56 protein-coding genes and 2 pseudogenes (1 of these 58 only partly in view) are annotated in these 56643 nt (G+C 59.0%); 24 read left to right on the top strand and 34 right to left on the bottom strand.

What is annotated here, in order from left to right:
* A pseudogene (locus ET418_RS12875) lies at positions 1 to 454 on the bottom strand (hypothetical protein); the annotation flags it as partial.
* Positions 455 to 1253: 799 nt separating this feature from the next.
* On the opposite strand from ET418_RS12875, the gene ET418_RS12880 reads away from it, so the two are divergent.
* Both ET418_RS12880 and galU read left to right on the top strand, forming a co-directional pair.
* Complete coding sequence (locus tag ET418_RS12880) at positions 1254 to 1490, top strand: FmdB family zinc ribbon protein (RefSeq protein WP_149308140.1); 237 nt, start codon at positions 1254 to 1256, stop codon at positions 1488 to 1490.
* 216 nt (positions 1491 to 1706) lie between these two features.
* Complete coding sequence (gene galU / locus ET418_RS12885; RefSeq protein ID WP_149308142.1) at positions 1707 to 2573, top strand: UTP--glucose-1-phosphate uridylyltransferase GalU; 867 nt, start codon at positions 1707 to 1709, stop codon at positions 2571 to 2573.
* Between the two features lie 52 nt (positions 2574 to 2625).
* Here the strand turns inward: galU and ET418_RS12890 are convergent, their stop codons facing one another.
* The 4 genes from ET418_RS12890 to ET418_RS12905 all read right to left on the bottom strand — a co-directional run bounded on the left by ET418_RS12890 (position 2626) and on the right by ET418_RS12905 (position 6636).
* Positions 2626 to 3009 carry an exosortase system-associated protein, TIGR04073 family gene (locus ET418_RS12890; protein ID WP_149308144.1) on the bottom strand — a complete coding sequence of 128 codons (384 nt, stop codon included), beginning with the start codon at positions 3007 to 3009 and terminating at the stop codon, positions 2626 to 2628.
* Position 3010: 1 nt separating this feature from the next.
* Positions 3011 to 3427 carry an exosortase system-associated protein, TIGR04073 family gene (locus ET418_RS12895; protein ID WP_149308146.1) on the bottom strand — a complete coding sequence of 139 codons (417 nt, stop codon included), beginning with the start codon at positions 3425 to 3427 and terminating at the stop codon, positions 3011 to 3013.
* Between the two features lie 73 nt (positions 3428 to 3500).
* Positions 3501 to 5780: a DNA polymerase domain-containing protein gene (locus tag ET418_RS12900; RefSeq protein ID WP_246153064.1), complete on the bottom strand. Its 2280-nt coding sequence runs from the start codon at positions 5778 to 5780 to the stop codon at positions 3501 to 3503.
* A gap of 256 nt (positions 5781 to 6036) precedes the next feature.
* Positions 6037 to 6636 carry a peroxiredoxin gene (locus ET418_RS12905; protein ID WP_149308148.1) on the bottom strand — a complete coding sequence of 200 codons (600 nt, stop codon included), beginning with the start codon at positions 6634 to 6636 and terminating at the stop codon, positions 6037 to 6039.
* Positions 6637 to 6822: 186 nt separating this feature from the next.
* Between ET418_RS12905 and ET418_RS18655 the strand changes: the two genes are divergently transcribed.
* The gene (locus ET418_RS18655) at positions 6823 to 6948 is read left to right on the top strand and encodes a helix-turn-helix domain-containing protein (RefSeq protein ID WP_420819526.1); all 126 of its coding nucleotides are present in this window, start codon (positions 6823 to 6825) and stop codon (positions 6946 to 6948) included.
* Between the two features lie 309 nt (positions 6949 to 7257).
* Here ET418_RS18655 and ET418_RS12915 read toward each other — a convergent pair whose 3' ends face one another.
* From ET418_RS12915 to ET418_RS12950, 8 genes and pseudogenes are all read right to left on the bottom strand, one after another.
* Complete coding sequence (locus ET418_RS12915) at positions 7258 to 9114, bottom strand: heavy metal translocating P-type ATPase (RefSeq protein ID WP_338045092.1); 1857 nt, start codon at positions 9112 to 9114, stop codon at positions 7258 to 7260.
* 78 nt (positions 9115 to 9192) lie between these two features.
* A pseudogene (locus tag ET418_RS18555) lies at positions 9193 to 9321 on the bottom strand (heavy-metal-associated domain-containing protein); the annotation flags it as partial.
* A gap of 239 nt (positions 9322 to 9560) precedes the next feature.
* On the bottom strand, positions 9561 to 9932 hold the full coding sequence (locus tag ET418_RS12920; protein ID WP_246153065.1) for a YkvA family protein: 372 nt from the start codon (positions 9930 to 9932) through the stop codon (positions 9561 to 9563).
* A gap of 142 nt (positions 9933 to 10074) precedes the next feature.
* Positions 10075 to 10473, bottom strand: a complete 399-nt coding sequence (locus ET418_RS12925) for a DUF302 domain-containing protein (protein ID WP_149308150.1) — start codon at positions 10471 to 10473, stop codon at positions 10075 to 10077.
* A 473-nt stretch (positions 10474 to 10946) separates the two neighbouring features.
* Positions 10947 to 11330, bottom strand: a complete 384-nt coding sequence (locus tag ET418_RS12935; protein WP_149308154.1) for a hypothetical protein — start codon at positions 11328 to 11330, stop codon at positions 10947 to 10949.
* A 69-nt stretch (positions 11331 to 11399) separates the two neighbouring features.
* Positions 11400 to 12770: a sensor histidine kinase gene (locus ET418_RS12940; protein ID WP_149308156.1), complete on the bottom strand. Its 1371-nt coding sequence runs from the start codon at positions 12768 to 12770 to the stop codon at positions 11400 to 11402.
* Complete coding sequence (locus ET418_RS12945) at positions 12763 to 13455, bottom strand: response regulator transcription factor (protein ID WP_149308158.1); 693 nt, start codon at positions 13453 to 13455, stop codon at positions 12763 to 12765. Before ET418_RS12945 ends, ET418_RS12940 begins: the two co-directional genes overlap by 8 nt.
* Complete coding sequence (locus ET418_RS12950) at positions 13452 to 13862, bottom strand: ArsR/SmtB family transcription factor (RefSeq protein WP_149308160.1); 411 nt, start codon at positions 13860 to 13862, stop codon at positions 13452 to 13454. The genes ET418_RS12945 and ET418_RS12950 overlap by 4 nt, the downstream gene beginning before the upstream one ends.
* 244 nt (positions 13863 to 14106) lie before the next feature.
* On the opposite strand from ET418_RS12950, the gene ET418_RS12955 reads away from it, so the two are divergent.
* The 6 genes from ET418_RS12955 (at position 14107) to ET418_RS12980 (ending at position 18904) form a co-directional block, all read left to right on the top strand.
* Positions 14107 to 14565, top strand: coding sequence for a hypothetical protein (locus ET418_RS12955; protein ID WP_149308162.1), 459 nt, complete (start codon positions 14107 to 14109; stop codon positions 14563 to 14565).
* Between the two features lie 542 nt (positions 14566 to 15107).
* Positions 15108 to 15710 carry a nitroreductase family protein gene (locus ET418_RS12960; protein ID WP_149308163.1) on the top strand — a complete coding sequence of 201 codons (603 nt, stop codon included), beginning with the start codon at positions 15108 to 15110 and terminating at the stop codon, positions 15708 to 15710.
* A gap of 35 nt (positions 15711 to 15745) precedes the next feature.
* Positions 15746 to 15934 carry a hypothetical protein gene (locus ET418_RS12965; protein ID WP_149308165.1) on the top strand — a complete coding sequence of 63 codons (189 nt, stop codon included), beginning with the start codon at positions 15746 to 15748 and terminating at the stop codon, positions 15932 to 15934.
* Positions 15935 to 16031: 97 nt separating this feature from the next.
* On the top strand, positions 16032 to 16574 hold the full coding sequence (locus ET418_RS12970) for an NADH peroxidase (RefSeq protein ID WP_149308167.1): 543 nt from the start codon (positions 16032 to 16034) through the stop codon (positions 16572 to 16574).
* 334 nt (positions 16575 to 16908) lie between these two features.
* Positions 16909 to 17547, top strand: coding sequence for a CerR family C-terminal domain-containing protein (locus tag ET418_RS12975; RefSeq protein WP_149308169.1), 639 nt, complete (start codon positions 16909 to 16911; stop codon positions 17545 to 17547).
* A gap of 133 nt (positions 17548 to 17680) precedes the next feature.
* Positions 17681 to 18904: a multidrug effflux MFS transporter gene (locus tag ET418_RS12980; RefSeq protein ID WP_188055539.1), complete on the top strand. Its 1224-nt coding sequence runs from the start codon at positions 17681 to 17683 to the stop codon at positions 18902 to 18904.
* 85 nt (positions 18905 to 18989) lie between these two features.
* Here ET418_RS12980 and ET418_RS12985 read toward each other — a convergent pair whose 3' ends face one another.
* From ET418_RS12985 to ET418_RS13025, 9 genes are all read right to left on the bottom strand, one after another.
* The gene (locus ET418_RS12985; RefSeq protein WP_188055541.1) at positions 18990 to 19616 is read right to left on the bottom strand and encodes an SH3 domain-containing protein; all 627 of its coding nucleotides are present in this window, start codon (positions 19614 to 19616) and stop codon (positions 18990 to 18992) included.
* An 80-nt stretch (positions 19617 to 19696) separates the two neighbouring features.
* On the bottom strand, positions 19697 to 20479 hold the full coding sequence (locus ET418_RS12990; RefSeq protein ID WP_188055543.1) for a glycine zipper family protein: 783 nt from the start codon (positions 20477 to 20479) through the stop codon (positions 19697 to 19699).
* Between the two features lie 106 nt (positions 20480 to 20585).
* Positions 20586 to 21047: a Spy/CpxP family protein refolding chaperone gene (locus tag ET418_RS12995; RefSeq protein WP_188055545.1), complete on the bottom strand. Its 462-nt coding sequence runs from the start codon at positions 21045 to 21047 to the stop codon at positions 20586 to 20588.
* 234 nt (positions 21048 to 21281) lie between these two features.
* Positions 21282 to 22796 carry a uroporphyrinogen-III C-methyltransferase gene (gene cobA, locus ET418_RS13000; protein ID WP_246153066.1) on the bottom strand — a complete coding sequence of 505 codons (1515 nt, stop codon included), beginning with the start codon at positions 22794 to 22796 and terminating at the stop codon, positions 21282 to 21284.
* A 23-nt stretch (positions 22797 to 22819) separates the two neighbouring features.
* The gene (hemC, locus tag ET418_RS13005) at positions 22820 to 23770 is read right to left on the bottom strand and encodes a hydroxymethylbilane synthase (protein WP_149308178.1); all 951 of its coding nucleotides are present in this window, start codon (positions 23768 to 23770) and stop codon (positions 22820 to 22822) included.
* 202 nt (positions 23771 to 23972) lie between these two features.
* Positions 23973 to 24665, bottom strand: a complete 693-nt coding sequence (gene sfsA / locus ET418_RS13010) for a DNA/RNA nuclease SfsA (RefSeq protein ID WP_149308180.1) — start codon at positions 24663 to 24665, stop codon at positions 23973 to 23975.
* Between the two features lie 18 nt (positions 24666 to 24683).
* Positions 24684 to 25985 carry a glutamyl-tRNA reductase gene (hemA, locus tag ET418_RS13015; protein ID WP_149308182.1) on the bottom strand — a complete coding sequence of 434 codons (1302 nt, stop codon included), beginning with the start codon at positions 25983 to 25985 and terminating at the stop codon, positions 24684 to 24686.
* Between the two features lie 61 nt (positions 25986 to 26046).
* Complete coding sequence (ccsB, locus tag ET418_RS13020) at positions 26047 to 26862, bottom strand: c-type cytochrome biogenesis protein CcsB (RefSeq protein ID WP_149308184.1); 816 nt, start codon at positions 26860 to 26862, stop codon at positions 26047 to 26049.
* On the bottom strand, positions 26859 to 27452 hold the full coding sequence (locus ET418_RS13025; RefSeq protein WP_149308186.1) for a precorrin-2 dehydrogenase/sirohydrochlorin ferrochelatase family protein: 594 nt from the start codon (positions 27450 to 27452) through the stop codon (positions 26859 to 26861). Before ET418_RS13025 ends, ccsB begins: the two co-directional genes overlap by 4 nt.
* Positions 27453 to 27672: 220 nt before the next feature.
* Here ET418_RS13025 and trxA point away from each other — a divergent pair, with 220 nt between their 5' ends.
* Together trxA and ET418_RS13035 are read left to right on the top strand one after the other, a co-directional pair.
* On the top strand, positions 27673 to 28002 hold the full coding sequence (gene trxA / locus ET418_RS13030; RefSeq protein ID WP_149308187.1) for a thioredoxin: 330 nt from the start codon (positions 27673 to 27675) through the stop codon (positions 28000 to 28002).
* A gap of 4 nt (positions 28003 to 28006) precedes the next feature.
* A complete protein-coding gene (locus ET418_RS13035) occupies positions 28007 to 28531 on the top strand; it encodes a TlpA family protein disulfide reductase (protein WP_149308189.1) in 525 nt (174 codons plus the stop codon).
* On the opposite strand, the gene truA is transcribed toward ET418_RS13035, so the two are convergent.
* The 4 genes from truA to ET418_RS13055 all read right to left on the bottom strand — a co-directional run bounded on the left by truA (position 28506) and on the right by ET418_RS13055 (position 31618).
* Positions 28506 to 29291, bottom strand: coding sequence for a tRNA pseudouridine(38-40) synthase TruA (gene truA, locus ET418_RS13040; RefSeq protein WP_149308191.1), 786 nt, complete (start codon positions 29289 to 29291; stop codon positions 28506 to 28508). The two genes, ET418_RS13035 and truA, sit on opposite strands and share 26 nt — an antisense overlap.
* 3 nt (positions 29292 to 29294) lie before the next feature.
* Positions 29295 to 30206, bottom strand: coding sequence for an Hsp33 family molecular chaperone HslO (gene hslO, locus ET418_RS13045; protein WP_149308193.1), 912 nt, complete (start codon positions 30204 to 30206; stop codon positions 29295 to 29297).
* Between the two features lie 137 nt (positions 30207 to 30343).
* A complete protein-coding gene (locus ET418_RS13050; protein ID WP_149308195.1) occupies positions 30344 to 30547 on the bottom strand; it encodes a 2-hydroxymuconate tautomerase family protein in 204 nt (67 codons plus the stop codon).
* A gap of 81 nt (positions 30548 to 30628) precedes the next feature.
* On the bottom strand, positions 30629 to 31618 hold the full coding sequence (locus ET418_RS13055) for an AI-2E family transporter (protein WP_149308197.1): 990 nt from the start codon (positions 31616 to 31618) through the stop codon (positions 30629 to 30631).
* On the opposite strand from ET418_RS13055, the gene ET418_RS18180 reads away from it, so the two are divergent.
* Positions 31617 to 31757: a hypothetical protein gene (locus ET418_RS18180; RefSeq protein WP_188055547.1), complete on the top strand. Its 141-nt coding sequence runs from the start codon at positions 31617 to 31619 to the stop codon at positions 31755 to 31757. The two genes, ET418_RS13055 and ET418_RS18180, sit on opposite strands and share 2 nt — an antisense overlap.
* Before the next feature lie 129 nt (positions 31758 to 31886).
* Here ET418_RS18180 and fdhE read toward each other — a convergent pair whose 3' ends face one another.
* From fdhE to dnaA, 8 genes are all read right to left on the bottom strand, one after another.
* The gene (gene fdhE, locus ET418_RS13060) at positions 31887 to 32822 is read right to left on the bottom strand and encodes a formate dehydrogenase accessory protein FdhE (protein WP_149308199.1); all 936 of its coding nucleotides are present in this window, start codon (positions 32820 to 32822) and stop codon (positions 31887 to 31889) included.
* Positions 32819 to 33451, bottom strand: coding sequence for a formate dehydrogenase subunit gamma (locus ET418_RS13065; RefSeq protein ID WP_149308201.1), 633 nt, complete (start codon positions 33449 to 33451; stop codon positions 32819 to 32821). Before ET418_RS13065 ends, fdhE begins: the two co-directional genes overlap by 4 nt.
* A complete protein-coding gene (gene fdxH, locus ET418_RS13070) occupies positions 33448 to 34326 on the bottom strand; it encodes a formate dehydrogenase subunit beta (RefSeq protein ID WP_149308203.1) in 879 nt (292 codons plus the stop codon). The genes ET418_RS13065 and fdxH overlap by 4 nt, the downstream gene beginning before the upstream one ends.
* 157 nt (positions 34327 to 34483) lie before the next feature.
* The gene (gene fdnG / locus ET418_RS13075; protein ID WP_476703888.1) at positions 34484 to 37636 is read right to left on the bottom strand and encodes a formate dehydrogenase-N subunit alpha; all 3153 of its coding nucleotides are present in this window, start codon (positions 37634 to 37636) and stop codon (positions 34484 to 34486) included.
* A 160-nt stretch (positions 37637 to 37796) separates the two neighbouring features.
* The gene (gyrB, locus tag ET418_RS13080) at positions 37797 to 40205 is read right to left on the bottom strand and encodes a DNA topoisomerase (ATP-hydrolyzing) subunit B (RefSeq protein ID WP_188055549.1); all 2409 of its coding nucleotides are present in this window, start codon (positions 40203 to 40205) and stop codon (positions 37797 to 37799) included.
* Entirely contained in the window at positions 40198 to 41310 is a 1113-nt protein-coding gene (gene recF, locus ET418_RS13085) for a DNA replication/repair protein RecF (protein WP_149308207.1), read from the bottom strand. Before recF ends, gyrB begins: the two co-directional genes overlap by 8 nt.
* Positions 41311 to 41322: 12 nt before the next feature.
* Positions 41323 to 42444 (bottom strand): DNA polymerase III subunit beta, encoded by a 1122-nt coding sequence (gene dnaN / locus ET418_RS13090; protein WP_149308209.1) that lies wholly within the window; start codon positions 42442 to 42444, stop codon positions 41323 to 41325.
* Between the two features lie 212 nt (positions 42445 to 42656).
* On the bottom strand, positions 42657 to 44012 hold the full coding sequence (gene dnaA / locus ET418_RS13095; protein WP_149308529.1) for a chromosomal replication initiator protein DnaA: 1356 nt from the start codon (positions 44010 to 44012) through the stop codon (positions 42657 to 42659).
* Between the two features lie 367 nt (positions 44013 to 44379).
* Between dnaA and rpmH the strand changes: the two genes are divergently transcribed.
* From rpmH to ET418_RS13155, 12 genes are all read left to right on the top strand, one after another.
* Complete coding sequence (gene rpmH / locus ET418_RS13100; RefSeq protein ID WP_149308211.1) at positions 44380 to 44529, top strand: 50S ribosomal protein L34; 150 nt, start codon at positions 44380 to 44382, stop codon at positions 44527 to 44529.
* 13 nt (positions 44530 to 44542) lie between these two features.
* Positions 44543 to 44914 (top strand): ribonuclease P protein component, encoded by a 372-nt coding sequence (rnpA, locus tag ET418_RS13105; RefSeq protein ID WP_274596133.1) that lies wholly within the window; start codon positions 44543 to 44545, stop codon positions 44912 to 44914.
* Positions 44887 to 45099 carry a membrane protein insertion efficiency factor YidD gene (gene yidD / locus ET418_RS13110; RefSeq protein ID WP_149308215.1) on the top strand — a complete coding sequence of 71 codons (213 nt, stop codon included), beginning with the start codon at positions 44887 to 44889 and terminating at the stop codon, positions 45097 to 45099. Before rnpA ends, yidD begins: the two co-directional genes overlap by 28 nt.
* A 25-nt stretch (positions 45100 to 45124) precedes the next feature.
* Entirely contained in the window at positions 45125 to 46726 is a 1602-nt protein-coding gene (gene yidC / locus ET418_RS13115) for a membrane protein insertase YidC (protein ID WP_149308217.1), read from the top strand.
* Positions 46727 to 46967: 241 nt separating this feature from the next.
* Entirely contained in the window at positions 46968 to 50225 is a 3258-nt protein-coding gene (locus tag ET418_RS13120) for a UvrD-helicase domain-containing protein (protein WP_149308219.1), read from the top strand.
* Between the two features lie 27 nt (positions 50226 to 50252).
* Positions 50253 to 51623, top strand: a complete 1371-nt coding sequence (mnmE, locus tag ET418_RS13125; RefSeq protein ID WP_149308221.1) for a tRNA uridine-5-carboxymethylaminomethyl(34) synthesis GTPase MnmE — start codon at positions 50253 to 50255, stop codon at positions 51621 to 51623.
* A 36-nt stretch (positions 51624 to 51659) separates the two neighbouring features.
* Positions 51660 to 53567, top strand: coding sequence for a tRNA uridine-5-carboxymethylaminomethyl(34) synthesis enzyme MnmG (gene mnmG / locus ET418_RS13130; protein WP_149308223.1), 1908 nt, complete (start codon positions 51660 to 51662; stop codon positions 53565 to 53567).
* Positions 53564 to 54217, top strand: coding sequence for a 16S rRNA (guanine(527)-N(7))-methyltransferase RsmG (rsmG, locus tag ET418_RS13135; protein WP_246153067.1), 654 nt, complete (start codon positions 53564 to 53566; stop codon positions 54215 to 54217). The genes mnmG and rsmG overlap by 4 nt, the downstream gene beginning before the upstream one ends.
* Positions 54218 to 54447: 230 nt before the next feature.
* Positions 54448 to 55170, top strand: a complete 723-nt coding sequence (locus tag ET418_RS13140; protein WP_149308225.1) for a putative periplasmic lipoprotein — start codon at positions 54448 to 54450, stop codon at positions 55168 to 55170.
* 2 nt (positions 55171 to 55172) lie between these two features.
* Positions 55173 to 55574: a YbgC/FadM family acyl-CoA thioesterase gene (locus ET418_RS13145; protein WP_149308227.1), complete on the top strand. Its 402-nt coding sequence runs from the start codon at positions 55173 to 55175 to the stop codon at positions 55572 to 55574.
* Positions 55571 to 56641, top strand: coding sequence for a cyclic dehypoxanthinyl futalosine synthase (gene mqnC, locus ET418_RS13150; RefSeq protein ID WP_420819524.1), 1071 nt, complete (start codon positions 55571 to 55573; stop codon positions 56639 to 56641). The genes ET418_RS13145 and mqnC overlap by 4 nt, the downstream gene beginning before the upstream one ends.
* Positions 56638 to 56643: the 5' portion of a ribonuclease D gene (locus tag ET418_RS13155; protein ID WP_149308231.1), read on the top strand. The gene runs 1149 nt beyond the window's last position; 6 of the gene's 1155 nt are visible here — the first part of the coding sequence; its start codon is at positions 56638 to 56640; its stop codon lies off the right edge, out of view. The genes mqnC and ET418_RS13155 overlap by 4 nt, the downstream gene beginning before the upstream one ends.

Below are 56643 nucleotides of genomic sequence, written 5' to 3' on the forward strand. Positions count from 1 at the left end.
CCTCGCCATTCAGGTCAAAGTAGACGTTGCGGCCACCCATCACCGAGAAGGCGATCGGACCGACATTCTTCAGGTCGATCTTGCCACCGTCGATCAGGGCCGAACCCGCCGCGTAGTTGACGAATTGCCGACCGAGACGAATGTCCACCTTGTCGAACAGGTTGCTGTAGTCGCCGTACAGGTAATAGAGCCGACCGTTGATACCCTCACCGTTGCGGACGTCGTCGGTGACACGGCCGTATCCCTGAAATGACAGCTTGCCTTCTTTGTCGATCTGCGTGACCGACAGGTTGAGATACTCTCCGAATTCGGCCTGTTTGTTGCCGGTAAAGATGTCGTTGAACCAGCCAAACTGGGTCGAGCTTCTGCCGTGAATCTCCGCCGACCACGCAGCGGTCGAGCCAAACATAACCGCTGAACAGGCCAACAGGCAGAAAAATCTTTTACATGTCATCAGAAACCTCCTTTCATGTAATCTCAAAACTTTAAAACCAAACAAACTTCGTGCGCTTCTTCACCACCTTTCTATCCTTAATATCTGGTCAACGAGAACATTGCCAAAACACGAACACATTTTATCGCTCTGACGCGAAACGGCGGCCAACATAAGCTGCTTTTTACCGTTAAACGCAAAGCATCAATCGCATAATACATTGAAATAAAATTACGACGAAATCGAATAAGAATGAAGCGTTTGCAAAGTTTACCGGCAAAATCGCCATATCACGCGTCTAGCCGCGATATGGCGATTTCACGGGGCGGGCAATCTCTGCCGCCCCAATCGGCACGACGGCACAAGACAACCAAAAAATGTATTAATTAAAGCAAGTTATGTCTTAAAATCCCCTCACAGTGGCGCAAATACGAGTGTTACCCCGTATTCGCGACCGATAATTATTGCACAAAACAGGCCAACAATATTTGTAACTTGCTGATAAGAGTATTGTTTTAGAAAAGTGGCGAAAAAATAACAGGATAGAAGGTTGCCACACGATGACTGCCGGCAAAGATCACAATCACGGGGGGCGGTTCTCCGCGATTTAGCGCAGCGACAACGCCAACTCACCGATACCCCCGCGCCCTATGGCGGAATTGCCCACGCAGCAAGTGAGGGTCGTAGGCCGTATACAAACCGATACTAAACGTGAGTGTAAAAGTCAAGCATCGACATTGACAAATAGGTCGCATAGTTATTACTATACTTTGAGCACCAAAGAAAAACCGATCAACCAAGGAGGTTGGAATAAGGAGTTATGCCTGTCTACGAATATTGTTGTTCAGCCTGCAACCACCAGTTCGAGCTTCGTCAAAAATTTTCCGATCCGCCGGCCAGTGAATGCCCCAAGTGCGGCGGGGCCGTGCAAAAAATGATATCCTCCACCTCGTTCAGCCTGAAGGGTGATGGCTGGTTCAAAGAGGGATACTGCCACAAAGCGGATGGCCCCAAGCCCGCGGCCTGCGCAGGCGGAAACTGTTGCGGGGGGCACTGATCCCCCGGCGTTTACCTTGAAAATCCCCCGTTTGGGGGATTTTTTTTGTCGAAAACCATGTGCCGGCTCCCGGCAGCCCTCAAAATGTCTTTACAAATCACCGGGTTGAAACGTAGTATATACTGCCGTTCCGGCCCGTTCATCACAGGGTTATGCCCCGGGGGGGGCGGCAGAGAGAGCGACCAGCCGAAAACCGAACTAGCGAGAGGGGCTCACATGAAAGTCAAGAAAGCGGTATTCCCGGTCGCCGGACTCGGCACCAGATTTCTGCCCGCCACCAAGTCCTCACCCAAGGAAATGCTGCCGTTGATCGATAAGCCACTGGTGCAGTACGTGGTCGAGGAAGCGGTCGCTTCGGGAATCGAGCAGATTCTGTTCGTCACCGGCAGGGGTAAGCGGGCCATTGAAGACCATTTCGACATCTCCATCGAATTGGAGTCGCATCTGGAGGAACAGGGGAAACTGGCGACCCTGAAGGCCATCCGTGAAATAGCGGAGATGCTCGATATCTTTTATGTCCGCCAGAAAAAGGCGCTCGGGCTGGGGCACGCCATCCTCTGCGCCAAGGACTTTGTGGGCAACGAGCCTTTTGCCGTCCTGCTGGGTGACGACATTATCGACAGCAAGCGCCCCTGTTTGCGGCAACTGCTGGATGTCTTCGAAGAGCGTGCAGGTTCGGTGCTGGCGCTTGAGAAGGTCCCCCTGGAGAATATCTCCTCCTACGGCTGCGTAAAGGCGGACCGGTTATCCGAACGCGTCTTCCAGGTGGAGGACATGGTGGAGAAGCCCAAACGGGAGGAGGCGCCTTCGGACATGGCCATTATCGGCCGTTACGTCTTGACGCCGCGGATTTTCGGGATTTTGGAGCAACAGGAACCGGGCAAGGGGGGCGAGATTCAGCTTACCGATGCCATCCTCAAACTTTCAAAGGAAGAATCGGTGTACGGCTGTCTTTTCGAGGGATTACGCCACGACTGCGGCGACAAGTTGGGCTTTCTCAAGGCCACGGTGGACATGGCCCTGAAACGGAGCGAGTTCAAGGTTGAGTTCGAGCGCTACCTGCATCAGAGACTGGCGCAGTAACTGCCCCGGCGCAGCCCCAAGGGAAACGTCCCGGGGCTGCACGCCTGGCCAGCTATTTCCGTTCCTTCTGCCAGACGTATTCCGGTTCGAAATAGGGGGCATAGAAACCGGGGAAGGGAAAAGGGAAGGTGAGGACCTCGCCCACGCCGCTCAATGTTCTGACAAGCGTCATGCCGATCCCCTTGAGAGGCCCGACGGTGAGTCCCATCCCGACCCCATCCTCGTGAAAAGTCTGATAGACCTGCTTCGGCAACTCCCACCATCCCAGAGTAACATTGGATACCCCGCGAACCATCTTGACAGACATCCCCCCGACCACCTCCTGGGGCGTCGAGGTTTCCACCGTCTTGAACTGGTCCGTGGCGCGGGACGGTTGCGCGCAGAGGCTTACCGCCAGAAAGAGGCCCGCTGCCACCAGGGAACGAATCCGCCGCATGCTAGTGCGCCTCCTGCTGGGAAGGCTCCGTACCGCTTTGTGAGGAAACTGCCGACGTATCCCGCTTGGGCTCCCAACCTTCCCACACGTAGGCCGGGTCGATCATGGGGTCGTAGTAACCGGGTTGGGGGACAAGGAAAAAAACCGCCTCCGTCACGCCGATGAATCCCCGGTACAGCGTCATGCCGATCCCCTTGAGCGGACCAACGACATACCCGACCTTTCCCATATCGCGGACGGTCAGTACCGACTGCTTGGGGATTTCAACAATGCTGGTGGCAAAATTGGTTACGCCGCGGGTAAATTTGACGGCCATCTTTTCGGCGATCATCTCAGGCTGCTGATCGGCTCGGGCCATAACCGGAACCGTCAGTACGACGGCCAGTAGCATAACGGAAAGCAGCAGGTTCGTCTTCATGGCATCTCCTTTTGTCCGCGATTACTGTCTTTATTAGCCTCTTACCACAAACGACCTCTGCATGCAAGAAGGTTCACAGGTCGAAAAGCGTTGGCTCCTTGGGGAGATAAGGCTCGAAGCGCCGTTTGAGGTGACGCAGCTTGTCGACGTAGTAGGGTATGTTAATGTCGGGGCGCTCGGGGACGAAGGCGCCCACGGGGCGGCAATGCTCGTACGCCGTCGCGTCCCGGCCCGACCCGCCGACATAGTAGCTGACCTGATCGCCGGCCCGGTAGACGCGCTGCGACGCCAGGGCGATCTCGAAGGCGGCGGCAGGGTTGCGCCGCCCCTTTTCGACCTTCTCCCGGTATGTTGCCGGCGACTCGTTGAGCGTCTCGGTGCGGGCAACCCATGCAACATCCAGATCCCTGGACCGGAGGCGGGTCAGATACCCCTGGTACAGCCGCTCGATATCCGCCGATGATCCGGTCAATAGCAGCGTAATGGCCTCACGCATGAACTCCCGCAGATAACGTTCCAGCCCCCGGGAACGGAGTCCGCTCCCCCTGATGACGACCCGGCCGTCATAGCCCAGGAGGGCGTAGTTCTTGGCCTTGTAGGCGAACATGGACCGATACCTGCCGTCCATCTCCACCTCGATCCCTTCGGGAACCCCCTGGGATACCCGTTCCACAAGGGCCGCCTCGTCGGCCTCCGTAACGCACGAGTCCGGCGGCCTGAAGTAGATCCCGTCCGTATCCACCTCCACCGGCACCGCCCCCTCCGCCTTCAGCAACGCGATCATGCTCCTGATGGTCAGGCGCCCCAGGCGGGTCACCTCGGCGGCGGCCTCGGGGTCGGAAAAATTGTGCAGCGGAGCCCCCAGGTAGCCGAAAAACGAATTGATCAGCACCTTGAAGACCTGTTGCAGGGCATCGTAGTAGTGGCGCTCGCTCTCGGCGGCGCTCTCCCGGGCGGCCCGCTTTGCCTCCAGCCGGAAGCGGCGCAGCTCCGCCAGCATCGGGAGGAAAAGCCCCAGGGTATCCTTGACCGGGCCGAGCCGGTAGGCCAGCATCAGGGAGGGGTAGAGCGACGCCACGTCGCAATGGACGATCGGCCCCGAGACTCCCTGCACCGCACTCTCCGTGTATCCCCCCTCGAAGGCGGGCGCTTCGCCGGTGCGTTGGGGAATAGCATGGCCACGGTGCAGGTACTCCCGCAGAAAGAGCGCATTGATCCGGGTTGCGTTGCCCCGCAGGGGGCAGTTTTGAAAGGAGTAGGGGAAGATGCGGGTCTGCAGGAACCAGGGGTAGCCCAGCAGGCGGAACAGGGCCAGGGTCTCGCGCACATCGTCCAGGTTATAGCGGTAGAGCAACTCAGGGTCGTGGTCGAAGGTTGCGGCAATCCCGTTCCCCTCCAGGTAGACCCGCTCGTCCGCGGCGATGCCGAAATGCCGGGCCACCTGTTTCAGGCCGTGGCTTTCCAGGCTGCGCAGCGAGATGTCGTAGAGCTGCACCAGAAAATAGGTATCGATGATATGGCGGCCGTACACATCCCACCGCGGATAGTCGATGACCTTCTCCGCCAGGGCCCAGCGGGAATTGGCCGTGATGTGGGGGGCGGCGCCGTTACGGCCCCAGGTGAGGCGGATGCCGTGCAGCGCGGCGCGCGTGGCGATGTACTCCAGATCGAACCGGAAGATGTTGTGGCCGATGATGACATCCGGGTCGCAGGTCCGGATCGCCTCGTTGAGCGCCCGGAGCATGGCCGGCTCGTCGAGCAGGTCGCCGCGCAGTACGGTTTCCTGGCCGTGGGAATCCTTGAGGGCGATGGAGACGATCCGGTCTTCCCGGCGTTTTGGGTTCGAAAACTCGAACCCCTCGGCGCAGTAGGTTTCTATATCCAGCGCCAGGCAGCGCAGGTCGCCGAACTCCAGCCCCTTGAACAGCGTAGCGCCGGTGGTCAGCAGGTACTGGTGGGAAAGGTCGGAGATGAACAGGTAGGGGGCATCGGCGCTGCCGGCAGGTACCCCGGTTTTGGCGGCCAGGAAGTCCCGCGCCGTCAGGCAATCGCCCCACGAATCGAACAGGAGTTGGAACCGGTAGAAATCGTCGCCCGCCAGTTGACGCACCGAGCAGGGCGCCCGGCAACCGCTCACCAGGGCCGGGTCACTGAGCAGGATGAACGGGCGGAACGGCTCGTCATGGAACTGGACGCCGTGGCCGGCCCTGAAGAAGAGGCGCATAAACGGACCCGCCGGCTCCACGGCAAGGATGCCGGTCCGGTTGTCATGGCCGAACAGTAACGGGTTATGTCCCATATCGCTCATCTGCATGGCGGCGACTCTCTCTAAGAGGTTGTTAAAAACAGCCATCTCGCCGCCGTCCTCGAAGTCCCTTTGTGCGGCGTAGCGCTGCTACGCCTCCGCGGGGCCTTCTGCGGGTGCGACGATCTGACTATTTTTGAACAACCTGGGCTTTTCAACAGCCTACAAGTGTGCCGTGGTTACTGGCGGCTGAACAAAAAAGGCGCAGCAAGAATGCCGCGCCTTTTCACAAATGGTGCCCGTATGGCCACAGGGGGATCGTGGCGTCCTTTAGCGGGCATCGGGTACACAGCATGCCCCCATGCTATTTGGCATGTTTGGCGAGGTAGCTGGCGACCCCTTCCTCTGTCGCTTTCATGGCTTCGTCGCCTTCCTGCCAGTTGGCCGGGCAGACCTGGTCGCCGTGGGTTTCGACGAACTGGAGGGCATCCACCATGCGCAGTGCCTCAGCCACATTGCGGCCCAACGGCAGGTCGTTGATGACCGCGTGGCGGATGACGCCCTTGGTATCGATCAGGAAGAGGCCGCGCAGGGCAACGGATTCGTTGAAAAGGATGCCGTATTCCCTGGCGATGTTCTTGTTCAGGTCGGATACCAGCGGATACTGGATATTGCCGATGCCGCCGTCCTCGACCGGGGTGTTCTTCCAGGCCAGGTGGGTGAATTTGGAATCGATGGAGACGCCGATCACCTCGGTGTTGCGCTTTTTGAACTCATCCAGCTTCTTGTTGAAGGCCAGGATCTCGGACGGGCAGACAAAGGTGAAGTCCAGCGGGTAGAAGAACAGCACGACATTTTTGCCCTTAAGGCTGGATATGGTGATCTGACCGAAGGTATTGTCGGGCATGACCGCATCGGCGGTGAAATCGGGGGCTTGTTGGGTGACGAGAGTAGCGATAGGCATGGGATTCTCTCCTTTTTTGGAATAGTTACATCGAATGTGTAACTAATACCAGCCAATCCGGCACCTGTCAAGAAGATAAAAATAGTCTTTTAGTCTTTTTTATTCCGAAGACGCTGTGCGACATGACAAAATATTTTGTCACAGAAAAAGTTTACCGATTCCAGGTCGATCACAACCCTTTCAGAAGTGGAACGAGAGCATATTCTCCGAGTCTACCGCCAATCCGGTTGTAACAAGACCCAGACCGCAGACTTATTAGGGATCAACCGCCTGATCCTGCGACGCAAATTAAAGGAATTCGGTATTGAGTGATGTGGCGGTTCTCCACTCAATTGTATTCTGCTCCAAGGGTTGTACTGGCCGATTGCCTTGGCCATAAGTACCCTTGGCTGGCCGGTGGGCTCTGTTTTTTCTGGGGTCGTCGCCTCCGTCTCGCAACATTATGATGATGGGGCTATACAGTGTTGGTGAACTGTTATTTTTTGTTCGTGCACCTGGATGCAGCAACATACCGGTAATTTTTATCTGTCATCATTGTTCTACTCAGGTCTTTTTTTGAATTTCCATGAACGACTGTTTGCTCCATGCATAAACTGCAAGATGTTTAATTCAAAAACCAGCTTAATTGTTATCATGTCTTTTTTCAGTAACAATGCTGCTCTCGCGCAGGCGGAGCAATCTTGCCGAATTGGACAGTATCCCCAAGTCGGGAAGCGACTGGAGTGCGGCGGCCAAAGTGAGTGGCAATAGTCCGAGGGCTGCAAGCGACAACCCCACCAAATTGTAACAGCCCGTGAAGATGAGATTTAGCCGCACAACCCTCATGGTTCTACGGGCGATCCGAAAAAGTTCCGGAACGAGGGTCCAATCCTCCCGCATCAGCGCAACATGGGCCGCTTCAATTGAAACATCACTTCCGGCCGCTCCCATGGCGATGCCCACGTCGGCCTGAGCAAGGGCCGGGGCGTCGTTCACCCCGTCACCCACCATGACGACCATATGTCCTTTGGCCTGATATTCCTTCACGACGGCAATCTTGTCTTCCGGGAGGAGGTTGGCGCGATATTGTAGCCCCAAACTTTCCGCCAGGGAAGCTGCGGTACGCTCGTTGTCGCCGGTGAGGAGCTCGATCCGACGTACCCCAAGTCTTTCCATTTCGGCAAGAGCCTCGGGAACTTCCGGGCGAAGTGTGTCGCTGGCGGCAAGCATACCGGCGGGCTTTCCGTCGCAGACCACGTATAAGGTGGTTTTCCCTTGTGCTTCAAAGTTTCCCAATTCAGGTATATATTCAGACTTAGAAATTACCCTGCTGCTGCCGACCTCGATAAGCCGGTCGTTCACCCAAGCCCGGACACCTATGCCGGGAACGGCCTCGAACCCTGCCGGCTCGCCAAGATGGAGGTTATGAGCCTTTGCCGCCTCCCGCACCGCTTCGGCCAGCGGATGTTCGGAATAGCGCTCCGCGGAAGCGGCGAATGCCAGCACCTCGTCAACTGTAAAACCCTCCAACGGGAGTACATCTGTGATCTGCGGACTGCCGAGGGTAAGGGTGCCTGTTTTGTCGAGCAGAAGAACATCGGCACGGCTGAGCGCTTCCAGGTATTTTCCTCCCTTAATAAGAAGCCCACGTCGCGCCGCTGCCCCGATGGAGGCGATCATGGCAAGAGGTGTAGCAAGGGCGAAGGAACATGAGCAGACCACAACCAGCACTGCTGCGGTTGCCAAAGGATTACGACTGAGTAGGTAGGTGAATAAAGCAACCCCCATGACCACAGGGAGGTAGTAGCCAGAAAATCTATCGGCGAAACGCTGCACATCTCCTCGGTTAGCCTCCGCCTCTTCTACAAGCTTCACCACCCGGCCAAATGTAGTATCTTCGCCAACTTTCATGGCGCGGATTCGCAGGCTCCCCAAGCGAGCGATAGTCGCAGCGAAGACCCGTGCTCCCGGTCCCGCTTCAACCGGCATCGACTCGCCGGTTATGGTAGCCTGATCCACGGTAGCCTGCCCGGCCGTAACTTCGCCGTCCACCGGGATCTTCTCGCCTGGCCGAACAACCACTGTCTCGCCAGCCTTCACTTCGGCGACAGGGATCTCCACTTCCGCTCCATCTCTCTCAACCCGTGCCGTCTGCGGGGCCATGGCGGTCAGATCTTTCACGGCACGGCGGGCCTGTTCGGCAGTGAAGCCTTCCACATACTCACCCACCCGCATGAAGAATACGACAATCACCGCAGCAGGCCATTCCCCCACTGCAATCGCAGCCAGCATGCCGATCGTCATCAGGGTATGGGATGTGACCCTTCTCCGAACCGTAGCCTTCACCACCTCGGCGAGAACCGGCCACCCGCCTGCAACTATGACGGCGAGCCAGAATAGCCACGGCACCCTCTTGGTGAGCGATCCGAAAAGCCCGAGCCATTCTCCGACGACAACCATGAAGAGGACAGCACCGAAGACGACACCGAACAAGGTCATGATGCGGCGGCTGAATCCAACGAGAGGGGAAGCCGAAGGAACCTCCACTTCTGTCGAATCAATAGCATAGCCAGCACCTTCCACAGCCTTACGGATCTCGGAAGGAGAAGTCTTTTCAGGGTCGTAGGCAATGCTCGCCCTGCGGGCAGAGAAGAGAAGTGAAACCTCCTCTACTCCAGCAACTGATCGTACGGCACGATCCACGTGCCGGGCGCATTCAGTTCAATCCATGCCCTTGATGGGAAGTTCAATGGTTTCCAATTGCTTATTCATAAGGGATTCTCTGACTTTCTATATTTGTGGAAATTTCACTAATTAAGGGCTTGTAACGTATTTTGCGTAAATGGTTTTTTCAGGTTCAGAAGTTCGGCTATTTGTTCCTTAATATTAGAGTTTATGCCTTGGTCCGTCAGGGCTTTGTCTAGCCTGTACTAATTGCTAGGCGCCTACCCCAAAAAATAACCAATACCCACTGCACAGAGCAGCCAGATAGCAACAATAACGACTGCGGCCGATTTGCTTGTTGGTTTCGTAGATACTTCATTAGCCTTCGTGCGACCTGCATCAATGACCTCAGGAGGCGTGAGTTTGATGACCATTAGTATACCAAGAGGCAAAAGTATCAGGTCATCAACATAGCCAATAATCGGAATGAAGTCTGGAATAAGGTCGATCGGACTCAAGGCGTACGCTGCTATAGTCAGAGCTAGAAGTTTTACCAGTAACGGCGTTCTCGAATCTCTGGCGATAAAATAGACCGTCATCGCATCGTGCTTGATTCGTTTCACAGCTTCTTGAAGCGTGTGGAGTACTTTCACATAGGCACCTTATAGAATTATGTCACTAATTCCAGTGGTTGAGACGTTCGGCATTCTGTCTCCAAACATAATACTGAACTGGTTCAATATGGTGTTAGTCATGTAGATGACCCTGCGTATTTGAGGCGGATAATTAAACCTGTTACAGCGCTGCGAGCACCCTCTCCATTTTTTCAGCAACTTTTTTCGCAAACGCTACCATCTCCGAATTACCGATCATGGAAAGTGCCGCCACCGGGTCCATGACCATGACAGCAGTCTTCCCGTCATCCTGTGTATAGACTACAACATTGCAGGGGAGGAGAGTCCCGAGATTTATTTCCCTGTTCAGGGCTTCATAGGCGAGTGGCGGATTGCAGGCACCGAGAATGATATAGTCACGGAATTCTTTCTGAAGCTTCTCGGTAAATTTTTTCCTGACATCAATCTCGGTGAGCACTCCGAAACCTTCTTTCGCCAATTCTTCGCGTACTTTTCTTTCAACTTCGGCATACGGCATGTCCACGGTTTTTCCGAACGCATACGGCGTTTTCAGGTCCATTTTCCCTCCCGTTCCTATTTCTAGGGTCTACTGTAGTAATGTACGCGGCTGCATTTCCCGCGCCGACTGCTAGCTTTCACCTGATTGAACGAATGCGGCCACTTCGTTTGTGAATGATCACTCTGTCCATTAATTTGTTGCCTCTGCTGAGAATGTCCGCCTGAAAATATCCAGTTTTCTCGGTTATTCTGCCGACCATTACCTCGCTGCCGGCATAGTACTCCTCAAGTGTTCGCCGAGCCTCTTCAATCGAGGTCACACTCTTGCGAGCCCCGTACCAGCCCCAATTCTGGTTATTACAATACCCGTTATAAGTGCTGTTCCAGCCTTGGTTCATGCATGAACGGCACGCTGAGGCTTCAGTGTTCAGAATGGCGGCAAGGAGTAGTGACACCCCGGCCATGAAGAGGGATTTACCTGTCATGCAATAACCATTTCTTGGGGAGCTCGAATTCCCCCAACATAATTGGATGCTACCAACCACTCATGCCGCACCCGCAGCCGGCACCCATCATTTGACGATGCCCGTAGCCACCGCCCATCCCACAGTTGACGATGCCATACTTGTCGCCCACAGCCTGCAACTGCCTTTGCAGGTTAATGATTTCCCGGCGGAGCATCGCCACCCGTTTGCCATCCGGAACGTCCATACCAAGTTCGTCTTCAAGGTCCAACTGCCTGTCCATCAGATTTTCCCTGAGCTTCAAAGTATCCTTCTGAAAGCCCCGCATCTTCTGGGTGCTCACATTTTGGCCGTTGCCGTTCATGCACCAGCCGCTTCCCCAGCCCGCATAGACGGCCGAACTTGCCAATAACGCCCCAACAACTGCGACTATCGCAACTGTTCCCCTTTTCATGACTATTCCTCCTTTGCTAGTGTAGTATCGGTATTGATGATACTAGCGTAGCAAGGGGGTATGGGAGAGTTATGAAGTAGTTGTGGAGAATTGTGGAGTTTCCGGCGCATCGGGAAACGCGAGCGAAAAGGTTGTCCCTGCTCCCTGGGTGCTGGTAACTTCGATGGTCCCACCGTGGGCATCTACCAACTCCCTGACAATTGCCAGTCCGAGCCCGAGACCACCGTCTTTACCCCGGTAGAATCGCTCAAATATCAATGGCAGCTCTTCAGCAGCAATGCCGCAGCCGGTGTCAATGACGCTGATGGTACAACCAGAGGGAGTTCGCTTTCCTCTGAGTGTAATGGTACCTCCTGGTGCCGTTGCCTTCAGGGCATTACTGATCAGGTTGATGAGAATTTGGGAGAGCCGTTCCGGATCGGCATGTACCATGATTCCATCATCGGCATCCACCTTGAACACAAACTCCTTTTCGCGAGCAGCGACCTCGAAACTCCTGGCAAGGTTATCGAATAACTGGCGAACCGGCACATCGAGAGGAGCAAGGGTGAGAACACTGGCCTGGGCCTGGAAGAATTCTTCCATGGATGCAACCACATTGGTCAGCCGATGGTTTTCTTCAAGGAGCAGCTTCAGCCGCGATTCATCGTTGGTTATCACGCCGTCCAGAATCCCTTCAAGTTGCCCACGCATGATGGTTAATGGGGTGCGCAGCTCGTGGGCAAGGTTGGCGCAGATCTGTTTGCGCAACCTGTTCTGCAACTGGAGCGTGTGTGCCATCTGATTGAACGATTGCCCAAGGATTGTCAGTTCATCGCCGCCGGATATCTCAACCCTTTCAGTAAGATTACCCTGGCTGATGTTCTTTGCCGCTTGGGACAACCGCACTATGGGCAGACTTAATCGGCGGGCAAGCAAAATGCTCAGCACGCAGGCTATGCCGCCGAGAATTACGGCCGAGTAGGCAAGGAGGCTGTTGGTCCGGCTGATGAAAAAGTTGTTACGCTTGTCGGGAAGAAATCTGACTTCCAGTTGTCCGATCTCTTCTCCATGCAGAAAGAGGGGATAGACATGGTAATCACCTTTATCATGTTCATTGCCGACACCTGACCCGGCTTGAAGACGGGCTTGTTTCTCCGGAGCAAGATAAGTCAAAGCCCTGGCCGTTTCCATGACTGTTTTGCCGTTTTGATCCCGCACCTTGGTAACCAAACCGAGTTGCAGCGCCCAGACAGCATCTTCGACCGCCATTTCACGGCCCCAGGCTTTGTTTTTCGCAAAGGCGGATTCCAGGTCGGCAACCACCCAGGAAACCCGGTCTTCCTGCTCGGCTTCAGTCAGACGGCTGAAATCGCGCACGACCAGTTCCCGGAGAAGGAGTGCTGAAGAGGTGCCGAGAACCGCCATGAAGAGCATAATGAACAGAAGTTTTTTAAACATCCCGTACACCACCGAACCGATAGCCTAGTCCATATACCGTAATGAGATACGTCGGGGCCTTGGGATTGTCTCCCAGCTTATGCCGGATATTCTTAATGTGTGAATCGATATTCCGATCATACCCGTCGAAGTGGCACCCCATCGCCTTGACCACCAACTCATCGCGGGTAAATGTCTTGAGCGGCGTTGTTGCGAGGGTAAAAAGAATCTTGAATTCTATAGCAGTTAATCGAATGTCGGTGCCGCGACATACCACAGTGTGGCTGCGATCATCAATAACCAGTTGTTCCCCGTTGAAGCTGAGCCGCATGCCGTTCTCAATATTGCCGGAACGTTTCAGCACTGCCTGGACCCGTGCCACCAATTCGCGAGGGCTGAATGGCTTCACGATATAGTCATCGGCTCCAAGGGCAAAGCCTGCCAGCCGCTCTTCTTCCGAAGCCTTAGCGGTTAATATGATGACGGGAACATCTTGCTCCTTCAACTCACGACAAATCGCTTCACCGCTCAGGTCGGGAAGCATAAGGTCGAGCACCACCAATGCCGGGGGGGCGGCCGAGATAAAAGTTATAGCCTCCCGGCCAGTAAAGGTGTGCATCACCTTGAACCCGGCTCGCTCCAGATAAGCTATTGCGACTTCCGCAATCCTGGCATCGTCTTCAACGAGAAGAATTGTAGCCGTCATTTTTCAACGTACTCCATTTCCCGCGGTGATCTTTGGGTTTTTGGTAAAGCACCTTGCGAAACGATATGACTGAGCCCTTCGCGGAGCAGGTTTCCTATATGGCTGTCGTCCAACGAGTAGTAGACAATCCGGCCATCTTTGCGGTATTTGACGACTCGCAAGGAGCGGAGTAGCCGCAGTTGATGGGAGATCGCCGACTTGGTAGTCCTCAGGAGGCTGGCAATATCGCAGACGCAGAGTTCTTCCAGGGAAAGTGCGTGAATAATCCGGACTCGCGTGGGGTCGCCGAGCACCCGAAATGTCTCAGCAAGGCGGAATAGGTTCTCTTGGGGGGGCATGGCTGTCCTTACGGCAGCAACCTTTTTCTCGTTGATCAAGTTGATAGTGCAGACGGCGCGTTCGGTCATTTATAGCCTCGATGGTTGAGCATCAGTTCAACTATTTCATTATGTGAACTACATCCCCCCCTGTCAATGTTTGATTCTAGAATGATGGTAATCCCGAGCGAACTCGCATCTTGATCATAGTCGAGTTCAGGAACTGCTGAACGTAGTGGCCCGTGGCGGGAACTTAATTACAAAGCTATACGGATCAGATAACCATTATTTCTCTACATTCCAGAGGGTGATCAACATCCAGAACTTCAACTCAATGCATAGCAACAATTATCATCACGTTAGCGACGTAGCTGGAATTTTGAAGGCTGTTAAATCAGACATTGAATCGGGGATGCTTTCGAACTTCAAAAGTTTAGCTCAGGCTGAGGTCTTTGCTGACTTTTTTGAGATGGCAGAGCACCTTTTATTGGAGGGACACAAGGACGCTTCAGCAGTACTATTGGGAGCGGTGCTAGAAGATACCCTCCGAAAGGTTGCGGAATCACACAGCATCAAAACAACAGGCCCCAAAGGGAATAATCTCACAATAGATCCGCTGAGTAATGAGATTGCAAAGGCTGGGGTCTACGGGCCGCTTGTGAAGAAACAAATCACCTCTTGGGCGAATTTGAGAAATGATGCCGCACACGGTCACTTCGACCAATACGACGAGGCGCAAGTAAAACAAATGCTACTGTTTGTTCAAAAGTTCTGTGCGGACTACTTGCAATGACGGTGTGAAAGACTCCCAATCAATAGTTGGAACACTTTTAGGACAAATTCACATTTGAGAAAAGGGGGGTCCCAACTCTCGTGTGGACTCGGTCGCGGCTGAAGAACCTGCCGCGCCGGTCACGTTCATATCCGTTATAGTAATAGATCCTCTTCCTATTGCTCACTTTTGTCCGTGCTGGGGACCCCGCACGGACTCGATCAAATATGCTCATCTCAGTGACAACTTTTATTGGCATTTGCCCTTCTGCTAACCAATTGATTTATCGTATTCATGAGTGACAACATTTATTGGCATTTTGCACGCTGTGAAACCGGTAACCTATCGGTTGTCATTGGAAAGCGGGTGGCAAAAAATGTTCTTGACTCTTTGCTTCAAGCGATTTAGTTTAACATTAAATCGTTTAGCACTAATCAAATGTGAGACCTGCGGGCGATGAGGACCAGTTGCTTACAGCGGGGCAGGGAAACAGCGATACTACTGCTGTCGACCTGACCAGCCACGGAAGCAGTCTTTCAACAATCAAAAAAAGGAGATGTTTTATGAAGAGTTCATTTTGGGATGCCGTAAAGACGAGAAGATCCTACTACACCATCAGCAAAGAACGCGTCACCACTGATGAGCGGATCGAGGAGATCGTGGGGGAGGCGGTAAAGCATGTGCCGTCATCGTTCAATTCCCAGAGCGCCCGGGTGGTCATCCTCCTTGGCGAACAGCATGATCGGTTGTGGGATCTGACCAAGGACGAATTGCGGAAGATTGTGCCGCCGGAGAGTTTTCCTGCCACTGAAGGCAAGATTGATGGAGCGTTTCGCAGCGGTTACGGCTCGATTCTCTATTTTGAAGAAACCAGAGTCATCGAAGGGTTGCAGCAGAAGTTTCCGTTATACCAGGATAACTTCCCCGTCTGGTCCAACCAGTCCTCAGGCATGTTGCAGTTTGCCATCTGGACGGCTTTGGAGATCGAGGGATTCGGCGCCACATTGCAGCATTACAATCCGGTTATCGACGAGGCGGTAAAAACCGCCTGGAACATCCCGGCAACATGGAAGCTGATGGCCCAGATGCCGTTCGGCAAGCCGGTTTCCCAGCCTGACGAAAAAGAGTTCCAACCTTGTGCAGAGCGGATAAGACTATTCAAATAGCTTTTGCAGCTACCACGATAAAGGAGCATAATGCCATGGCACCAGAGACCGGAAACGATACCTGCAGCGCTCGTGAGGAACACCAAGGTCACCTCTGCGAATTGGAAAGCCAGCAGGAGTGGGACATTATCAAGCAGGTCACGGACCAGCCCACCGTTAGGTGCGAGAACTGCGGCAACGTGGCAAATTCCCCCAGAAACGTCTGCATGCCTGGAGATTTATAGGGATAGTCGGTTACGGTTTCCCTGTGGCACGCCGTGCAGTAAAACCCGCCTTAAGGCCAGCACGATAAAATCACCTGCAAAGGAAAAGGAGAGTGTAATGAAGAAATTCGTCTGTACCATCTGCGGCTATGTTCACGAAGGAGATGCTCCACCGGCCGAATGCCCTCAATGTAAGGCCCCGGCGGAGAAATTCGTCCTGAAAGACGACCGCGATCTTAGTTGGGCCGATGAACACCGGATCGGTGTCGCACAAGGAGTCGATCAGGAGATTATCGAAGGTCTCAGAAGTAACTTCATGGGCGAATGCACCGAAGTCGGCATGTATCTGGCCATGAGTCGTCAGGCTGACCGCGAAGGACATCCCGAAGTTGCCGAGGCCTATAAACGGATCGCTTTCGAGGAAGCGGAGCATGCCGCCAAGTTTGCCGAGTTGCTGGGAGAAGTCGTCAAAGCCGACACCAAGGCAAACCTTACGGTGCGTGTTGAAGCGGAAAACGGGGCCTGCAAGGGCAAAAAAGAGTTGGCTACCAAGGCCAAGCAACTCAATTACGATGCCATTCATGACACCGTTCATGAGATGTGCAAGGACGAAGCCCGCCACGGGCAAGTCTTCGCCGGACTACTGAAACGTTACTTTTAAAATGTTTGGCTAAAACACAGGCTTTGAATACCCACTGTCCGGGTGAAATAAAGTAACCCGGACAGTGCCAAGCCTGCTCCATGCTGATGTTGCCTGCCCCGCCGGCTCAGGCCGGGCCAAACTGCGCGTTCAAAATAAGCCGCTGTTGCCTACTTTCCCCCGTCGGTCCCCTCCCCATTCTTTACCTCGACGCCAAAGAGCAGCGTTGCCCCTTCGAAATTGCCCTTCCGGTGAAGCTTTGCCAAACGCCCTACCCATCTTTTTTTCGCTTGACTAATTCAAATAAACATTTCAAATTAAAAATTGAAATTATAATTTGTTTCATTGGGGCATTATGACACGGAAGAGATCACATACCACCAGGGACAAGATACTGTCAGCGGCCTGCGACGTGTTTGTGGAGAAAGGGTTCCGCGAGGCCACGGTGGCGGAGATATGCAAGCGCGCCAGCGCCAACATCTCTGCCGTAAACTATTACTTCGGCAGCAAGGAAGCCCTTTACCAGGAGACCTGGCACCACTCTTTTGCCGAATCGATGAAGGCACACCCGCAAGACGGCGGGGTGAGCGAAGACGCGTCCGCCGAAGATCGTCTGCGTGGTCAGCTGAAAGCACTCATAGAGCGAATTGCCGATGAAAACACCAGGGATTTCTTCATCTCACAGATGGAGGTGGCCAACCCGACCGGGCTGCTGGAAGAGATCATGAGACTGGAACTCGATCCGCTGCGCGACAAAACCATGTCCGTTGTGCGTGAACTGCTCGGCCCCGAGGCCACGGAACGGCACATCAATTTTTGCGAAACATGCATCATCAGCATGTGTGTCCACCCCATGGTGATGCAAAGGGTTCGGGTTCGACATGGGGCGGCAAACATTGGCCCGCCCGCTGCCTTCGACAATCTTACGGCATTTGTCGACCATGTGGTGACCTTCGCCATGGCAGGCATTGCCGCCATCCGCGGACAACGATAGAAAAATTTCTCCGGTAAACCTGAAACGGCATTTATCCCTTATCTGGCTATGACGACCTGCCTGCCGAATGCTTGTTGCGGCATTTTTCCCAAAGAAGGGCATGCCCCTTTCCGATCAACCACCGAGGTACCACATGCAGGAAAATTCCATCCAACTCACCGAGTTGCAACCTCTTGAAAACAAGACGACCGTCAACATCAACAAAATCACCCTGATCTTGGGTATGCTCTTTGTCTTTGCCCCCCTGTCCACAGACATGTACCTCTCCAGCTTTCCGAGCATCGCGGTAAGCCTCGGCTGCCGTGTGGAACAGGTGCAGTACAGCCTTTCCGCGTTTGTCTTCGGCCTGGCGGCGGGCCAGTTGTTCTACGGCCCACTGACCGACCGGTTCGGCAGGCGGCCTCCGCTACTGGCCGGTGTCGCCATTTTTACCCTGACGTCCCTTCTGGCCATATGGGCGCCGAATATTGCAATCTTTACCGGTCTGCGCCTCCTGCAAGCCGTGGGGGGCTGTGCCGGGATGATTATCAGCCGGGCCGTGATCCAGGATCTCTTCGATGAACAGCAGGCGGCCCATGCCTTGTCGGCGGTGATGGTCGTACAGGGGGTGGGGCCTATTGCGGCGCCGATCATTGGGGGTTATATCCACCTGGTAGGTGGTTGGCAGGCCGTGTTCGTGTTTCTGACACTCTTCGGGGCGGCATGCTTCATCCTCGCTGCGCGAGGCTTGCCGGAAACCCTGCCGACGCGCGACCGCCAGAGACAAGGGCCCGGCCAGGTACTCAAGGCCTTTGGCAACCTGATACGGCAACGGGATTTCATGGTTCCGACCCTTGCCAGCAGCCTGATTTTGGCCTCCATGTTCGCCTTTATCAGCGGATCGCCCTTTGTTTTCATGGGTCTGCACGGTGTGAGCCAGCAACAATACGGGTGGCTGTTCGGCGTCAACACCGTGGGCATGGTCGCAGCAAGCCAGGTCAACAGGTTGTTGCTGCGGCGCCTCTCCCCCCGGACCATTTTTGTCAGGGCCTTGCTGGTACACATCGTTTCGGCGGTACTGTTGCTCGCCGTGGCCACTACCACCCACCTGGCATTGCTGATGCTGCCGCTCTTCTTTTGCCTTGCCACGATCCCGGTAATCGGCGCCAACGCCATAGCCAGGGCCATGGCCCAAAGCGGTCGCCACGCCGGCGGTGCTTCGTCCCTTGTCGGCGTGATGCAATTCGGCTTGGCAAGTCTTGTCAGTGCACTGGTCAGTATGCTGCACAATGGCACGGCCTATCCCATGGCCGGCATGATCCTGACGTGCGGACTACTGGCCGGGGGTGTCCTGGTTATCGGCCGGAGGCGTGCCTGATCCCATGGCCAGAGCAAAAAAAAAGGCCCCTGCTCCGGGGCCCCATGCTTCATTCTCTCAATAATGTCGATGTCCATACCCACGCCTACCCCTGGGGAACCGGCTTCATCGGCGTGACGAACCGTTCCATAACCCAGCCGCGCTCGCCGTTTGTCAACTCCACATAGTACCAGTCCGGCACCTTGCCGAGCACGTTCAGCACCGTTCCCCGGCCGACCTCGGTCAGGATATCCTGCTCCAGGCTCGGGCCGCTGCGCACATTCAGCAGTTCGCTCTCCACCACGACCCGCTGGCCGGACTGGTCGGCGCTCGGCGCGGGGGTTACCGCCGTCGCCGGCGGCTCCACCACCACATACCCCTCGGGGGCCTGCCGATAGTAGATGCCGTTCAATTCATAGTAGGTAAGCCCGCCCACCACGAGGGCGGCAAAACCCAGGGGGAGCGTGGGGACGATCAGGCCAAACGGCGGCGCGACCAGAAAGAAGCCATCACCCCCCCGGCGATAATAGCGGCCCCGGGTGAAATAGAACGAATCCCTGCCGTACCCTATGACCCGGTGTTCCCGGGGCAGTTCCCGAAAACGCGGTCCCGACCAGTATGCGGGTGGAGGCGACCGCCATGCCCACGCATCCCCGAACGTCATAAGTGACGTCCCGAGGAGCGCCAGACACGCTGCCAGCGGATACCATCCCCGTTTCTTGAACATTACCATACCCATTACCTCCTGTTTTCGCCTTGTGGTGCGCCGTAGCCTTTCACTCTGTTCGCGGGGGGCGGGCCCCACATGGGACATTAGCCGTCGGCAGGCGTCGGCCGCACGGTTGATTCGGGCAGAATCCGGGGTGATTCGCCCGGCGTGAACGGCAACAGCAGGATCTGTTGAACCCCGCTGCTGCGAAAGCGGATCTGCAGCCGCAACGCCTTGGCGCTTTGGGCCTCGCCCGGAAAAAAGATGAACCCGCTGGCCAGTGAGCCGGCAGGGATTGCCTTGCCCTCTATCACCTTTTCGCGAACATCGCCGGCAATCCGCGCCCGCTCTTCCCGATCATCGGCCTTTGATGCTCCGCCGATGACGGCGCCGCCGGCTGCGCCCAGAACGCCCCCCGTTATCGCCGCACTACCGGCCCTATGGCCGGATACGACCCCCAGGGCTAAGCCAAGAATGGAACCGGCAGCGGCGCCGTACATGGCCCCTTTGCCGGCACCGCTGCCGATTGCCCCTCCGGCGGTCGCCGTATCGACACGGCCTATTGCCTCCCCTTGGGTCAGGACCTTCCAGTAACGGTTGTTGCTATCAATGAGGAAGGTTTGCGCCGCCATGACCTCAACCCCCTGCCCGCTTTGGTTGTCCAGCACCAGTTGGATCGGGAGGAGGCCGGCGCTGCGGACATCGAAGCCAAAGGCGTCGTCTGCCTTGGCGGGATCGGCGAATGCCTCGGCCCCGACACTCAAACCGTTTACCTTCAAAGAGGTGGCGTTATCCTGCGGGGCGAGAAAGGGGACCGACCTGCTTTGGTACGCGACGCACCCCGTAAGATGGGCGGCAATAACCATGACGCTCAGAATTTTCTTCATCGCTCAACTCTCCAGAAACGCAAAAACAGCCAACCCGCACGGGCCGGTCTTGTGGATTCATCTGTTGGGCGCCTATCCCCCAACGGTGATAGGCGCCCCCCTCCGGCTACTTATCCGTGGCTTCGGAGTGTTTCTGCCGCAGCGTCTTCAGCTTGGCAAGCTGGTCCGGCGTCAGAATGGCCCGGAACTGGGCGCCGACCTTGGCTTTGTTGATATTCAGGTCCGCCTGGATGCCGGCAATCTTGGCGGTTTCGGCGCGGATGGCCGCTTCGTCGATGCTGTCGGCGTGGAGCAGCGCCTCCAGGTTTTTACGTTCCGTACGGAGGTTGGCGACAATCGGCTTCACCACATCCCTGTTCCCCTGGAAGATCGCCTTGGCCTGGGCCTTCTGGGCGTCGGTCAGGCCAAGTTTGCCGAAGAGTTTACCCATGTGCCTGTGCTGCTGCTTGCCGCAGCCGCCGTCGTCCCAACCGCCATCGTGTGCCTGTGCAATGCCGGCAAACGCCGTCACTGCCGTAATACAAAGCATCGCCGCAATTCTCTTGATACCGTTGTGAGAATTTCCCATGATTTTGTACCTCCGGTAAAATAATGACATCTACCTTCTAGACACCACGACTCCCGAAAAGGTTACTATGCCCTGAAAAACCTTTTTGTATCAGGGGACTGGGTGGCGCTAACCATGAGTGTCGGTGGAGGGGGAGGAGAAAAGGGACGCGGATGCACGCGAACGGCAAGCACTGTGGCTTGCGGCAAGGGAAGCCGCACGTCATCGCTTGATCGCGACGCTGGTTTGGACGACCTAGCGGATGGAACGGTAATGGCGTTCAATCTCTTCGACCAGATGCGCCAGGGTAGAGTTGGGCGGCTCTATGTCGACCTTGAGTCCCAGGCTCCGGCAGGCCTTGGAGGTAATGGCCCCGATGCTGGCCACCGACACCCCCTTCAGCATGTTCACCAAGAGGTCGCTGCCCAGCATATCGGCCAGGTTGTGGACCGTGGACGAGGAGGTAAACGTGATGCAGTCGACGGTGCGCTTTTCTAGGGAAAAGAGCGCCTCGGGCGGCAACCGGTCCGGCATGACGTTGCGGTAGGCGACCGGGCTGTCCACCTGGGCTCCCATGCGTTTCAACTCACAGGGGATGACCTCGCGCGCCTTGTCGGCGCGGGGGAAAAGGACCCTGGTACCGTTCATTGCCAGCTTGGCGAATTCGGCCACCACCCCTTCAGCCTTATAATCCGAGGGGACCATGTCGGGGAGAATGCCGCAGGCGCGTATCGCTTCGGCCGTCTTCGGTCCCACTGCACAGACCCGGCAGGTCCCCACCGCCCTGGCATCCAGGCCCAGGAGGGCGAGACGCTGGAAAAACCGGCGAGCCCCATTGACCGAGGTCAGCACCAGCCAGTCATAGTCGCTCATGCTCCGGATGGCGCTATCCAGCGGCTCCCAGGATTCCGGGTCCACCAGTTTGATGGTGGGGCACTCCATAACCGTCGCCCCGCGGTCGGTCAGCATGGCGGCAAATTCCCCGGCTTGGTCGGCGGCGCGCGTCACCAGTATCTTGCGGCCGAAAAGCGGGCGGTTGTCGAACCACCGCAACCGGTCTCTCAACGCGACCACCTCGCCGACAATGGTCACGGCCGGCGGCTTGAAGCCGATAGCCTCGGCCCGGTCGGCGATGTCGCCCAAGGTGCCGATCAAGACCTGCTGTGTCGGTGCCGTTCCCCAGCGTACCAGCGCCACCGGCGTCTCCGGGCTTCTGCCGTGCCGCAGCAAACGCTCCATGTTGCTCCGCAGGGTGGTGATCCCCATATAAAAGACCACCGTGCCGTTGCCCAGGGAGAGTCGGTCCCAGTCAATGGCCGACTCGCTCTTGTCTTTGCCCTCATGACCGGTGACAAAGGCCACCGAGGCGGTGAAATCGCGGTGGGTCAGGGGAATGCCGCTATAGGCCGCCGCACCGACCGCTGCGGTAACTCCCGGTACGACCTGGAAGGGCACCCCGGCCGCGCTCAGGGCCTCGCATTCCTCGCCTCCCCGCCCGAAGACGAAGGGGTCGCCCCCCTTGAGCCGGACCACGATCTTCCCCTCGCGCCCCTTTTCCACCAGCAAACGGTTGATCTCCTCCTGATCCTGATTGTGGCGGCCGCCGATCTTGCCGGCGTAAATCAGTTCCGCATCGGCCGGCGCATGGGCCAGGAGTTGCTCGTTGGCCAGGTAATCGTAGATCACCACCTGGGCCCGCTGCAGGCACTCCACCCCCTTGAGGGTGATCAGCCCCGGATCGCCGGGGCCGGCGCCGACAAGATAAATCATCCCGGTATGCTGCGACGGATTGCTCATGGATGTGAAGGGGAACCGATCTCCCTCTGGTAGACCTCTTCAAGGATGGTCTTGCCACCCTCGCCCAGGAGCTGGTCCGCCAGCTGGATGCCCAGCTTCTCGCATTCCGCGACCGGACCGCTGACCTCGCCCCGTACGGAACGCTGACCATCCACCGCGGCGATGAAACCGACCAGGCGCAAGACCCCGCCGTTGACCGTTCCATGAGCCGCAATGGGCACCTGGCAACCGCCCTCGCAGCGTTTCAGCAGGGCGCGTTCGGCCCGTACCGCGTAGCTGGTGTCCGGGTGGTTGAAGAAGTCGATGGTCTCCGTGATCACGGCGTCGTCCAGACGGCACTCGATACCCAGCGCACCCTGGCCGATGGCCGGGATGGAGAGATCCGTGTCCAGGTATTCGGCGACCTTTTCGGTGAAACCGAGCCGTTTCAAGCCGGCTGCGGCCAAGATGACGGCATCCAGGTTATCGTCTTCCAGCTTGCGGATGCGGGTTTCCACATTGCCGCGGATAATGACCATCTGCAGGTCGGGGCGCACCTTCAAAAGCTGGGCCTGGCGGCGCAGGGCGCTGGTGCCGATGCGGGCTCCCTGGGGCAATTGGCTGAATTTGACGTTGCGGGAGATGACGGCATCGCGCGGGTCTTCCCGCTTGGTGATGCAGTGCAGCCCCAGCCCTTCCGGGAACTCGGTCGGGACATCCTTCATGCTGTGCACGGCGATGTCGATCTCCCCCCGCAGCATGGCCTCTTCGATCTCCTTCACGAACAATCCTTTGCCACCGACCTGGGCCAGGGGAACGTCAAGGATCTTGTCGCCGATGGTCTTGATCTTGGTCAGGGTGACCTCCATGCCGGGATAGCGCTTCTCCAGCTCGGACTTGACCCAGTTGGCCTGCCAGAGGGCCAGTTGACTGGCGCGGGTGCCGATGCGTAACTGTTTGGGGGGCATAATCTGTCTCCATTCACGGGGAAATTCAAACAAATTCAAAAAAACACATCAACGTCTGCCACAGAGACACAGAGGCTCACAGAGAAAGGCGAAATGCTTTTCGGGAAAAGCAGGAATGTTGTCTTTTGGCCTGTCTTGCTTTTCCGGTTTTCTCTGTGTCTCTGTGTCTCTGTGGCAGATTATGCCGTTTAGCTTTCAAGCCTTACACGATGACCGGCAACCGCTCCGTCAGCCTGATCTCCTGGGGCGTCACCAACGCCCGGTAGGCCAGGGCCTCCACGCCGTTGTCCAGGGCCAGCCTGAGCAGCCGCCCGTATTCCGGGTCAATGGCGTCGGCCGGGGAAACGCTGGCGCCGTCTCCGCGCTGGACCGTGAAGAAGATCACCCCCCGGTCCCCCTCCCCGACGACCCGCATCAACTCGCGCAAATGCTTCTGGCCGCGGGTGGTGACGGCATCCGGGAACAGGGCCCGGTCGCCTTCCACCAGGGTGACGTTCTTGACCTCCACAAAGCAGCGTCCCTCTACCCCTTCCAGGAGCAGGTCGATACGGCTGTGCTCGCCATAGGGCACCTCGGGCCGGATCGTCCCGTACCCCTGCAACTCCGCCACCGTGCCGTCTTCGATCGCCTCCCGCGTCAAGCGGTTGGGCAGGGCGGTGTTGATGCCGGCCCAGAAGCCGTCCGCCTCCACCAGTTCCCAGGTGAGAGGGTATTTGCGCCCCTCGTTGGCGCTGCGGGAGAGGTACACCCGGCTGCCGGGGACGGCACACCCCTTCATGCTGCCGGAGTTGGGACAGTGGACGGTGACAACCGTGCCATCCTCCAGTTCCACATCCGCCAGAAACCGTTTGTAACGCTTGACCAGGCGGCCCGCAATCAGCGGCGGCAACCTCATGGCCGGGTGCCCCGTGCGCTACACTTCAAGTTCCAGCTCTTCGTGCTCTTCGAGGACAGCCTCGAGTTCAAAGAGTTGCCGCAAGCCGTCCACGTACAGGTCCACACGCCCCCCCTGGCCGGCCTTCTTCAGCACCGTGGTGGGGGTATGGAGCAGTTTGTTCATCATGGCCATGGTCAGGGCCTCCAGGCGCTTCTCCGCGTCGGGGGGCAGGTCCTTCCAATTGGACAGGGTCTTTTCCAACTCCGCCCGGCGGATCTCGTCGAAGTGGTTGCGCAGGGCAACAATGGTGGGGGTGACCTCCAGGGACGCGAGCCACTTGAAAAACTGGCCGATCTCCTGGTTGATGATCTCCTCGGCCTTCTCGGCCTCCAGGCTGCGCTGGGCCAGATTGGCCTGGACGATCTCCTGTAGATTATCCACCGTGAAGAGGTAGGCGTTCTCCAGGTCGTCCACCTTGGGGTCGATGTCCCGGGGCACGGCGATGTCGATGAAGAACATCGGCTTGAACTTGCGCCGCTTGACCACATCCTCCACGTCCTTGGGGCCGATGATGACATGGGGGGCGCCGGTGGAGGAGAGGACGATGTCGGCCCGGTGAAGGTGCTGGAACAGCTCCTCGAAGCGCACCGCCTCGCCGCTGAATTCCTCGGCCAGGCGTTCGGCCCGCTCGAAGGTGCGGTTGGTCACCATCACGCCGCGGGCGCCGCTGTTCATGAAGTGCTTGGCGGCCAGTTCGCACATCTCGCCGGCGCCGATCAGCATCACGGTCTTGTCGGACAGGCTGCCCAGGATCTTCTTGGCCAGTTCAACCGCGGCAAAGGCCACGGAAACCGCCGAAGAGGCGATTTTGGTCTCGGTGCGCACCCGCTTGGCAACGGAAAAGGCCTTGTGGAGAAAGCGGTTCAGGATGATGCCGGATGACTTGTATTCTGCGGCGTAGCCGTAGGAGGTCTTGATCTGACCCAGGATCTGGGGTTCCCCCACGACCATGGAGTCCAGACTCGACGCAACCCGGAAGACATGACGGATGGCCGCTTCGGAATGGTAGCTGTAGAGGTGGGGCTCGAGGGATTCAAGGGGGATATGGTGATATTCCGCCAAGAAGCGCTTGATCCGGGCGATGCCCCCCGCGATGTCGCGGGTTGTGGCATAGATCTCGACCCGATTGCAGGTGGAGACGATCACCCCCTCGACGATCTCGTCGAGGGCGACCAGTTCGTGGAGCGGTTTCTCGATCAGGTTGGGCGAAAATGCGACCTTTTCCCGTATTTCAACGGTTGCGGTCTTATGGGAGAGACCAACGACGATAATATTCATTCAGCACGCATTCCTTACAGCATGTGATAACTGCTGAAACGATGAGCTAGAGTACGATATCCTATTTATAGCTGTGGAGGCCGGGCAGCCACATGTTCACCCCGATAAAGGTAAACAGCATGATCAGAAACCCTGCGATGGAGAGCAGGGCGGCGCGCTTTCCGCGCCAACCGGTGGTCATACGGCCGTGCAGAAGGGCGGCATAGATGAACCAGGTGATCAGCGACCACGTTTCCTTGGGGTCCCAGCTCCAGTACGTACCCCAGGCCTTTTCGGCCCAGATGGCGCCCGAGATGATCGCAACCGTCAAGAGCGGAAAACCGATGGTCAGGCAGCGATAGTTGATGTCGTCAAGGGTGTCGAGGGAAGGCAGCTTCTGGAACAGGGCGCCGAATTTCTTTTTCTTGAGAAAATGCTGCTGGATCAGGTAGATCACGGCAGCGGCGAAGGCGATGGTGAAGGTCGCATAACTGACGAAGGCCATGATGGTATGCACCCACAGCCAGCCGCTCTTGAGGGCCGGGTTGAGCTCCTTGATCACCGACGGGAAGGCGCTGGAGCCGATGATCATGAGAAGCGCCAAGGGGATGACGAACGAGCCCAGGATGGCGATCTTGTACTTGCGCACGAACAGGAGGAACGCCCCCACAATGACGAGGCTGAAGAAGGAGAGGGACTCGTGCATGTTGGTGATCGGCAGGTAGCCGGCCGAATTGAAGCGGTGGATGGTGGAGAGGAGGTGGGCCACAAAACCGGCGGCGACCAGCCGGCTTGCCCACGTCGCCACGCCCTGCGTCGTACGCAGCAGATAGCCAAGGTAGAGCGCGGTAGCCAAACCGTACAACACCAGGGTGCAATAGAAGAAAATCTGGCTCATGAAATGTCCTTGGGTGCGGAAAGCTCGGCGATCAGGCATCTCGCCTTCGTGCGTAAAATCGCTTTATTGTATGTGGTGCCATTCCCTTCCGTCAATAGCTTTTCTCGGTCGGCGGCCAGTTGTTCCACAATATCTGCGTAATCATTGCCAATCATGCCGGCGATGGCGTCGCGCACCTCGGCGGCGAGGGCCGGGCAGCGGCCGCCCGTCGAAACGGCGATCTCCAGCCCTCCCCGCCGCAAGACCGCGGGGAAATGGCAATCTCCCGCCTCTGGCTGGTCGGCAACGGAAACAAGAATGCTTCTCTCCCCGGCCTCGAGCGCCACCCTGCGGTTCACGGCGGGGTCATCGGTTGCTGCCACCACCAGCGTAACGCCGTCCAGGTCGGCGGTCTCATAGCCGCCGCTCCGTATCGTCACGGCGCCGGACGCTTCCTGTTCCCGTATCGCGGGTAGTACCGCCGGGGCGACGACCCGGACCACGGCCCCCGCCTCGCGCAAGGTCTGCAATTTACGGGCGGCCACCTTCCCGCCCCCCACTATCAGGACGGCCCGTTTCCCCATATCTATGTTCAGGGCAAGGTACGACATCGGTTCCCTTCCGCAAAAAGCCCCCGCCCGACCCGCTCACTTGTGCCGGGCGGTGCGGAGAGGCGGGGTGGAATCGTCGATTTTGATCGAAGAATTGCCAACATACAACCTTTCGTCCCGTAATTCAACAAATGGGATCCCTACTGAGTTTATTCTTGATTTTTTCCCCGGCTGGTATATCATTTTTCAAATATGAACCCACCAAAAGGAGATGTTTTTTATGTCCAGTGAAAAGGTACTTGCATTCACCGATGCAAATTTTGAGCGCGAGGTAATCCAGTCCGATATCCCGGTGCTCGTTGATTTCTGGGCCACATGGTGCGCCCCCTGCAAGGCCATCGCTCCGCTTGTCGATGCGGTTGCCGACGAATATGCCGGCAAGGTCAAGGTCGGCAAGGTCAATGTGGACGAAAATCAGGCAACACCCGGCAAATACGGCGTGCGCGGCATTCCCACCATCATCCTGTTCAAGGGGGGGGCCGTCGTCGACCAGATCGTCGGAGCGGTTCCCAAATCCCAGTTGGACGCCCTGATCGCCAAGGCGCTCTAACAACATGATGAAGCGTATCAGACCTGTCCGCGGGCTTGTCATGGGCCTTGCCATAACCGGGCTCATAGCCCTGCTGCCGGCCCAGCTCCTGGCCCTGCCCAAGGCGGGGCAGCCGGTCCCCGCGTTCAAGGTGGTCACCACGGCGGGCCAGCCGGTGTCCCTGGAAAACTACCGGGGATATGTGCTGGTCATAGATTTCTTTGCCACATGGTGCGAACCTTGCCGCATGTCCATCCCCCATCTGGTGAAGATGAACCAGAAATACGGAAAGCAGGGGTTGCAGGTACTGGGTATGAGTGCCGATGAGGATGGGGAGCGCGTCGTCAAATCGTTTGTCGCGGAACATCACATCAACTATCCCGTCGCCCTGGCGGGAGACCCGGTTACGGAAGGGTTTGGCGTCCGCTCGGTGCCGGTCATGATCGTCATCGACAAGAAGGGCAAGGTTGCCGAGGTATTCAGAGGGTTTTCCGACGAGATCGGCAGTTCCATGGAGGTTCTGGTCAAAAAGCTGCTGGCTGAAAAATAGACTCATCTTCATCCCTGCCATCCGGGGGATAAAAAACCTTCATCAGGCAGAGTCCACAGGCCGGCGCCGTAACGCCGGCCTTTTTTCTATCCCGGTTCTGCAGCAGCCAGGCGATGTGGTCCGGAGCAAAACGCCCCTTGCCGATATCGACCAGCGTCCCCACCATGACCCGGACCATGTTTTTCAGGAATCCCTCTCCCACCACATCGATGAAAAGAAAGCCATCCTCCTGCCGCATGGTAACGGAGTCGATCCTCCGTACCGTCGTTTTGGCGACGCAGTTGGAGGCCCTGAACGCCGCGAAATCGTGCCGCCCCTCAAACGCCGGCAGGGCCGCGCCCATGGCCTCCAAGTCGAGCCGTTCCTTGACCTGCCAGGCGTGGAAGCGGTGCAACGGCGAGCGCACCGGGGAGAGGAGAATGGTGTAGCGGTAGTGCTTGGCCAGGGCGTCGCCGATCGGTTTGAAACCGGCCCGGACCTCGTTGGCATCGATGATGGCGATATCCGCCGGCAGAAACCGGTTGGTCCCCTCGACGAAGGCGCGCAACGGCAGGTCCCGGTGCGTCGTAAAGGCAGCCGCCATGCCCCGGGCGTGCACCCCTGCGTCGGTTCGCCCCGACGAGCGGAGCCGCACCGATTCTCCCAGCAGGCGTTCCAGGGCCTCCTCGATGACCTGTTGTACCGCCAGGCCATTGGGCTGGATCTGCCAGCCGGAATAATTGGTGCCGTCGTACTCTATGGTCAGCTTGATGGTCCGCATCCGTCAGACGCCGGCCGGCGTACGGGACCGGGCGGCAAGCGCCGCCAGTTCGGCCTCGTCGAAATGGTACCGTTGCCGGCAGAACTCGCAGGTGATATCCGCTCCCTGCTCCTTCTCCCCCATGTCCCTGAGTTCATCCGGCCCCAAGGTCAGCAGGGCGCGCTCGACCTTTGCCTTGCTGCAGCCGCAGCGGAAGAACACCTCGCGCGTCTCCAGCAGGTTGTAGGCCATGCCGCCGAAAAGCCTGTTCATGATCGCTTCAGGCCCGCCCTCCTGCAAAAGCGTGCAGAGCGGCGGCAATTCCGCAATCCGCCGCATCATCTCGTCGATCTCCGCGCTGTCCGCCTTCGGCAGCGCCTGGACCAGAAAACCGCCGCACAACGCTACGCCACCCTCCTCATTCAGCGAGGCGCTCAGGCCGACAGCCGAGGGGACCTGCTCCGAGTCGGTCAGGTAGTAGGCCAGGTCGTCGCCGATCTCGCTGCTGCGCAGTTGCACCATGCCGTGGTACGGTTCCCCGCCCATCCCCAGGTCCTTTGAGACCGTGAGAAAACCGGCGTGCCCCAGCACCCCCGGGACATTCCACCTCCCGTTCAGCGGTTCGGCCTCGGCGCCGGGATCGCCGACGCATCCCCGCACCGCGCCATCCGCATCCGCCTCGATGATCATCTTGCCCATGGGGCCGTTGCCCTCGAATTTCAGCGCCACCCTCTGGCCCGGCTTGAGCTGGGCTCCGAGCAATGCGCCACCGGCAAGGCCGCGGCCCAGGGCCACGCTTACCGTGGCCGATGCCCGTTGCAGCGAGCAAATCTCACGGGCAAGGCCGCTGACGCTGCACGTCAACACGCGTAGCCCGCCTGACGCGCTCATGGCGCGGACAATAGTATCGGTCATGATATCTGTCTCCTTTTTCAACCTCTCACAAGGGTACAAGTTCCCGGCGATGGCGGCAACCATATTTCTCAGCCAGGGTGCGCGGCATAAAAAGGCCGCATCCCAGGATGCAGCCTTTGCAAAACACTCCCTTCATCGGCGGTTATTGCCGCTTGGGTTCAGGCCTTCCGTTTCCGCAGCGTGGTCACGCTCTCCCCGCCGATGCCCCAGTTGTCCGTCTCCACCTCGTCGATCACCACCACCGTGGTGGCCGGATTCTTCCCCAGCACGTCCACCAGTAGTTGGGTGGCCCCCCTGATCAATTGCTCCTTCTGTTCGGCGGTCGCCCCTTCACGGGTGATCCTGATATTCACGTACGGCATGTCGTTACCTCCTGGGGCTCTTGCAAAAGTCCCCTTATCCCGTCGAGGGGGGGAGTCTCTACTTGCCCGGCCGCCTTGACGTCAGATTATCCCCTGCTCCTTGACCTCCGCCTTGAGCCAGGCATACACCACCGGAGCCGCCACCAGTCCCACAAGGCCAAAGACGGCCTCCATGAGCAGCATGGCGCTCAAGAGTTCCCAGGCGGTCGCCTGGACCTCATGCCCCACGATTCTGGCGTTCAAAAAATATTCGGCCTTATGGATCACCACCAGAAACAGCAGTGACGCGACGCCGACCCCTGGGGAGACGCCGAGGCTGATCACGACGATCACCGAGTTGGACACCAGATTGCCCACCACGGGGAGCATCCCGACAACGAACGTCAGCAGGATCAGAACCGTCGCCATGGGGAGGTGGACGCCGAAGAGCGGCAGCGCGATCAGCAGGTAGACGGCGGTCAACGTCGTGTTGAGGGCCGAGATCTTCACCTGCGCGAAAACCACCTTGTCGAAGGCCGTGGCAAGCGCACGCAGCCTGGAGCGCAGCGCCCCCGTGAACGGCGGCACCTGGTCGTGCTCCTTGAAATGATGGACGGCAGCCATTCCGCCGACGACCATGCCCAGCAGGATATGGGCAAAGACCTTGAGCCCCTCCATACCGGCGATTGAGATCTTCTGGACATGATCGCCCAGCATCTCGACCATCTGCTGACGCAGCCCTTCAATGGTCGTCGGCAGCACCTCGGCAACCGAGGCGGGGAGCGCCCGGCGCAGACTGCCGAATGTCTCGACCACCATGGCGAGCAGGGCGCCGATGCCTTGGCTGCTGCCGATGAAAGACCAGGCGACGGCGCACGCGCTGGTCAGGCAGGCGATGACGCACATGACGACAACGCCCAGGGCGACCGTGTGCGCAACGCGGTTCATGTTTTTGGGGAGGTGGCGGGCGAGCTTCAAGGTCAGCACATACACCGCAAGGCCGGCAAACGCGGCCGGCAGCAGATGGAAGTGCAGGACGGCCACGGCGGCCGTTACGGCCAGGATATAACTGATCATGGTAGAGCGGGGCATGGGTACCTTCTCACTTGGGTCGAAATCCGGGGTGGGGTTGCAGGGGACCGTGCCGGTGCGTCGTCTCGCCACTCGCCGGGTCCGGGTCAACCACCGCCGCACCGGAGATTATCACGAATGGCTTCTCTGTTCCACATAAAGGCGCGCCCAATGCCGTTACCGCTGCGGCGTCAATGCCGAAGCCGTGAATCAATCCCACCAAAAAAGGCACCCGGATCGCCTCCGGGTGCCACTGGTTGTATCATTTTATCGCAGCATGATCACCGCTTCAGGCCTCCTCCACCTCGCCGCCGGGATGGAGGAACAGGTTCGGGCCGCCGCGCACCTTCCCCGCCTCTGCCATCAGCATATCCAGCGCCAGGGTGGCCAGGTCGTCGGCCGTGGCTTCCATGCGGCCGTCCTTCTCCAGATACAACAGCTTCAGGTAGGCGTTGCAGTCCGGGCAGCTCTCCGCCTTGACCGCGCCGTTGGTCCCCTCCAGGCTGTAGTAGCCGATCCCTTCGGTGGCCTCGCAACTGCTGCACTTGAGCCGCACCATGTGCCACTGGGTGGCGCAGAGGGAGCAGGAGAGGTAGCGCAGCCCCTGTTTCGAGCCGTTGGCGTGGACGATGCCGGAGGCCGGCGCCGAACCGCACACCGGACAGACCCCGCCCGCTTCCAGCCGGGCAAAGGCGTGTTCCCCCAGGGCCGTGGCCATGTGCACCCAGTAGGCCTGGAGGGCGGCGGCGACAAAGGGGAGTTCCGGGGGAGGGACGGCGGCCTGATCGCCCGCCAGTATCTTGTCGGCCAGATCATCCAGCCTGCATTCAGCAGTAGCCAACAGCCCCGCCGCGGCTTCGCGGGCGGCAGCGGGTACCTCCGCCCCGGCCATGCGGCGCAGGATCAGGGCCAGCCCCTCCCGCCAGGCCGGATTGCGGCGCCAGGAGCGGGCAGCCAGGAGCGGCATGCCGTGCTCGCGGCAGAGCGACTGTTCTTCTGGGGTGGGAGGAGGCAAGGAGGGGAACCGGTCCAGGGCCTCCTGCTGGGCATCGGCCAACAGCGCCAGGAAGCCCAGGTAATCCGCCAGGGAATGGCCCGAGGCAAGGAGCCGGAAACGCTCGGCGCGGCGGGCGAACAGGTCGCGTTCGGCCAGGAACAGAAAACGTATCTCCCCGGCCGGCGGTTCGATCTGCCCCGGCTCAAGCTGCTGGTCTTCGTTGCTCATTTACGTCCTCCCGTCATCTCCCGGAACCATGCCGGGTGGTGCTGTTTCGCCCAGGCGCGTCTAACCTTGCCGTACAGCATGGCGCCGATGCTCTCCTTGGTCCAGATGGCGAGATAGATGTGGCCCATGATCAGGGAGATCATCCCCGCCCCGGTCGCGGCATGCACGACCGCGGCCAGGCGGATCACACCGGGGGGGAACAGGAACGAGAAATAGGCGCGCCACATGACGATGCCGGAGAGGGCGAGCAGCGTCATGCAGGCGGCCAGCAGCCAGAACAGCAGCTTCTGGCCGCCGTTCAGCTTGCCCGCCTCCGGCATGTTCCGGTCATCGCCGCCCATCATCTCGCGGGCATGGCGCAGCCACTCCCAATCACTCGGCGTCAGGACGCACAGCTTCCGGAACCGGAAGAACATGCTGCCGAAGGAGAAGATCAGCGCTACCCCGATGAAGGGGTGGAGGATGCGCGTCCAGACGCCGCCGCCAAAGAGCTGGCTCAAGGGGTAGAACGCGGGGTGGAACAGCGCCAGACCGGACAACGCCAGGAGGATGAAGGCAAACGCCACCAGCCAGTGGTTGACCCGCTCGGGAGCCGTATAACGGTCTAATTTATCGGGATCTCGTTTCATTCCTCGAACTCCTTCTCGATCTCTTCCGAGACCTCGTTGGGACCCTTGGTCACGTAGTGGATAAAGGCGCCGGCGGCGACCACGCCGAGGGCCAGGGAGGCCAACGGCTTGGTCGCCCCCTTCCAGAGCTCGACCATGGCGCCGATGGAGGGGTCCTTGGAAAGACCGCTGTAGATCTCGGGCTTGTCCGCATGGTGCAGCACGTAGATCACGTGGGTACCGTCCACCCCTTTGGGGTCGTAGATCCCCGCCTTGGCGAACCCGCGGCTCTTGAGGTCCGCGATCCGCTCTTCGGCGTGGTGAAGCATCGCCTCCTTGGAGCCGAACACGATGGCGCCGGTGGGGCAGGTCTTGACGCAGGCCGGTTCCAGCCCCGCCGCCACCCGGTCGGAGCAGAGGGTGCACTTGTAGACCTTGCTGTCCTTCCGGGACAGGCGGGGGATGTTGAACGGGCAGCCGGTGATGCAATAGCCGCAGCCGATGCAGTTTTCCTCGTGGAAATCCACGATGCCGTTGCTGTACTGGACGACGGCGCCGGGGGCCGGGCAGGCCTTGAGGCAGCCCGGGTTGGCGCAGTGCATGCAGCCGTCCTTGCGGATCAGCCATTCGAGTTTCCCCGGTTCCAGTTCCACCTCGGCATAGCGCATCACCGTCCAGGAGTTTTCGGTCAGGTCCGTGGGGTTGTCCAGGACGCCGTGGTTGATGCCCACATCGTCCCGCAGGTCGTTCCACTCCATGCACGCCACCTGGCAGGCCTTGCAGCCGATGCACTTGGTGACGTCGATCAGCTTGGCCACCTCCATGGTCCGGCGCTGGCCGGGCGAAGGAGTGGTGGTGGCGGAACGGCGGGTTATGTCCAGTGATTGCAGTGCCATGATCCATCTCCTATCAAGGTTGTTGAAAAACAGCCATCTCGCCTCCGTCCTCGAAAGCCCTTTTGTGCGGCGTAGCGCTGCTACGCCTCCTCGGGGCTTGTCTAGCGGGTGCGACGATCTGACTATTTTTGAACAACCTGAGTTTTTCAACAACCTTCTAAGCCTTCTCGATGTTGACGAGGAACGACTTGAATTCCGGCGTCTGGGTGTTCGCGTCCCCCACGAAGGGGGTCAGGGTGTTGGCCAGGTAGCCGCTCTTGGCAACCCCCTTGAAGCCCCAGTGGAACGGGATGCCCACGTGGTGGACGGTCTGGCCGTTCACCATGAGCGGCCTGATGCGCTTGGTCACCACCGCCACCGCCTTGATGAAGCCGCGATGGGACCAGACCTTGACCCGGTCACCGGCCTTGATCCCCTTCTCCTTGGCTAACTGCTCGCCGATCTCCACGAACTGCTCCGGCTGCATGATGGCCGACAGCTTGGTGTGCTTGGTCCAGAAGTGGAAGTGCTCGGTGAGGCGGTAGGTGGTGCCGGCGTAGGGATACTCCTTCCCCTTGCCGAAGGCCTCCAGATCGCCCTTGAACACCCGCGCCGCCGGGTTGCTGATCACCTTCGGGTGCAGGGGGTTGGTGTCGATGGGGGTCTCGAACGGCTCGTAGTGCTCGGGGAAGGGGCCTTCCGCCATCTTGTCCAGGGCAAAGAGCCGCCCCACGCCCTCCGTTTGCATGATAAAGGGGTTCATCCCCTCGCTGGGAGGTGAGTCCGCCTTGAAGTCGGGCACGTCGGGGCCGGTCCACTTGGCGCCGTCCCAGTACACCAACGTGCGCTTCGGGTCCCACGGTTTGCCGGACGGGTCGCAGGAGGCGCGGTTGTACAGGACGCGCCGGTTGGCCGGCCAGGCGAAGGCCCAGTTGAGGGTGTTGCCCAGGCCCGAGGGATCGGAGTTGTCCCGCCGGGCCATCATGTTCCCCTTCTCCGTCCAGGCCCCCGAATAGATCCAGCAGCCGGACGAGGTGGTGCCGTCGTCCTTGAGTTGGGCGAAGCCGTCCAGTTGCTGCCCCTTCTTCAGGACGACCTTGGTCGGGTCCTTGGGGTCGGTCAGGTCGGCCAGGGCCTTGCCGTTGTACTCCATGGCCAGCTCGTCGGGTGCCGGCGCGTGGGGGATTCTGTAGTTCCAGGTGAGGTTCATGAGCGCGTCCGGGAAGGCGCCCCCCTCTTTTTTGTACAACTCCCGCAGCTTGAGGAAGATGCCGGCGATAATGTCCGTATCGGGCTTGGCCTCTCCCGGCGGCTCGGCGCCCTTGTAGTGCCATTGCAGCCAGCGCCCGGAGTTGGTGAGGGAGCCGTTCTCCTCGGCGAAGCAGGTGGAGGGGAGGCGGATCACCTCGGTCTGGATCGTGGCCGGGTCCACGTCGTTGAATTCGCCGTGGTTCTCCCAGAAGCATGAGGTCTCCGTGGCCAGGGGGTCGATCACCACCAGGTATTTCAACTGGGACATGGCCTTGCTCAGCTTGGCCCGGTTGGGGAACGCGGCCAGGGGGTTGAAGCCCTGGCAGACGTAGCCGTTCAGCTTGCCCCGGAACATCAGCTCGAACACCTGGAGCACGTCGTACACCTTGTCCAGCTTGGGCAGCCAGTCGAAGCACCAGTTGTTCTCCTTGGTCGCCGTGTCGCCGTACCAGGATTTCATCAGGCTGACGTGGAACTTGGGATAGTTCTGCCAGTAGGACATCTGGCCGGGGCGCACGGGCTTCTGGGTCCGCTTGTCCACGTAGGCCTGGTAGTCGGCCTCCGTATCCCGGGGCAGGGTGAGGTAGCCCGGCAGGGCGTCGGACAGAAGCCCCAGGTCGGTGAGTCCCTGGATGTTGGAGTGGCCCCGCAGGGCGTTCATCCCCCCGCCGGCCATGCCCATATTGCCCAACAGGAGCTGCACCATGGCCGCGGTGCGGATCATCTGCGATCCCACCGAGTGCTGGGTCCACCCCAGGGCGTACATGAAGGTCAGGGTGCGGTCGGGCACCGAGGTGGTGGCGATGGTTTCGCACACCTTGAGGAAGGCGTCTTTGGGGGTGCCGCAGATGTTGCTCACCGCCTCCGGCGTGTAGCGGGAGTAGTGCTGCCTGAGCAGTTGCAGCACGCAACGGGGGTGCTGCATGGTCTCGTCCACCGCGGCAAAGCCGTCCGCCCCGATCTCGTAGGACCAGGTGGATTTGTCGTATTTGCGCCCCGGTTCGTCGTAGCCCGAGAACAGGCCCTCGTCGAATTTGAACCCTTCGTTGACGATGAAGGTGGCGTTGGTGTAGGCCTTGACGTATTCGTGCTGGATCTTGTCGTGGGAGAGCAGGTAGTTGATCACCCCCCCCAGGAAGGCGATATCCGTGCCGGTGCGGATGGGGGCGTAGTAGTCGGCGACCGATGCCGAACGGGTGAAGCGGGGGTCCACCACGAGCAGCGTGGCGTGGTTGTGGGCCTTGGCCTCGGTCACCCATTTGAAGCCGCAGGGGTGAGCCTCGGCGGCGTTGCCGCCCATGACGACGATGACGTTGGCGTTCTTGATATCAACCCAATGGTTGGTCATTGCACCGCGACCGAATGTGGGGGCCAAACTGGCCACCGTTGGTCCGTGTCAGACTCGGGCCTGATTGTCGAAGGCCAGGGCCCCCAGGCTGCGGATGGCCTTGTGGGTGATGTAGCCGGATTCGTTGCTGGAGGCGGAGGCCGCCAGGAAGCCGGTGGTCACCCAGCGGTTGACCGTGACGCCGGCGGCGTTTTTTGCTACGAAGTTCTTGTCCCGGTCGTCCTTCATCAGCCGGGCCACCCGGGTAAACGCCTCGTCCCAGGAGATGCGCTTCCACTCCCTGGAGCCGGGGGCGCGGTATTCCGGGTACTTGAGCCGGTTTTCGCTGTGGATGAAATCCACCAGCCCCGCGCCCTTGGGGCAGAGGGTGCCGCGGTTCACCGGATGGTCCGGATCGCCCTCGATGTGGAAGATCGCCGACTCGGCGTTTTTCGCCCGGTCCCCCAGGCTATGCATGATCAGACCGCAGCTCACCGAGCAATAGGGACAGGTGTTGCGGGTCTCGGTACTGCGGGCCAGCTTGAACGTGCGGACCTCTGCCTGCGCTTCGCCGGGTGAAAAGCCCAGCATCGCGATGCTGGAACTCCCCAGCCCGCCAGCAGAAATCTTGAAAAACTGCCTACGCGTCACTTTCATTGCCACGCCTCCTCTAGTTAGTCGGATACCGAGCATGTTGGTCAACATGCTAATTTTTTTATATGTTACTATTCTATTGCCACAATGGCCAAACATCAACCCCCGACAAAAATTATTTTGGTCTGAGAAAGGCAAACGCGCCGAGGCGTCCGAAAACTGTATGCAGCGAATATAATAAAGGGAGTTAACCCATGGGCTAACTCCCTTTATTATTGATGGTCGAGATTATTGCAAAAAACTACAAACAATCAGGATATTATATATCCAGGTTCACGACATTGAGCGCGTTGGTTTCGATAAAATCGCGACGCGGTTCCACCTGGTCGCCCATCAGGATGGTGAATATTTCATCCGATTCGACGATATCCTCGATCTTGACCTGAAGCAGCACACGGTTTTCGGGGTTCATGGTCGTCTCCCAGAGTTGCTCCGGGTTCATCTCACCAAGACCTTTGTAGCGCTGGATGGCAAGTCCCTTCTTGGCCTGCTCCAGGAAGAAGGTGAGCAACTCTTCGTGGTTGCTGGTCTCGAACAGGAGTTTTCCCCCTTCCTGTTGTTCGAAGAATGCGTGGCCGTCAGCCATGGTCTCGATCACGCGGCGATGGTTATCGACCAGCAATTCGTATTCATGGGTCGAGAGCACGGACAGCACCTGATGGTCGATGACGGCGCGGATATTGCCGATGCGGAAGGTGATCCGGTCCTCCTCCACCTGATAGTCGGCGCCGGTGGAGAGTGCCTTCATGGTATCAAGGTACGGCTCCAGGGCGGTAAGCTCTTCCAGGTCAGCCGGCACATTGCTGCGGATGATGAGCGAGAGCAGGTCGCTGGTAATCCCCTTCTTGACCACCTTGTCGAAGATGGCGCGGTTTTCGATTAACTGCTTGATGACCGGAATAATCTGTTTCCCGATGTAGGTCCGGTCCCCCTTCTCCAGGCGCAGGGTCAGGTCCTCGGCCCCCTCCTCCAGAAGGAAGTTCTGCATCGCCGCTTCATTCTTCAGGTACATCTCCTTCTTGCCGCGTTTTACCTTGTAGAGCGGCGGTTGGGCGATATAGAGGTGACCGCGCTGGATCAACTCCTGCATGTTCCGGTAGAAAAAGGTCAAAAGCAGGGTCAGGATGTGGGACCCGTCCACGTCGGCGTCGGTCATGACGATGATGCGGTGGTAACGGAGCTTGGAGATGTCGAAGTCTTCCTTGCCGATGCCGGTGCCCAGGGCCGTGATCAGGGTGCGGATCTCCTGGGAGGAGATCATCTTGTCGAAGCGCGCCTTTTCCACGTTGAGGATCTTCCCCTTGAGGGGCAGGATGGCCTGGAACTTCCGGTCGCGCCCCTGCTTGGCCGAGCCGCCGGCGGAATCGCCCTCGACCAGGTACAGTTCGCACTGGGCCGGGTCCTTTTCCTGGCAGTCGGCCAGTTTGCCCGGCAGGCCACCCATATCCAGGGCGCCCTTGCGGCGGGTCAGGTCGCGGGCCTTGCGGGCCGCTTCCCGGGCCCGAGCCGCCTCGATGGACTTCTCCAGGATCCGTTTGGCGATCTGGGGGTTTTCCTCCAGGAATTGGGCCAGTTTGTCGTTCAGCAGGGTCTCCACGTACCCTTTGACCTCGGAGTTGCCCAGCTTGGTCTTGGTCTGCCCCTCGAACTGGGGCTGGGGAATCTTGACCGAGATGACGCAGGTCAGTCCCTCCCGCAGGTCGTCGCCCGAGATGGTCACCTTGGCGTTCTTGAGCAGGTTGTTGGCCGCGGCATAGCTGTTCATGGTGCGGGTCAGGGCCGCCTTGAAGCCCGCCAGGTGGGTACCACCCTCATGGGTGTTGATGTTGTTGGCAAAGGTGAAGACCTTCTCGTCGTAGGAGTCGTTGTACTGCATGGAGACCTCGGTCTCCACACCTCCCTTTTCACCCTTGATGTAGATCGGCTTGGGGTGCAGCGGCGTCTTGTTGCGGTTCAGATACTCAACGAAGGAGTTGATGCCCCCCTCGTAATAGAATTCGTGGGACTTGTTCTCCACCCGTTCGTCGGTGATCTTGATCCTCACGCCGGCGTTGAGAAAGGCCAGTTCCCGAAGCCGCTGGGAGAGCACGTCGAAGGAATATTCGGTGGTCTCGAAGATCTCCTCGTCCGGCATGAAGGTGACCCTGGTGCCGCGTTTCTTGGTCTCGCCGGTTATCTCCAGCGGCGCCTGGGGATCGCCCCGGCGGTAGGATTGGCGCCAGACCTTGCCGTCGCGGCGGATTTCCAGTTCCAACCACTTGGAGAGGGCGTTGACGACCGAGACCCCGACGCCGTGCAGACCGCCGGAGACCTTATAGGAGTCGTTGTCGAACTTGCCGCCGGCGTGCAGCACGGTCATGACAACCTCCGCCGCGGACCGGCCTTCACCGGCATGCATGTCGGTAGGGATGCCGCGGCCGTTGTCCACCACCGTCACCGAGCCGTCGGTGTTGATGGTCACGCTGACATTGTCGCAGTAACCGGCCAGGGCTTCGTCGATGGCATTGTCCACGATCTCGTACACCAGGTGGTGCAGACCCGCGCTGGATGTGGAGCCGATGTACATGGCCGGGCGCTTGCGCACCGCAGCCAACCCTTCCAATACCTTGATGCTGTCGGCGCCGTATTCTTCTGAAGCGGTTTGTGTCATGTTTGCCTGTTCACTCATGCGATTCATTTCCCTCAAACGTCAGATTGCCGTCTTCCACACGGAAAACGGCGCAGTGTGCAGCAGCGCCCAACAGGGCGGGTGATCGTTCCGTTGTCGTGATAAACACCTGGATCTCCCGGGAGAAGAGAAAATCCATCAAGTTTTTGTTCCGGCGGGCATCGAGCTCGGAACTCATGTCGTCCAGCAGCAAGAGCGGCGGCTCCTGGAAAATGGCCTGGAGATTGTCCACCTCGGCCATCTTCAACGCCAGAACGAAACTCTTCTGCTGCCCCTGGGAACCGAAGCTCTTCAGCGGCCGGCCATCCAGGCAGAGCATCAGATCGTCCCGATGGGGGCCGGCCGTTGTCGTGCCGTAACGTTCATCACTCCGGGCATGCCGGGCGAACAGCTCCAGCAGTTGGCCGCGGATGATTTCCCTCTCCTCCGCCTGCACCCCTTCGGGCTGGTAGCCGATGCCTGCCGTCTCCCTCTCCCCGGAGATGGTGGCATAGTGGCGTTGCAGCATGCCGTTGAGTTGCGCCACGTAGCGCAGGCGCCGTTCGATGACCTCGGCCCCCGCCTCGGCGAGTTGCTCGGTCCAGGTATCCAGGCCGGTCCGGTCGGCACTCTTCAGGAGATGGTTGCGCTGCTTGAGAATCCGGTGATAGCCGTGCCAGCTCTGCAGGTAACCGATATCCCCCGTGTAGACGGCCCGGTCCAGGTAGCGGCGCCGCGCGTCGGGCCCCAGCCTGACCATGCCGGTATCATCGGGGGAAAAAACCACCGCATTCAGCCGGCCGTGCAGGTCCGATGCCCGTTGGATCCCCTTGCCGTCCACCTCCACCCGCCGGCCGGCTGCCTCCAGGGTCAGCCTGATGCGGTTCAGCGTTCCGGCCGACTGAACCTCGCCCTGAATCTGGGCTATCTGCCGGTCATGTCCGATGAGTTCGGGAAGACGGGCCGTTCTGAAGGAGCGGGGACTTCCCAGCAGGTAGATCGCCTCCAGCAGGTTGGTCTTGCCCTGCCCATTGAGGCCGTACAGCAGGTTAAAGCCTGCGCCGGGGCTGATGCGAACCGCACCTATATTCCGAAAACCGGCAACCGCCAGGTGTTTGAGCAGCATCCCGCTCTGCCGCTAGAGTCTCATGGGCATGATCACCGCAAGAAAGCTATCCGAACCTTCCGGTACAATGATCGAGGGGGAGAGTTCATCCCGGAATTTCATCTCCACGCTTTCGGTTTCGGCCACGGCCAGCACGTCCAGGAGATAACGGGCATTGAACCTGACGGAAATGGGCTCGCCGTCGTACGCTACGTCGATATCCTCCATGGCGTCGCCCAGTTCGGGGTTGCTCGAGGATATCTTCACGCCGCCGGAAGATATCTCCAGCATGATCCCCTTGAATTTTTCGCTGGAGAGTATGGCCATCCTGCGGACGGAGTGGGTGAAATTTTCCTTGTCGACCGTGACGATGCGATCGTTGGCCGCAGGGATAACCCGGTTATAATCCGGGAACTCGCCGTCGACCAGACGCATGACCATGTAGGAATCGCCCCGCTTGATCACCGCGCTGTTGTCCATGAAGCCGAACATCAGGGTGCCGCTGTCCTCGTCGGTGATCTTTTTCATCTCGTACACGCCTTTTTTGGGGAGGATGACCCCCTTCAGGAGTTCTGGGCCGGCTGTTCCCTTGAGGGCTCCAGTGGCGATGGAGAGGCGGTGGCCATCGGTGGCAACCATTTTGAAAGCGTTTTCGCCGTTTTCGTTAACCTCGACCTTGGCGAATATGCCGTTCAGGTTGTATTTCGTCTCGTCGGTGCAGATGGCGTAGGATGTCTTTTCGATCATGCCTTTCAGCAGGGCGCTCTCTATCTCGAAAAGGTTTTCTTCCTTGATTTCGGGAAAATAGGGAAATTCGTCGGGAGAAAGTCCCACGATGTTGAATTTCACCTTGCCGCATTTTATCTCGACCCAGTCGTTGTCCTTTGTTGAGAAGACGATGGCCTGGTTGGGGAGTTCCTTGACGATCTCGTACAACTTCTTGGCCCCGACCGTGATCTTTCCGGGTGTCGCGACTTCGGCGGGGTAGGTGCTCTTCATCCCTACCTCGAGGTCCGTGGCGGTTACATGCAGCGAGGAGCCTGTTGCCTCCAGAAGGACATTCGACAGAATCGGCATGGATGTTCGTTTTTCAACGATACCCTGAATCTTTTGCAGCGACTTAAGGAACAGTTCCTTATCGATTGTAAATTCCATCTGGCACTCCTTACAGGAAAAGGTTTTGTATTTAATCTTTAAACCTTTGTTGTTTATTGTTGGTCCTGTTGATATGAGTAAAACCATACAACACGACGATCTAGCGGAATAATTTCGATTTCAGCCCTGTTGACAACTTCAGGACGCAGGACCCGGTTATCAACAGTACGACGGTTATGCACAGATATCCACAATTAGTTAACAGGGTTGTCTCATTTCAATATTCCCTGCCTGATATCGTCGACAAGTTTGAAAAATTTCTGATCGTCGTGCAGCGCCTTGTCGATTTTTTTGGTGGCGTAGATGACGGTTGAGTGGTCCTTGCCACCGAACTTCGAACCGATGTCGGGATAGGAGGCCTTTGTCATGTCCCGGCAGAGCCAGATGGCGATCTGGCGCGCCTGCACGAGGTTTTTCTGCCGCTTTTCCGATTTCAGGTCGGCTATCTTAATAGCGAACTGGTCCGCCACCGCTTTTTGTATCAATTCTATGGTGATCTCTTTGCGCCGGTCACCCAGGATATCTTTGAGGCTTTCCTTGGCCATCTCAAGGGTAATGGGGATGTTCTGCAGGCTACTGTAGGCGCCGAGCCTGATCAGCATACCCTCCAGTTCGCGTATGTTTCTCGTATCGCTGGAGGCGAGAAAGTAGGTGACATCCTCGGGAAGACGTATCTTGGTCACTTCCGACTTTTTCTTAAGAATGGCTATCTTGGTTTCCAGGTCGGGAGGTTGGATATCCGCGATCAGCCCCCATTCGAAACGTGAGCGGAGACGCTCCTCCAGATCCGATATCTCCCGGGGGAACTTGTCGGAGGTGATGACGATCTGTTTATGGGCCTCGTGGAGGGCGTTGAAGGTGTGGAAAAACTCCTCCTGGGTCCCTGTTTTCCCGGATATGAACTGGATATCGTCGATAAGGAGCACATCGACATTCCTGAACAGGTTTCTGAATATATCCATCTTCTTGAGGCGAAGGTGATTCACCATCTCGTACATGAACTTTTCTGCCGAACAGTAACAGACATTCAACGACGGCGATGTGCTGCGGATGGTGTGGCCGATGGCGTTCAGCAGGTGGCTTTTGCCGAGGCCGACGCCACCGTAGATGAAGAGCGGGTTATAGGTATCGGCCGGATTGTTGGCCACGGCCATGGCGGCTGCATGGGCAAAATGGTTGCCGGTGCCGCTGACAAACAGGTCGAAGGTGTATTTGGAATTGAGGGGGGTAACGGTGGAATCCAGCTGGGCGCTCTTCGCCTGTTCAGCCTCTTCCTGGTGCCCCTTGATGATGAGATCTTCCGCTAAAAGGGTTTCGGACTCGCTGTTATGGTCCCTGACCACAAAGGAGAGAGAGAGGTTATGCCCCGAGGTGACCGTCAGTGCGCCGAGGATGACCTTCTGATAGTTTTCTTCCAGCCAATCCTTGAAAAAAGATGTGGGAACGGAAAGATAGACCGTATTGCCATCGTGGTGGCTGTAATTTACCGGCTTGATCCAGGTGGCAAAATCTCGCTCGGAAAGAACTTTTTCCAGATTTTCGGCGGCTTGTTGCCAAGCTTCATGCATATTCACATCACATTCTCATCATCAAAAGGGTGGAGGTTAGTGGGGTTATCCACAATGGTCGCATGTGACAGATTACCAATGGTATGAAGTGCTTTTACGTCGCGGACCCTTATGAATATCAACAGTTATCAACATGATTTTCAACACCTGTTGATAACTTATACCGTAACTAAATCAGATGTTTAAACATACTTTGCTGATTATTCAGGACTTTTTGAGCTAAAGCAGATTAACAGAGGCGGGGTCATTTTTCAAGGCAAATCACTTGGAAGTGGTTGTTCGGGACGAGTAATAATTTTCTTGACAATTTCAAGGTGATATGGTTAAAAACTCATTTCCTGATACAATTATTCAGAGGAGCTACGATATGAAAAGAACATTTCAGCCCAGCAACACCTCCCGCAAGCGTACCCACGGCTTTTTGGTACGCATGTCCACCAAGAACGGCCGTCTCGTGATCAAGCGCAGAAGGGCCAAAGGCCGTAAAAGTCTGTCCGTTCGCATTGCTGCCAAGTAATACTTGTGGGAGAGTGGAGCGCCGGTGTTTTCCAAAGTCGGCACGGCTGAGGAAGCGTTTGGAATTCCTCAGGCTTTTGAACTCTCCCCACAAGTTTGCCACCAAGGGGTTCCTTGTTGTCTGGCAGGAAAACGACGGCAGCCAGGCGCGCCTGGGGGTCACGGTCAGCAAAAAGGTTGGCAACGCCGTGGTTCGCAACAGGGTCAAGCGGTATACCAGAGAAACATTCAGGCAGATGCGGCTCCTTCTGCCGTGCGTGGATTTGAATGTCGTGGCACGACGTGAGTCTGCAATGATGGATTTCGGCGCTGCTCGACGAGAACTTGAAAAGGCCTTCAGGCATATCGGCATATCCCCATGCTCAAGCGCATTGCGCTCATCGTAATCAGGCTGTACCAGAAGCTGCTGTCGCCGCTTCTTCCGCAGACCTGCCGGTTTTATCCCTCCTGTTCCGAGTATTCCCGCGAATCAATTATACGGTATGGTGTTGTCAGGGGCGTTTGGCTTACCCTGATCAGGCTTTGTAAATGTCACCCCTTTCATCCGGGCGGGTTCGATCCGGTACCTTAATCAAGAGAGCACAACTGGAGCTTTTATGGAAAAGCGCGCATTTCTGGCAGTCATTCTTTCGATAGCGGTTTTCTACGTTTTTTCCATGGTCTTCGGACCGGGAAAAACACAAATCCCGCCTAAAGCCACCCCCACAGCAAGCTCTGCCACGCCAACGGCGGCCCCGGCTGCTACGACGCCGGCACAGCCGGCCCCGGCAGCGGCCGGAACCTCCGCGCCCACCCCGGCCGTTGTCAAGGACGTGACCGTGGAGACCGGCCTCTACACGGCGGTCTTCTCTTCGCGGGGCGGAAGTCTCAAGAGCCTTACCCTCAAGAAGTACCGCGAGCAGAATACCCCCGCCGCCAGTTCGGTTGCGCTCGGGACTCACGCCGATCCCTCCCTTCTCAACTTTTCCACCAGGGGGGCCGGGTTCAACCTCCCGGACGGCACCGTATTCGTGCCGGACACCAGTGCCATTGCCCTGACCGGCGGCGAGAGCCGGCAACTGACGTTCAATTACGTGTCCGGTCAGGGGTTCACCGTGCGTAAGGTCTTCACCTTTGCAGGGGACTCCTACGGCATCAAGTTGGATACCCAGGTGTTCAACAACTCCGCTGCGCCCCTGGTCGGGACCATCCAGCAGGTGATGACCTATCCGGCGGAACATAAGGTTAAGGACAACCGCCTCGACACGGCCGGCTCCTACCTCTACTCGGACAACAGCCTCAAGGCGGACAAGGTCAAGGACGTGGCCGGTGCCTCGAAGAAGTATGACAAGAGTATCCTCTGGGCCGGCTTTGCCGACAAGTATTTCCTGAGCGCCATCCTCGCCGAGAAGGGGAGCATCGCCTCTGTTGAATTGAAAAAGAACGCCGCCGGATTCCTGGAATCCATAGCCTCGGCCCCGCAGTTCACGATCAATCCGGGACAGGCCGCCACGGTAACGCAGAGGCTGTTCGTCGGCCCCAAGGATCTCGACATCCTCAAGGCCCAGGGCAACTCGCTGGAACAGTCCCTCGATCTGGGGTGGTTTACGGTGATCGCCAAGCCGCTCCTGTACACCCTCAAATTCTTCCATCGCTACGTGGGCAACTACGGTATTGCCATCATCATCATCACCGTTATCCTCAAGGGGATCTTCTTCCCGCTGACCCACAAGAGTTACAAGTCCATGAAGGGGATGCAGAAGATCCAGCCGGAGATGAACAAGATCCGCGAGAAATACAAGAACGACCGGGACGCCATGAACAAGGCGGTCATGGAACTGTACCGCGACCACAAGGTCAACCCGTTGGGGGGCTGCCTGCCCATGGTCGTCCAGATTCCGGTGTTCTTCGCCCTCTACAAGGCGCTCATGTCCTCCATCGAGCTGCGCCATGCGCCGTTCTTTTTCTGGATCACCGACCTGTCCGACAAGGACCCCTATTACATTACCCCGGTCATCATGGGGGTCACCATGTTCGTGCAGCAGAAGATGACCCCCTCCCAGATGGACCCGGTCCAGCAGAAGATGATGCTGGCCCTGCCGGTGGTATTCACCTTCATGTTCCTGAGCTTCCCCTCCGGCTTGGTCCTGTACTGGCTGGTGAACAATATCCTGACCATCGGCCAGCAGATGTACATCAACAAGCTGGTCAAGGATTGACGAACGCCGTGGGTTACGGCACAATCGAAGCGCCCTTGCCAATGCAGGGGCGCTTTTTGCTTTAAACCTAAAAACGGCAGTTATTTACCACAAAGTCACAAAGGGCACAAAGAAATTCAGATGCTTATGAAGATAAAGAGTCGAACCAACCAGGTGAAAGACTTTGATAAGATAGCCGACTGATTTTCCTTTGTGTCTTTGTGGTTCAAATGTTTTTTCTTGGTTAAAGGATACGACCTTCATGGACTACATCGCCGACTTGCATATCCATTCGCCCTATTCGCGGGCCACCAGCCCGGCGAGTAATCTGGCCGGCCTGGCCGGTTGGGCGCGGGTCAAGGGGATTCAGGTGATCGGCACTGGCGACTTCACCCACCCCGGCTGGTTCCGCCGCCTCAAGGAGGAGTTGGAGCCGGCCGAACCGGGGCTGTTCCGGTTGAAGAACGAGACTGCCGTCGCCTCGCCGCTGCCGGGGGTGACCTCCCTTGCCGGCCCGGTGCGGTTCCTCCTTTCGGCGGAGATCAGCAGCATCTACAAGCGCCACGGCGTGGTGCGCAAGATCCACAACCTGCTCTACGTGCCGGACTTCGCCTCTGCCGAGCGGCTGAACGCCAAGCTGGCCGGCATCGGCAACATCGAGTCCGACGGGCGCCCCATCCTGGGGCTGGACAGCCGCAACCTGCTGGAGATCCTGCTGGAGCAGGCGCCCGAGGGGTTCCTGGTGCCGGCTCACATCTGGACCCCCTGGTTCTCCCTGTTCGGCTCGAAATCAGGCTTTGACGCCATCGAGGAGTGTTTCGACGACCTGACTCCCCACATCTTTGCCCTGGAGACCGGGCTCTCCTCCGACCCGGACATGAACCGCCTGATATCGGGCCTGGACCGGTTCGCCCTGATCTCCAACTCGGACTGCCACTCCCCATCCAAGTTGGGGCGGGAGGCCAACCTCCTGGCCACCGACCTCGATTTTTTCGCCCTGCGGGACGCCATCAAGGGGAACCGGCGGGATACCTTCCGCGGCACGGTGGAGTTTTTCCCCGAGGAGGGGAAGTACCACGCCGACGGCCACCGGGCCTGCCATGTCTGCCTCGACCCCGTGGAGTCCCGGCGGCTCGGATTGCGCTGCCCGGTCTGCGGCAGGCCCCTGACCATTGGGGTCTACCACCGGGTGATGGAGCTGGCCGACCGGGAGAAGCCGCTCTACCGGGAGGATTCGCCGGAGGTCTTCAGCCTCATCCCCCTGCCCGAGGTGTTGGGGGAGATCGTTGGGGCCGGACCGGCCTCCAAGGGGGTCATGGAACAGTACCGCAGCACCATCGGGCGGTTCGGGTCGGAATTCAACCTGCTGCTGCACGTCCCCCTGGACGAGATCCTTCACGCTTCGCCGGTCCTGGGAGAGGCCGTGGGGCGCATGCGCGCCGGCCGGGTCATCCGCCAGCCCGGTTTCGACGGTGAGTACGGCGTGATCAGGGTCTTTGAAGAGGGGGAGGCTGAACAGTTGGCCGGCCAGGGGAGCCTGTTCGGTGATGGCCCGGCGCCTCGCCGCCGGAGAAGGAAGACCGAGGCCGTGGCGTTGCCGGCTCTCGATGCTGCAGGGGAACCTGTGGACGACGCTCCGGTGACGGCGTCCGGCCCCAACCCGGAGCAGACGGCCGCCGTCGCCTCCACAAGCCGCCATATCCTGGTGGCGGCCGGACCGGGAACCGGCAAGACCTCTACCCTGATAGCGCGCATCGCGACACTGCTGGCGGCGGGGAACGATCCGGCCCGCATGGTGGCCGTCACCTTTACCGCCAAGGCGGCGGACGAGGTGCGTGAGCGCCTGTTGAAGCAGGTTGGGGCGGCGGGTGAAGCGGTCTTCGTGGGGACCTTCCACCGATTTTGCCTCGACCGGCTCCGCCATGAAGCACCGGCCCTGGCGGTGGTCGGCCCGGAGGACCGGGCACGCCTGTTCAAACGTCTCTTTCCGGAACAGGGCGCGACGGAACGCCAACGCCTTGGCGAGGCGTTGGCCGATCATTTTGCCCAACCGGCCGGCGAGGCCTCCGGGGCCATCCGGCGTTATCTCGACGAACTGGACCGTCTCGGTGCCCTGGACCTGGATGCCGTTATTCCGGTGTTCACCCAGCGGCTGGGCCGGGAACCCGAGTTGCGCCAGCGGGTCTGCGACCCGGTGGAGCACCTGTTCGTCGATGAATTCCAGGACCTGAACGCAGGCCAGTTCGAACTGGTCAGCATCCTGGCCGAACAGGCCCGCGTCTTTGCCATCGGCGATCCCGACCAGGCCATCTACGGCTTCCGGGGGAGCGATCCGGAGTTTTTCTTCCGTTTCGGCGGCATGGCCGGTGTCGAGCAGATTTCCCTGACCCGCAACTATCGGTGTCCCGCCCCGGTCATCGCCGCGGCAACGGCGGTCATCGCCCATAACGGCCGGCGCAGCGTGCAGCCCCTGGTCGCCGCTTCCGGGCGGAGGGGTGGCATCGAACTGCACACCGCGCCATCTGGGGCGGCCGAGGCCGAATTCGTCGTGCGCCGCATCGAGGAGTTACTGGGGGGCATTGAGCATTTTTCCATCAATTCCGGCCGGGGCGGTGATGGCGGGGCGGGAAGGGGCTTGAGCTTCGGCGACATCGTCGTGCTCTTCCGCCTCGGGAGGCAGGCCGAAGAGATCTCTGCCGCCCTGGAGCGGCGTGGCATACCGTTTCAGCAGGTCGGGGTGAGCCCCTTTTACCTTGCTGCGGAGATCCGGCCGGCCTATTATTGGGTGCAGGCCGCCGCCGGGTCGGAGACCATCGCCGATTGGCTGCAACTGGCGAGCGCTCTTCCGGGTATCGGAGCGGCCAGCATCGGTCGCATGGAGGCGGCACTCCCCCTGACAGGGGATTTCTTAGCCTCCCTTGCCCCCCTTGAACTGCCCCGGGCGCTGCGCGACGGTATGCTTGACCTGGAACGGGCCCTGGTCCGGTTCCGTACGGTCGCGACCCGCAGCGGTCTTGCTGCGGCGTTGCTCGACGTGCTGCCGTTCCTCTCCCTGGACCCGGCCCATGCCGCCACCGTGAGATTTTTGGACCTGGCCGGCAGTTTCGGTCATGATCTGCCGGGCTTCGGCAGCCACCTGCGTCGCTACGCCGAAGCTACGGTCTACGACGAGCGTGCCGAGGCTGTGGCCCTCATGACCCTGCATGCCGCCAAAGGACTGGAGTTCCCGGTGGTCTTCCTGACCGGCGCGGAGGAGGGGCTGCTCCCCTGTACCCTCTGGCGTGACGTGGATACGGAGGAGGAGAGGCGGCTGTTCTACGTCGGCCTTACCCGCGCCAAGGAGCGGCTGCTTCTGACCGCTTCCGCCACGCGTCCCTGGGTCGGTCCGTCTCCCCGGCAACTCTCCCGGTTCATCGCCGAGATACCGGGGCCGCTGCTGTCGGCCGCGAATGCCGGCCCAATCAGGAAGGCGAAGGGCACGAAGGACCCGAAGGCCCCGGGCCAGATGGACCTGTTTTGATACCCCGAACGGAGCAAGGACGTAGCCATGTATATTGAGGATACCATCGCTGCCATCGGCACCCCCCAAGGGGAGGGGGGCATCGGCATCGTGCGGGTCAGCGGCAGCCTTGCGGAGGCCATCGGCCTGCGGCTCTTCCGTTTTTGCAAGGGTGCCGCTTTTGCCAGCCATTTTTTGCACTACGGCGCCGTGGTGGCGCCCGATGGCGATGCGGTACTGGATGAAGCCATGGCGGTCCTGATGCGGGCACCCCGCTCCTACACCCGCGAGGATGTGCTGGAACTGCACTGCCATGGCGGGATGCTGGTGGTGGAACGGACCCTGGCTGCAGTTTTGGCCTGCGGCGCGCGCCTGGCCGAACCTGGTGAGTTCTCCCGCCGAGCCTTTGTCAACGGCAGGATCGACCTGGTGCAGGCCGAGGCGGTCATGGACGTGATCGCCGCCAAGACCGAAGCGTCTTTGGCCCTTGCCCAACGCCAGCGGGCCGGAGCGCTCTCCGAGAGAATCGAAACCATTCGCCGTGCCCTGACGCGAAGTCTGGCCTTTGTGGAGGCCTCCATCGATTTCCCCGAGGACGATATCGGCGAGACCGACACCGTTGCCCTGCGGTCGGGGGTCAGCGAAGCCCTGGACGATATCGGCAGCCTGCTGGCCGGTTTCGACGAAGGGCGCATCCTCAGGGAGGGGATTTCCGTGCTGATCGTCGGCAAGCCGAACGCCGGCAAATCCAGCCTGCTCAACCGTCTGCTCAAGGAAAATCGCGCCATCGTTACCCATGTCCCCGGCACCACCCGGGATATCATCGAGGAAACCGTCAATCTGGGCGGATTGGCGGTCCGTCTATTGGACACGGCGGGTATTCGCCACACGGATGATGTGGTGGAACGGGAGGGGATCAACCGCGCCTTGGGCAAGATCCCCCTGGCGGACCTGGTGCTGTTCGTCCTCGATTCGGCGCGGCCGTTCAGCGACGAAGACCGGCTGATCCTGGATGCCGTGAAGGGGAAAACGACTATCGTGGTTTTGAACAAGAGCGATCTCCCCCCGATCATCGATCTGCCGCCGACGGTGGGGGAAATGCCCCGCGTCGCCCTGTCCGCCGGCACCGGTACGGGCATCGACGATCTGCGTGAGGTGATCCGCACGACCTTTCTGCATGGATCGGTCCTGGACAGCCGCGAATTCGTTGCCATCTCCCGGGTCCGCCATCGTGACGCCCTGGTCTCGGCCCGTTCGGCCCTCCACCGGTTCCTCTCAGGACTGGACGAGGGACGCGAGTTGGAGACCCTGGCCATCGATCTGCGTGACGCCCTGTATGCCGTGGGACAGGTTACGGGCGAGACCACGACGGACGATATTCTGGACGTTGTCTTTTCGTCATTCTGTATAGGAAAGTGATGCCCATGTTTCACGTGAAACATGGCGAGGATAGCCATGCACAGTTATGAAACCATATATGATGTGATCGTGGTCGGGGCTGGCCATGCTGGCTGCGAGGCCGCCCTGGCGGCAGCCCGTATGGGTTGTTCCACGCTGCTGTTGACCATCAACCTGGATGCGGTCGCGCTCATGTCCTGCAACCCGGCCATCGGTGGCCTTGCCAAAGGACACCTAGTCAAGGAGATCGATGCCCTTGGGGGGGAGATGGCCAGGAATATCGACGCCACCGGCATCCAGTTCCGCATCCTCAACACCCGCAAGGGACCTGCGGTGCGCGCCTCGCGCGCACAGGCCGACAAGCAGCTCTACCGGCTGCGCATGAAGCGGGTACTGGAACAGCAGGACAACCTGTATCTCAAACAGGGTGAGGTGACGGGACTCTACCTGGAGGGCGAGGAGTTGCGGGGCGTCGATACTCGCTCCGGCATCCGCTTTCTCGGCAAAACGGTCATTTTGACCACCGGCACCTTCATGCGCGGCCTGATCCACATTGGCCTGACCAACTACCCGGGCGGCAGGGCGGGGGATCTCCCCTCGGTGGGGCTTTCCGACCAACTCGGGCACCTCGGTTTCCAGGTGGGGCGGCTCAAGACCGGCACCCCGGCGCGCCTCGACGGGCGGACCATCGACTTCTCGCGACTGGAACCCCAGTACGGCGACGATCCGCCGGCGCCGTTCTCCTTCTCCACCGAGCGCATCACCATGCCCCAGGTGCCGTGCCACATCGCCTATACGAACCCGCGTTCCCACGAAATCATCCGCTCCGGCCTGGATCGTTCGCCGCTCTACGCCGGGGTCATTGAGGGGATCGGACCCCGTTACTGCCCCTCCATCGAGGATAAGGTGGTGCGTTTCCCCGACAAGGAACGCCACCAGACCTTTATCGAGCCGGAAGGTCTGGAGACGGTCGAGGTCTATCCCAGCGGTATGTCCACCTCGCTCCCCATCGACATCCAGATACCGTTTTACCGCTCCATCGAGGGGCTGGAACGGGTGGAAATCATGCGCCCGGCCTATGCAATCGAGTACGATTACGTGGACCCGATTCAGTTGCGCGCCTCCCTGGAGACCAAGCTCATCCGCAACCTCTACCACGCCGGTCAGATCAACGGCACCTCGGGGTATGAGGAAGCCGCCGGGCAGGGGTTGATGGCCGGCATCAATGCCGCCCTGCGGGTCAAGGGAAAAGAACCGTTGGTGCTGGGGCGCAGCGAGGCCTATATCGGGGTGATGATCGACGACCTGGTCACCCTGGGGACCAAGGAGCCGTACCGCATGTTTACCTCCCGGGCCGAGTACCGTCTGTTGCTCCGGGAGGACAACGCCGATATGCGCTTGCGCGAGAAAGGGCATGACGTCGGTCTGGTGCGGGATGAACTCTTCGAGCATTTCCTACGGAAGCGGGAGATGGTTGCCGCCGAATACGAGCGGATCTGCTCCGGGCGGCTGGCCATGAGTGACCGGGAACAGGAATTCCTTGCACGGCACGAGTTGGTGGAGATCCAGAAAGGGACCTCTCTGGAACAGTTGCTCAGGCGCCCCGAGGTAACCTATAAGGAGCTGGCGGAATTCGACGACGTTTCACGTGAAACACCCCACGAGGTGCGTGAACAGGTGGAGATCCAGGTGAAATACCGGGGGTATATCGAACGGCAGCTTGATCAGGTGGAACGTGCGCGCAAATTGGAAGGCACGCCGCTGCCCGAGGAAATGGATTATTTTTCCGTCAACGGGCTCACGACCGAAGTCCGCGAAAAGCTGGCCAAGAATCGCCCCGACACCCTGGGGCAGGCTTCACGCATTCCCGGTGTGACGCCAGCCGCCATCTCGGTGCTGTCCATTGCCCTGAAAGCCAAAGGCGGGAAACAGAACGGCCGGGAAGCCGGGCCGGAGGAGATGTGATCCGCCACGCACTGGAACAGGGGGCACGGGAGATGGGGCTGGAGATTTCGGAGGAGAGTATCCGAGCCTTCGAACTGTTTGCCGATCAACTCAAAAAGTGGAATCGCAAGATCAACCTTACCGCCATCATCTCCGATGAGGAGATCGCGGTGAAGCACATCATCGACGCCCTGATATTTGCCGGTTGCGTCCGTGACGACGAGCGGGTGCTGGATATCGGTTCCGGGGCAGGGGTGCCGGCCATCCCGTTGAAGATCGTCAAACCCTCGGTCCCGGTAACCTCTGTGGATGCGGTTGGGAAAAAAATCCTCTTCCAGCGGCATGTGGCCCGCCTCCTGAAATTCGACGGTTTCGAGGCTATTCACGGGCGGGTGGAGGAGTTGTGCGGCACCCGCAGCCACGGTTTCGACCTGATAACCTCGCGGGCCTTTTCGCGCCTGGAACAGTTTGTCGGGCTGGCTGCACCGCTCTTGTCTGGAACTGGACGGTTGATCGCCATGAAGGGGCCGGGCGTTGCCGATGAAATCAAGGCGGATGAAGAACGCCTCGCCACCCTGGGGTTCGAAATCGTGTCGGTCACGCCCTACCGGCTGCCGCTCAGCAAGGGAGAGCGTAACCTGATCGAGATTATACTTCGTAAAGCCGCTTAAAATGGGCGTTCGCGAGATTAAATTCCAAAAATTACCGCTGACGCCATCTTGAGGCCCTATCCATACTTGTGGTTGCCTTGACTGCCAAAACGTTTTCTGGGGCAAATTTGGACGTCCTATTCCTTGGAGCGCCGGAAATGGGCCTTTGGGCATAGAATGAAGTTGCAGACGGGCCGATTCTGCACTAAAGTGACAGTAGTAGGCAGTACTTTTACGATTGGAGATGAGCCATGAAGAAAATCATCTTGCTCTTGATGATGGCGGCGCATCTTTCCGCGTGCGCCACATACGAGAGCCGTTCGGTTTCATTTCGGCCGCCGCAGGACTATGTAAACTATCAGGACGTTGCCGGGATTCGGGTGGGGGCTGAGGCCTTTGCCGATAAGCAGCAGGCCGAGGACGCCTTTGGTTTCAATATTCGGGACGCCGGACTGCTGCCGGTCCAGGTTGTCATCGACAACAAGAGCGGCCAGGGGGTGGAGGTCGTTTCCGGCCAGACCTTTCTGATCGACAGTTCGAACCGCTATTGGAAGCTCCTTTCCAACCGCGAGGCCGTGGAACGGGTCGACAAGGCGACCCAGGCGGGATCCATCACCAGCGGGGCGGGCAAGGGGGCGGCCTGGGGCGCTGCAACCGGTGCCTTGCTGGGTTTGGCGATAGGGATCGTCTCCGGCCATGATGCCGGCTCTGCCCTGGTGAAGGGAGGCGTCCTGGGCGGGGTAGGCGGTGCCGTCATCGGCGGCGCCTCCAAGGGCGACGACCGGGAGCGGGAATACAAGATCGCCGACGACGTCCGTGAGAAGGGGATGGAAGGCAAGATCATGTCTGCCGAGGCCCTGGCCTCAGGCTTTATCTTCTTCCCCGGCGAAGCTGAGTCGGTCAGGGAGCTCCGCCTGCAGGTCAGGTTCCGCGAGAGCGGTACGGTGCGTACGCTCAACCTGAGGCTCAAATAGACATGGACGTTCGCATCTACTACGAAGACACGGACGCAGCCGGCGTAGTCTACCATGCCAGTTATCTCAAATTCTTTGAACGGGCCCGGACGGAGTATTTCCGGGAGCGTGGCCTGGGTGTGGCGGAACTCGCCACTGCCGGTTTCGTTTTCCCGGTGATCAGAATGGAAATCGATTTCAAGGCGTCTGCGCTGCACGACGAACTCCTGTCGATCATCACCCGCCCGGAGCGGATTGGTGGCGCATCCTTCGTCGTCAGGCAACAGGCAGTGCGGCCGTCGGACGGCCGGGTTCTGGTGGAGGCCCAGGTCACCCTTGCCTGCATCAGCCCGGAACGCCGGGCGCGACGGCTTCCCGACGAGGTCAAACGCGTGCTTGAGGAAGGTGTGACGCAGGGGCAATGATGATACAACAAACTACGGATACCGTTGAAGGGCGGCGCATGGAGCGCGCGGAGGCGCTGCGGCTGCTGGAGAGCGCCGAGCTGCTGGAACTGGGGATGTACGCCGACAGGATACGTCGCAAGCTCCACCCGGAAGGGGTGGTGTCGTTTGTCGTTGACCGCAACGTCAATTACACCAATATCTGCAACTCGAAATGCGCCTTTTGCGCATTCTACCGCGACGGCGACGCGGCGGACGCCTATGTGCTCACCCAGGAAGAGATCTTCGCCAAGATAGAGGAACTGGTGAGGCAGGAGGGTACGCAGCTCCTCATGCAGGGGGGGCTCAACCCGGACCTGAAGATCGGCTTTTTCGAACAGTTGTTCCGCGAGATCAAGTCCCGCTTCCCCGCGGTACAGAACCATTCCCTTTCCCCCGCCGAGGTGGTCAGCATCGCGAAGAACTCGGGACTGTCCCTGGACGAGGCCCTTAGGCGCCTCAAACGGGCCGGCCTGGATTCAATACCCGGCGGCGGAGCCGAGATCCTGGTGGATGAGGTCCGCGGCGCCATCTCGCCCAACAAGATCGGCTGGCGCCAGTGGGCCGAGGTCATGTCCAAGGCCGCCGGACTCGGCATGCCGACCACGGCCACCATGATGTTCGGCAGCCGCGAGAAACCGGAGGACATCGTCGAGCACCTGTTCCGGGTGCGGGAGATCCAGGATAAGGGCGGCTCGTTTACGGCCTTCATCCCTTGGACCTACCAGCCGGGCAATACGGAGTTGGGCGGCGATACCGCCACGGGGGTCGAATACCTGAAGGTGCTGGCCCTGGCCCGCATCGTGCTGGACAATATCCCCAACATCCAGGCCAGTTGGGTCACCCAGGGCGCCAAGATGGCGCAGGTTGCGCTCTTTTTCGGGGCGAACGACCTGGGGGGCACCATGCTGGAGGAAAACGTCGTTGCCGCAGCCGGTTGTAGCTTCCGCATGTCCCGGGAAGAGATGATCGACCTTATCCGCGGGGCCGGCTTTCGTGCCGCCCAGCGCACCACCACGTACCACATCGTAAAGGAGTTTCCGGCTTGACA

The organism is Oryzomonas rubra (genome assembly GCF_008369015.1).
Classification (GTDB): domain Bacteria; phylum Desulfobacterota; class Desulfuromonadia; order Geobacterales; family Pseudopelobacteraceae; genus Oryzomonas; species Oryzomonas japonica.

Bases quoted from the DNA above. Each gene is read 5' to 3' on its own strand.
- ET418_RS12880 (WP_149308140.1), top strand. From the start codon at position 1,254: ATGCCTGTCTACGAATATTGTTGTTCAGCCTGCAACCACCAGTTCGAG.
- galU (WP_149308142.1), top strand. From the start codon at position 1,707: ATGAAAGTCAAGAAAGCGGTATTCCCGGTCGCCGGACTCGGCACCAGA.
- ET418_RS12890 (WP_149308144.1), bottom strand. From the start codon at position 3,009: ATGCGGCGGATTCGTTCCCTGGTGGCAGCGGGCCTCTTTCTGGCGGTA.
- ET418_RS12895 (WP_149308146.1), bottom strand. From the start codon at position 3,427: ATGAAGACGAACCTGCTGCTTTCCGTTATGCTACTGGCCGTCGTACTG.
- ET418_RS12900 (WP_246153064.1), bottom strand. From the start codon at position 5,780: ATGGCTGTTTTTAACAACCTCTTAGAGAGAGTCGCCGCCATGCAGATG.
- ET418_RS12905 (WP_149308148.1), bottom strand. From the start codon at position 6,636: ATGCCTATCGCTACTCTCGTCACCCAACAAGCCCCCGATTTCACCGCC.
- ET418_RS12915 (WP_338045092.1), bottom strand. From the start codon at position 9,114: ATGACCTTGTTCGGTGTCGTCTTCGGTGCTGTCCTCTTCATGGTTGTC.
- ET418_RS12925 (WP_149308150.1), bottom strand. From the start codon at position 10,473: ATGGACCTGAAAACGCCGTATGCGTTCGGAAAAACCGTGGACATGCCG.
- ET418_RS12935 (WP_149308154.1), bottom strand. From the start codon at position 11,330: ATGAAAAGGGGAACAGTTGCGATAGTCGCAGTTGTTGGGGCGTTATTG.
- ET418_RS12940 (WP_149308156.1), bottom strand. From the start codon at position 12,770: ATGTTTAAAAAACTTCTGTTCATTATGCTCTTCATGGCGGTTCTCGGC.
- ET418_RS12945 (WP_149308158.1), bottom strand. From the start codon at position 13,455: ATGACGGCTACAATTCTTCTCGTTGAAGACGATGCCAGGATTGCGGAA.
- ET418_RS12950 (WP_149308160.1), bottom strand. From the start codon at position 13,862: ATGACCGAACGCGCCGTCTGCACTATCAACTTGATCAACGAGAAAAAG.
- ET418_RS12955 (WP_149308162.1), top strand. From the start codon at position 14,107: ATGCATAGCAACAATTATCATCACGTTAGCGACGTAGCTGGAATTTTG.
- ET418_RS12960 (WP_149308163.1), top strand. From the start codon at position 15,108: ATGAAGAGTTCATTTTGGGATGCCGTAAAGACGAGAAGATCCTACTAC.
- ET418_RS12965 (WP_149308165.1), top strand. From the start codon at position 15,746: ATGGCACCAGAGACCGGAAACGATACCTGCAGCGCTCGTGAGGAACAC.
- ET418_RS12970 (WP_149308167.1), top strand. From the start codon at position 16,032: ATGAAGAAATTCGTCTGTACCATCTGCGGCTATGTTCACGAAGGAGAT.
- ET418_RS12975 (WP_149308169.1), top strand. From the start codon at position 16,909: ATGACACGGAAGAGATCACATACCACCAGGGACAAGATACTGTCAGCG.
- ET418_RS12980 (WP_188055539.1), top strand. From the start codon at position 17,681: ATGCAGGAAAATTCCATCCAACTCACCGAGTTGCAACCTCTTGAAAAC.
- ET418_RS12985 (WP_188055541.1), bottom strand. From the start codon at position 19,616: ATGGTAATGTTCAAGAAACGGGGATGGTATCCGCTGGCAGCGTGTCTG.
- ET418_RS12990 (WP_188055543.1), bottom strand. From the start codon at position 20,479: ATGAAGAAAATTCTGAGCGTCATGGTTATTGCCGCCCATCTTACGGGG.
- ET418_RS12995 (WP_188055545.1), bottom strand. From the start codon at position 21,047: ATGGGAAATTCTCACAACGGTATCAAGAGAATTGCGGCGATGCTTTGT.
- cobA (WP_246153066.1), bottom strand. From the start codon at position 22,796: ATGATTTATCTTGTCGGCGCCGGCCCCGGCGATCCGGGGCTGATCACC.
- hemC (WP_149308178.1), bottom strand. From the start codon at position 23,770: ATGCCCCCCAAACAGTTACGCATCGGCACCCGCGCCAGTCAACTGGCC.
- sfsA (WP_149308180.1), bottom strand. From the start codon at position 24,665: ATGAGGTTGCCGCCGCTGATTGCGGGCCGCCTGGTCAAGCGTTACAAA.
- hemA (WP_149308182.1), bottom strand. From the start codon at position 25,985: ATGAATATTATCGTCGTTGGTCTCTCCCATAAGACCGCAACCGTTGAA.
- ccsB (WP_149308184.1), bottom strand. From the start codon at position 26,862: ATGAGCCAGATTTTCTTCTATTGCACCCTGGTGTTGTACGGTTTGGCT.
- ET418_RS13025 (WP_149308186.1), bottom strand. From the start codon at position 27,452: ATGTCGTACCTTGCCCTGAACATAGATATGGGGAAACGGGCCGTCCTG.
- trxA (WP_149308187.1), top strand. From the start codon at position 27,673: ATGTCCAGTGAAAAGGTACTTGCATTCACCGATGCAAATTTTGAGCGC.
- ET418_RS13035 (WP_149308189.1), top strand. From the start codon at position 28,007: ATGATGAAGCGTATCAGACCTGTCCGCGGGCTTGTCATGGGCCTTGCC.
- truA (WP_149308191.1), bottom strand. From the start codon at position 29,291: ATGCGGACCATCAAGCTGACCATAGAGTACGACGGCACCAATTATTCC.
- ET418_RS13050 (WP_149308195.1), bottom strand. From the start codon at position 30,547: ATGCCGTACGTGAATATCAGGATCACCCGTGAAGGGGCGACCGCCGAA.
- ET418_RS18180 (WP_188055547.1), top strand. From the start codon at position 31,617: ATGGGTACCTTCTCACTTGGGTCGAAATCCGGGGTGGGGTTGCAGGGG.
- ET418_RS13055 (WP_149308197.1), bottom strand. From the start codon at position 31,618: ATGCCCCGCTCTACCATGATCAGTTATATCCTGGCCGTAACGGCCGCC.
- fdhE (WP_149308199.1), bottom strand. From the start codon at position 32,822: ATGAGCAACGAAGACCAGCAGCTTGAGCCGGGGCAGATCGAACCGCCG.
- ET418_RS13065 (WP_149308201.1), bottom strand. From the start codon at position 33,451: ATGAAACGAGATCCCGATAAATTAGACCGTTATACGGCTCCCGAGCGG.
- fdxH (WP_149308203.1), bottom strand. From the start codon at position 34,326: ATGGCACTGCAATCACTGGACATAACCCGCCGTTCCGCCACCACCACT.
- gyrB (WP_188055549.1), bottom strand. From the start codon at position 40,205: ATGAGTGAACAGGCAAACATGACACAAACCGCTTCAGAAGAATACGGC.
- recF (WP_149308207.1), bottom strand. From the start codon at position 41,310: ATGCTGCTCAAACACCTGGCGGTTGCCGGTTTTCGGAATATAGGTGCG.
- dnaN (WP_149308209.1), bottom strand. From the start codon at position 42,444: ATGGAATTTACAATCGATAAGGAACTGTTCCTTAAGTCGCTGCAAAAG.
- dnaA (WP_149308529.1), bottom strand. From the start codon at position 44,012: ATGCATGAAGCTTGGCAACAAGCCGCCGAAAATCTGGAAAAAGTTCTT.
- rpmH (WP_149308211.1), top strand. From the start codon at position 44,380: ATGAAAAGAACATTTCAGCCCAGCAACACCTCCCGCAAGCGTACCCAC.
- yidD (WP_149308215.1), top strand. From the start codon at position 44,887: ATGCTCAAGCGCATTGCGCTCATCGTAATCAGGCTGTACCAGAAGCTG.
- yidC (WP_149308217.1), top strand. From the start codon at position 45,125: ATGGAAAAGCGCGCATTTCTGGCAGTCATTCTTTCGATAGCGGTTTTC.
- ET418_RS13120 (WP_149308219.1), top strand. From the start codon at position 46,968: ATGGACTACATCGCCGACTTGCATATCCATTCGCCCTATTCGCGGGCC.
- mnmE (WP_149308221.1), top strand. From the start codon at position 50,253: ATGTATATTGAGGATACCATCGCTGCCATCGGCACCCCCCAAGGGGAG.
- mnmG (WP_149308223.1), top strand. From the start codon at position 51,660: ATGCACAGTTATGAAACCATATATGATGTGATCGTGGTCGGGGCTGGC.
- ET418_RS13140 (WP_149308225.1), top strand. From the start codon at position 54,448: ATGAAGAAAATCATCTTGCTCTTGATGATGGCGGCGCATCTTTCCGCG.
- ET418_RS13145 (WP_149308227.1), top strand. From the start codon at position 55,173: ATGGACGTTCGCATCTACTACGAAGACACGGACGCAGCCGGCGTAGTC.
- mqnC (WP_420819524.1), top strand. From the start codon at position 55,571: ATGATGATACAACAAACTACGGATACCGTTGAAGGGCGGCGCATGGAG.